The 57,671-nt window shown below is 44.0% G+C and carries 48 protein-coding genes, 1 pseudogene and 1 riboswitch (1 of these 50 running past the window's edge); of the genes and pseudogenes, 15 read left to right on the top strand and 34 right to left on the bottom strand.

Translation table 11 applies throughout. The features are described from left to right. A protein-coding gene (locus tag BCT49_RS23635; RefSeq protein WP_102438606.1) for an immune inhibitor A domain-containing protein crosses the window boundary here: on the top strand, positions 1-2,314 show its 3' portion. Its footprint begins 443 nt before the window's first position; the window shows 2,314 of its 2,757 coding nt (coding positions 444-2,757); its start codon lies off the left edge, out of view; its stop codon occupies positions 2,312-2,314. A 267-nt stretch (positions 2,315-2,581) separates the two neighbouring features. On the opposite strand, the gene BCT49_RS23630 is transcribed toward BCT49_RS23635, so the two are convergent. Beyond that, on the bottom strand, positions 2,582-3,757 hold the full coding sequence (locus BCT49_RS23630; protein ID WP_102438604.1) for an MFS transporter: 1,176 nt from the start codon (positions 3,755-3,757) through the stop codon (positions 2,582-2,584). A gap of 296 nt (positions 3,758-4,053) precedes the next feature. On the opposite strand from BCT49_RS23630, the gene BCT49_RS23625 reads away from it, so the two are divergent. Then, entirely contained in the window at positions 4,054-4,944 is an 891-nt protein-coding gene (locus BCT49_RS23625; protein WP_102438602.1) for a LysR family transcriptional regulator, read from the top strand. Between the two features lie 87 nt (positions 4,945-5,031). On the opposite strand, the gene BCT49_RS23620 is transcribed toward BCT49_RS23625, so the two are convergent. Then, positions 5,032-10,002 (bottom strand): ATP-binding protein, encoded by a 4,971-nt coding sequence (locus tag BCT49_RS23620; RefSeq protein WP_102438600.1) that lies wholly within the window; start codon positions 10,000-10,002, stop codon positions 5,032-5,034. Continuing rightward, complete coding sequence (locus BCT49_RS23615; RefSeq protein ID WP_102438598.1) at positions 9,995-11,020, bottom strand: HD-GYP domain-containing protein; 1,026 nt, start codon at positions 11,018-11,020, stop codon at positions 9,995-9,997. The genes BCT49_RS23620 and BCT49_RS23615 overlap by 8 nt, the downstream gene beginning before the upstream one ends. A gap of 622 nt (positions 11,021-11,642) precedes the next feature. On the opposite strand from BCT49_RS23615, the gene pstS reads away from it, so the two are divergent. The 4 genes from pstS to pstB all read left to right on the top strand — a co-directional run bounded on the left by pstS (position 11,643) and on the right by pstB (position 15,465). Then, positions 11,643-12,689 carry a phosphate ABC transporter substrate-binding protein PstS gene (gene pstS / locus BCT49_RS23610; RefSeq protein ID WP_102438597.1) on the top strand — a complete coding sequence of 349 codons (1,047 nt, stop codon included), beginning with the start codon at positions 11,643-11,645 and terminating at the stop codon, positions 12,687-12,689. A gap of 174 nt (positions 12,690-12,863) precedes the next feature. Further along, positions 12,864-13,784 carry a phosphate ABC transporter permease subunit PstC gene (gene pstC, locus BCT49_RS23605; protein WP_102438595.1) on the top strand — a complete coding sequence of 307 codons (921 nt, stop codon included), beginning with the start codon at positions 12,864-12,866 and terminating at the stop codon, positions 13,782-13,784. Next, positions 13,781-14,617 (top strand): phosphate ABC transporter permease PstA, encoded by an 837-nt coding sequence (gene pstA, locus BCT49_RS23600; protein ID WP_102438593.1) that lies wholly within the window; start codon positions 13,781-13,783, stop codon positions 14,615-14,617. Before pstC ends, pstA begins: the two co-directional genes overlap by 4 nt. Before the next feature lie 89 nt (positions 14,618-14,706). Beyond that, positions 14,707-15,465 (top strand): phosphate ABC transporter ATP-binding protein PstB, encoded by a 759-nt coding sequence (gene pstB / locus BCT49_RS23595; RefSeq protein WP_372165896.1) that lies wholly within the window; start codon positions 14,707-14,709, stop codon positions 15,463-15,465. 125 nt (positions 15,466-15,590) lie between these two features. Here the strand turns inward: pstB and BCT49_RS23590 are convergent, their stop codons facing one another. The 6 genes from BCT49_RS23590 to BCT49_RS23565 form a co-directional block, all read right to left on the bottom strand. Continuing rightward, positions 15,591-16,355 carry an iron ABC transporter ATP-binding protein gene (locus tag BCT49_RS23590; protein WP_102438589.1) on the bottom strand — a complete coding sequence of 255 codons (765 nt, stop codon included), beginning with the start codon at positions 16,353-16,355 and terminating at the stop codon, positions 15,591-15,593. A gap of 12 nt (positions 16,356-16,367) precedes the next feature. Beyond that, positions 16,368-17,318: an iron chelate uptake ABC transporter family permease subunit gene (locus tag BCT49_RS23585; RefSeq protein WP_102438587.1), complete on the bottom strand. Its 951-nt coding sequence runs from the start codon at positions 17,316-17,318 to the stop codon at positions 16,368-16,370. After that, positions 17,311-18,264 (bottom strand): ABC transporter permease, encoded by a 954-nt coding sequence (locus BCT49_RS23580; protein ID WP_102438585.1) that lies wholly within the window; start codon positions 18,262-18,264, stop codon positions 17,311-17,313. The genes BCT49_RS23585 and BCT49_RS23580 overlap by 8 nt, the downstream gene beginning before the upstream one ends. Before the next feature lie 99 nt (positions 18,265-18,363). Further along, positions 18,364-19,296, bottom strand: a complete 933-nt coding sequence (locus BCT49_RS23575; protein WP_102438583.1) for a siderophore ABC transporter substrate-binding protein — start codon at positions 19,294-19,296, stop codon at positions 18,364-18,366. A gap of 461 nt (positions 19,297-19,757) precedes the next feature. Then, positions 19,758-20,390 (bottom strand): response regulator, encoded by a 633-nt coding sequence (locus BCT49_RS23570; protein ID WP_102438581.1) that lies wholly within the window; start codon positions 20,388-20,390, stop codon positions 19,758-19,760. Continuing rightward, positions 20,387-21,766 carry a sensor histidine kinase gene (locus BCT49_RS23565; protein WP_102438579.1) on the bottom strand — a complete coding sequence of 460 codons (1,380 nt, stop codon included), beginning with the start codon at positions 21,764-21,766 and terminating at the stop codon, positions 20,387-20,389. Before BCT49_RS23565 ends, BCT49_RS23570 begins: the two co-directional genes overlap by 4 nt. 624 nt (positions 21,767-22,390) lie before the next feature. Between BCT49_RS23565 and BCT49_RS23560 the strand changes: the two genes are divergently transcribed. Then, on the top strand, positions 22,391-22,600 hold the full coding sequence (locus tag BCT49_RS23560) for a hypothetical protein (protein ID WP_102438576.1): 210 nt from the start codon (positions 22,391-22,393) through the stop codon (positions 22,598-22,600). Positions 22,601-22,831: 231 nt separating this feature from the next. Here the strand turns inward: BCT49_RS23560 and BCT49_RS23555 are convergent. After that, positions 22,832-23,426: pseudogene (locus BCT49_RS23555) on the bottom strand (hypothetical protein). Between the two features lie 266 nt (positions 23,427-23,692). Between BCT49_RS23555 and BCT49_RS25955 the strand changes: the two are divergent. Both BCT49_RS25955 and BCT49_RS23550 read left to right on the top strand, forming a co-directional pair. Then, the gene (locus BCT49_RS25955; protein ID WP_198592590.1) at positions 23,693-23,854 is read left to right on the top strand and encodes a hypothetical protein; all 162 of its coding nucleotides are present in this window, start codon (positions 23,693-23,695) and stop codon (positions 23,852-23,854) included. 246 nt (positions 23,855-24,100) lie between these two features. Then, positions 24,101-24,640 carry a DUF3332 domain-containing protein gene (locus tag BCT49_RS23550; RefSeq protein WP_102438574.1) on the top strand — a complete coding sequence of 180 codons (540 nt, stop codon included), beginning with the start codon at positions 24,101-24,103 and terminating at the stop codon, positions 24,638-24,640. Between the two features lie 118 nt (positions 24,641-24,758). Here the strand turns inward: BCT49_RS23550 and BCT49_RS23545 are convergent, their stop codons facing one another. Genes BCT49_RS23545 through BCT49_RS23530 form a run of 4 tightly spaced genes read right to left on the bottom strand, consistent with a single transcriptional unit; the run spans position 24,759 to position 28,672 of the window. Next, entirely contained in the window at positions 24,759-25,418 is a 660-nt protein-coding gene (locus tag BCT49_RS23545; protein ID WP_102438572.1) for a potassium channel family protein, read from the bottom strand. Then, a complete protein-coding gene (locus BCT49_RS23540) occupies positions 25,419-26,519 on the bottom strand; it encodes an AI-2E family transporter (protein ID WP_102438570.1) in 1,101 nt (366 codons plus the stop codon). A gap of 22 nt (positions 26,520-26,541) precedes the next feature. Then, positions 26,542-27,561 (bottom strand): DUF2955 domain-containing protein, encoded by a 1,020-nt coding sequence (locus BCT49_RS23535; protein WP_102438568.1) that lies wholly within the window; start codon positions 27,559-27,561, stop codon positions 26,542-26,544. Further along, positions 27,551-28,672, bottom strand: coding sequence for an HlyD family secretion protein (locus BCT49_RS23530; RefSeq protein WP_102438566.1), 1,122 nt, complete (start codon positions 28,670-28,672; stop codon positions 27,551-27,553). The genes BCT49_RS23535 and BCT49_RS23530 overlap by 11 nt, the downstream gene beginning before the upstream one ends. Before the next feature lie 158 nt (positions 28,673-28,830). On the opposite strand from BCT49_RS23530, the gene BCT49_RS23525 reads away from it, so the two are divergent. Then, positions 28,831-29,826, top strand: coding sequence for a helix-turn-helix domain-containing protein (locus BCT49_RS23525; protein WP_102438564.1), 996 nt, complete (start codon positions 28,831-28,833; stop codon positions 29,824-29,826). Between the two features lie 28 nt (positions 29,827-29,854). On the opposite strand, the gene BCT49_RS23520 is transcribed toward BCT49_RS23525, so the two are convergent. Continuing rightward, positions 29,855-30,919 (bottom strand): GGDEF domain-containing protein, encoded by a 1,065-nt coding sequence (locus tag BCT49_RS23520; RefSeq protein WP_102438562.1) that lies wholly within the window; start codon positions 30,917-30,919, stop codon positions 29,855-29,857. Between the two features lie 202 nt (positions 30,920-31,121). Then, entirely contained in the window at positions 31,122-32,126 is a 1,005-nt protein-coding gene (locus BCT49_RS23515) for a Solitary outer membrane autotransporter beta-barrel domain (RefSeq protein ID WP_102438560.1), read from the bottom strand. 368 nt (positions 32,127-32,494) lie between these two features. Between BCT49_RS23515 and BCT49_RS23510 the strand changes: the two genes are divergently transcribed. After that, positions 32,495-32,962 carry a hypothetical protein gene (locus tag BCT49_RS23510; RefSeq protein ID WP_004731619.1) on the top strand — a complete coding sequence of 156 codons (468 nt, stop codon included), beginning with the start codon at positions 32,495-32,497 and terminating at the stop codon, positions 32,960-32,962. 98 nt (positions 32,963-33,060) lie between these two features. On the opposite strand, the gene BCT49_RS23505 is transcribed toward BCT49_RS23510, so the two are convergent. The 5 genes from BCT49_RS23505 to BCT49_RS23485 form a co-directional block, all read right to left on the bottom strand. Next, positions 33,061-34,308, bottom strand: coding sequence for a carbohydrate porin (locus tag BCT49_RS23505; protein ID WP_372165894.1), 1,248 nt, complete (start codon positions 34,306-34,308; stop codon positions 33,061-33,063). Positions 34,309-34,384: 76 nt separating this feature from the next. After that, positions 34,385-35,044, bottom strand: a complete 660-nt coding sequence (locus BCT49_RS23500) for a DUF3299 domain-containing protein (protein WP_102438558.1) — start codon at positions 35,042-35,044, stop codon at positions 34,385-34,387. An 81-nt stretch (positions 35,045-35,125) separates the two neighbouring features. Continuing rightward, the gene (locus tag BCT49_RS23495) at positions 35,126-36,505 is read right to left on the bottom strand and encodes a metal-dependent hydrolase family protein (RefSeq protein WP_102438556.1); all 1,380 of its coding nucleotides are present in this window, start codon (positions 36,503-36,505) and stop codon (positions 35,126-35,128) included. Between the two features lie 280 nt (positions 36,506-36,785). Next, complete coding sequence (locus BCT49_RS23490) at positions 36,786-37,766, bottom strand: helix-turn-helix domain-containing protein (protein ID WP_102438622.1); 981 nt, start codon at positions 37,764-37,766, stop codon at positions 36,786-36,788. Positions 37,767-37,945: 179 nt separating this feature from the next. Further along, positions 37,946-38,374: a PACE efflux transporter gene (locus tag BCT49_RS23485; protein ID WP_102438554.1), complete on the bottom strand. Its 429-nt coding sequence runs from the start codon at positions 38,372-38,374 to the stop codon at positions 37,946-37,948. A 138-nt stretch (positions 38,375-38,512) separates the two neighbouring features. Here BCT49_RS23485 and BCT49_RS23480 point away from each other — a divergent pair, with 138 nt between their 5' ends. Beyond that, positions 38,513-39,415 (top strand): LysR family transcriptional regulator, encoded by a 903-nt coding sequence (locus BCT49_RS23480; protein WP_102438552.1) that lies wholly within the window; start codon positions 38,513-38,515, stop codon positions 39,413-39,415. Positions 39,416-39,853: 438 nt separating this feature from the next. Further along, the gene (locus BCT49_RS23475) at positions 39,854-40,195 is read left to right on the top strand and encodes a thiamine-phosphate diphosphorylase (RefSeq protein WP_102438550.1); all 342 of its coding nucleotides are present in this window, start codon (positions 39,854-39,856) and stop codon (positions 40,193-40,195) included. Positions 40,196-40,402: 207 nt separating this feature from the next. On the opposite strand, the gene thiE is transcribed toward BCT49_RS23475, so the two are convergent. Then, entirely contained in the window at positions 40,403-41,017 is a 615-nt protein-coding gene (thiE, locus tag BCT49_RS23470) for a thiamine phosphate synthase (protein WP_102438548.1), read from the bottom strand. Positions 41,018-41,278: 261 nt separating this feature from the next. On the opposite strand from thiE, the gene BCT49_RS23465 reads away from it, so the two are divergent. Next, complete coding sequence (locus BCT49_RS23465; RefSeq protein WP_102438546.1) at positions 41,279-43,222, top strand: methyl-accepting chemotaxis protein; 1,944 nt, start codon at positions 41,279-41,281, stop codon at positions 43,220-43,222. A gap of 162 nt (positions 43,223-43,384) precedes the next feature. Here BCT49_RS23465 and thiM read toward each other — a convergent pair whose 3' ends face one another. From thiM to BCT49_RS23415, 10 genes are all read right to left on the bottom strand, one after another. Continuing rightward, positions 43,385-44,170 carry a hydroxyethylthiazole kinase gene (gene thiM / locus BCT49_RS23460; protein ID WP_102438544.1) on the bottom strand — a complete coding sequence of 262 codons (786 nt, stop codon included), beginning with the start codon at positions 44,168-44,170 and terminating at the stop codon, positions 43,385-43,387. 29 nt (positions 44,171-44,199) lie between these two features. Next, on the bottom strand, positions 44,200-44,880 hold the full coding sequence (tenA, locus tag BCT49_RS23455; RefSeq protein ID WP_102438542.1) for a thiaminase II: 681 nt from the start codon (positions 44,878-44,880) through the stop codon (positions 44,200-44,202). An 86-nt stretch (positions 44,881-44,966) separates the two neighbouring features. Beyond that, positions 44,967-45,923 (bottom strand): ABC transporter substrate-binding protein, encoded by a 957-nt coding sequence (locus BCT49_RS23450; protein ID WP_102438540.1) that lies wholly within the window; start codon positions 45,921-45,923, stop codon positions 44,967-44,969. A 120-nt stretch (positions 45,924-46,043) separates the two neighbouring features. Next, a complete protein-coding gene (locus tag BCT49_RS23445) occupies positions 46,044-46,859 on the bottom strand; it encodes an ABC transporter permease (protein ID WP_102438538.1) in 816 nt (271 codons plus the stop codon). Then, entirely contained in the window at positions 46,852-47,631 is a 780-nt protein-coding gene (locus BCT49_RS23440; protein ID WP_102438536.1) for an ABC transporter ATP-binding protein, read from the bottom strand. The genes BCT49_RS23445 and BCT49_RS23440 overlap by 8 nt, the downstream gene beginning before the upstream one ends. Then, a complete protein-coding gene (gene thiD / locus BCT49_RS23435; RefSeq protein WP_102438534.1) occupies positions 47,621-48,505 on the bottom strand; it encodes a bifunctional hydroxymethylpyrimidine kinase/phosphomethylpyrimidine kinase in 885 nt (294 codons plus the stop codon). The genes BCT49_RS23440 and thiD overlap by 11 nt, the downstream gene beginning before the upstream one ends. Positions 48,506-48,604: 99 nt before the next feature. After that, positions 48,605-48,716, bottom strand: a riboswitch (TPP riboswitch). 98 nt (positions 48,717-48,814) lie between these two features. Then, on the bottom strand, positions 48,815-49,732 hold the full coding sequence (locus BCT49_RS23430) for a DMT family transporter (RefSeq protein ID WP_102438532.1): 918 nt from the start codon (positions 49,730-49,732) through the stop codon (positions 48,815-48,817). Positions 49,733-49,809: 77 nt separating this feature from the next. Continuing rightward, positions 49,810-50,550 carry a helix-turn-helix domain-containing protein gene (locus BCT49_RS23425; protein WP_102438530.1) on the bottom strand — a complete coding sequence of 247 codons (741 nt, stop codon included), beginning with the start codon at positions 50,548-50,550 and terminating at the stop codon, positions 49,810-49,812. Positions 50,551-50,761: 211 nt separating this feature from the next. Next, a complete protein-coding gene (locus tag BCT49_RS23420; protein WP_102438528.1) occupies positions 50,762-51,013 on the bottom strand; it encodes a DUF2999 family protein in 252 nt (83 codons plus the stop codon). Between the two features lie 128 nt (positions 51,014-51,141). Beyond that, on the bottom strand, positions 51,142-52,239 hold the full coding sequence (locus BCT49_RS23415; RefSeq protein WP_102438526.1) for a YdcF family protein: 1,098 nt from the start codon (positions 52,237-52,239) through the stop codon (positions 51,142-51,144). Between the two features lie 497 nt (positions 52,240-52,736). On the opposite strand from BCT49_RS23415, the gene BCT49_RS23410 reads away from it, so the two are divergent. Continuing rightward, on the top strand, positions 52,737-53,411 hold the full coding sequence (locus BCT49_RS23410; RefSeq protein ID WP_102438524.1) for a glutathione S-transferase family protein: 675 nt from the start codon (positions 52,737-52,739) through the stop codon (positions 53,409-53,411). Positions 53,412-53,729: 318 nt separating this feature from the next. Here BCT49_RS23410 and BCT49_RS23405 read toward each other — a convergent pair whose 3' ends face one another. Both BCT49_RS23405 and BCT49_RS23400 read right to left on the bottom strand, forming a co-directional pair. Then, entirely contained in the window at positions 53,730-54,158 is a 429-nt protein-coding gene (locus tag BCT49_RS23405) for a restriction endonuclease (RefSeq protein WP_102438522.1), read from the bottom strand. Between the two features lie 8 nt (positions 54,159-54,166). Beyond that, positions 54,167-57,671 (bottom strand): reverse transcriptase domain-containing protein (locus tag BCT49_RS23400; RefSeq protein ID WP_198595898.1); only part of this gene is annotated, 3,505 nt, incomplete at its 5' end.

Here is a 57,671-nt window from a genome sequence, read left to right as displayed (position 1 = left end):
AGAACATTATCAAGAGTTGTTGTTTTCAAACTCTGGCTACACTGGGCCAAACGGCGAAAACCTAATCTCGATGCGTCAGTATTACCAAAGCGAATCAGGTGACAGTTACAGCGTTGCAGGTCAAGCCGCTGGTTGGTATCGCGCCTCTAAGCCTGCGTCATTCTATGGTGGTAACTCCCCGACGACCGACAACGATCTCAACGCACAAGAACTGGTTCGCGAAGCGCTGAATCAACTGGCTCAAGATCCTAGTATCAACCTAGCCGATTACGATATCGAAGATCGTTACGATTACGACGGTGACGGAAACTTCCGTGAACCCGATGGTGTGATTGATCACCTAATGGTGTTCCACGCATCTGTTGGCGAAGAAGCCGGTGGTGGCGTATTAGGCCCTGGTGCAATCTGGTCTCACCGATTCAACCTTGGTCGCACACATGTGCTTGAAGGTACCTCTAGCTCGCTTCCTGATCGCTTTGGTGGCCAATACGCGGCGTTCGATTACACCATTCAGCCTATTGATGCCGCAGCTGGTGTATGTGCTCACGAGTATGGCCATGATTTGGGTCTACCAGACGAATACGACACGCAATACACAGGCAAAGGTGAACCAGTATCTTACTGGTCAATCATGTCTTCAGGCAGCTGGGCTGGTCAAATTGGCGGCACACAACCAACAGCATTCAGCTCTTGGGCAAAACACTTCTTACAAAAATCGATTGGCGGTCGTTGGATTAACGATGATCAAATCTCAATTGCTGATTTAGAAGACAACCCACAGGTTTACACGCTGTTCCAAACCACGGATAACAGCCGTCCGAACATGATTAAAGTGGATCTTCCAGAAAAACAGATCGAAGGTTTAAAACCGTTTGCTGGTGAGTATTCGTTCCACTCTCAAAAAGGAGATGACCTGAAAAACAGCATGACACGCAAGTTGGCGATTCCGGCTGGTGATTCTGCACTGCTTTCGTTCAAAACTTGGTATGAGATTGAGAAAGATTACGACTTTGCGCGCGTACTCGTGAATGGACAAGCTATCGCAGGCAACATCACCTCAATGGATGACCCATACAATACTGGTCTAGTCCCTGCTATTGGCGGCGAATCTGGCGGTTGGATTGACGCTGAGTTTGACGTTTCACAATGGGTAGGCCAAGAAGTAGAGCTTTCGTTTGAGTACGTCACCGATGGTGGCTTGGCGATGGAAGGCTTCTATCTGGATAACCTCAGTGTGATCGTTGATGGTGAAGTCACCTCAATAGACGATGGTGAAAGCAACTCCACCTTCGCCCTCAATGGCTACAAGCTGAGTAATGGATTCCACCAAGCGCAGCACTACTACCTGCTGCAATGGCGTAGCCACATGGACGTTGATGAAGGTCTAGCCAACATCAAACGCATGGGTCAATTGATCTCATTCGATCCGGGTTTGATCATTTGGTACGTAGACGAGTCGCTGACTGATAATTGGGTAGGCAAACACCCAGGTGAAGGTTGGTTAGGTGTGGTCGATGCCGACCAGAATGCCATGACTTGGGAGAAATCCGGTGAAGTCGCTCAAACTCGTTACCAAGTTCGTGATGCTGCGTTCTCACTCAAAGATCATACTCCAATGCGTCTTGTGAACAGCGACAATGATGTACTTGAAGATACCAGTCTGCTTGGCAACGCCAGCTTCTCTGACGACCAAGATTACACGTCTCCACAAGCGCCTGATTCAGGACGTATCCTGACGGAGTTTGGCCTAGCCGTTGATATTTTGAATCAGAGTAACGACAACGAATACGGTGTGGTTCGCTTATCTAAAGTAAGCCAACACAACGTCGCCCCTACTGCGAACTTCGAGCTCAATGTTACTGGCCTGAACGTTTCTGCACGCAACTTCAGCTCAGATCAAGACGGTGAGATCACCAGTTATCTATGGGACTTTGGTAATGGCACAACAAGCAACGAAGTGGCACCAACTTGGTCTTACGAGCAAGCCGGTGAATACACGGTGAGTTTGACTGTTGTTGATGACAAAGGTGCTACCGATTCGTTCAGCTCAGTAGTGAGTGTTGAATCTCCAAACGCTCTTCCAGAAGCAAGTGCGAAGTACATTCACTTGGGTCGTTGGGTAACCATGTGGTCAACAAGTTCAGACAGTGATGGTCGTATTGTTGATACCGAGTGGACACTTCCAAACGGAAAGGTGAAACGAGGTCGCACATTCACTTCTATCTTCCCTTCATACGGAAAGCACGAAGTGACTCTGAAGATAATCGATGACCAAGGCGGGATTACGACTAAGACAATTTTAGTCGACCTGTAAATCATCTTAGGTCTTAAAAAATAGACCAAAGCTCATAAACATAGACCATCAAAATAAGCACGCGGCTCTATCACGCGTACTTACAAGCAAGCTTAAGCACTGTTGTCATCGGACATCAACCCACGACAGCAGTTTTAAGAAAACGTTATTATTTAAGCCGTAAGCAAAAGCCCTACCGATTTGGTAGGGCTTTTTATTGGTCGCAGTTCAAGATGCTAGCGTTTTAATCACAATAACGGATTTGCTGAACCACCATTCGATGAACCATTACACTGGTTGCTTTTGAATGCGTGATTTACGCGCACTGAATGCAAACAATAAGATCACCGCCAAAACAAACGGTAGAACATAAACATTGAGATTTTGCCAACCCACCGTTGACTCCAACCAACCAGACAATAGCGCCGTGACGGTCACACAACCAAACACAACAAATTCATTAAACGCTTGTGCCTTGGCTTTATTTTGCGATTGATAAGACTGGCTAAACAAGCCTGTTGCAGCGATGAACATAAAGTTCCACCCCACACCAAGTACAACCAAAGCCGCCCTAAAGTGCCAAATTGATACACCATGGATATTGATGGCAATGCTCACCACAAATAACACACCGCCCGCAAGGATCATCATTCTTGAGCCGAACTTCTCGATGAGAGAACCGGTAAAGAATGCAGGCACAAACATACCTAACACGTGCCACTCAATGACACCAGCGGCCTTAGTAAAATCGAATCCGCAACCAATCATCGCCAATGGCGTTGCAGTCATCAAAATATTCATCACGGCGTAAGCAACCATGGCTGCAAACACAGCGCCAATAAAGTTCGGCGCTTTCACGATCACACTTAAAGGGTCGGCTTTGGGAGCCTGGCTATTAAAAGAGACCTTAGGAAACTGAATGGTTTGTAACAAGGCTAAAGCTAAGATGTTTAGCCCGATCAGCGAAGCAAAAGCACCGATGTACAAGCCATCTGCTGACCATTGTTGAGACATAATGGCTAAGTTAGGCCCGAGTACCGCCGCCAATACTCCACCAGCCATTGATATTGAAATCGCACGGTGTCGCGCGTTTTCGTCACACACTTCAATTGCAGCGAAGCGATAAAGCGTACCAAAACCGATACCTATCCCGAGCAAAAATGTGGCGAAGCAAAACAGATAGAAATGTTGCTGAGATAACGCGTAAGTAGCAAGGCTTGCTCCGGTAATGCCAACCACATTACCGATACTAAATCCTCGTTTTCGTCCTAACTTACCTGAAATTAAAGACGCAGGAATGGTGGCTGCCATTAAACCCAAAAACTGTAAGGCTACGGGTAAAGTAATCATACTGACACTGGGTGCAATCTGCTTACCTATCAAACCAATCACCGAGATCAGTAATATGTTACCCGTCATCAATAAGGCCTGACATAGTGAGAGCAGCCAAACATTTCTATTCATCTTCGTTCCTAAATATGAGCACAGTTGGTCACTAGACCAAAAATCCAACAAAGTCGCAACACTTTGTTACGTGTGTTGAACTCAAGTAAATGACCATTCGCTTAATACCTCGAACAATATTCCACCAAAGTTGCTTTGATCTTCGTCGCTTTACGCTCTAGAGTTGAAATTATCATTACTTAAGATAATAATAATTTTTTGTTATTCATAAGCTTTGTTGTTTGTAGTCTTTGTTATTCATAGGCTCTGTTATTTATAAGCCTTTTATCCATGGGCGTTAGCATTTAAAGGTGAGTATGATTAATCCACTTTGGCTCAATACATTTAAGACTCTGGTTGAAGTTGGTCATTTCACCCAAACTGCAGAAAAGCTGTATATGACGCAACCTGGCGTTAGCCAACACATCAAAAAGCTTGAGCAAGCTTGTCACTGTGATTTGTTATCGAGAGAAAATAAGAGTTTCGAGCTGACCGAACAAGGTCGGATTATGTATCGCTATGCGCTCAAGCTAGAGAAAGACCAAGAAGACCTTTTTGAGTCACTAAGCTTTGACAACCCGTATTCAGGCCAGTGTAACCTGTCATGCTCTGGCTCGCTCTCTTTGCGCCTTTATCCAAAGTGTCTTGAGTTACAGCAGCAACACCGAGAGTTGAACATTCACCTCGAAGCTGCGCCAAACAAGAAGATATTGAATGACTTACTTGAAGGCACGACCGATATCGGCATTGTGAGACACTCCCCTAACGACAGCTACTACCAAAGCCAAGTCATCGGCAAAGAAGCCTTGTGTCTTATCGGCCATCACAGTCTTGCTGATTTGGAGATAACACCACAAGTTCTGCACGAGATTGGCCTAATTGCCCATCCCGATTCTGCTCACTACCTGTCTTTGTATTTCGATTTATGCGGAGATAAAGATTTAGCCAACATCAACGTGAATGAAATACCAAAGTCTGGCTACATCAATCAGCTTCACCAGATATTGCTGCCAGTATCGAAAGGGCTTGGGTTTACGGTTTTACCTGCGGGCGCTGTGGAGCATTTTCCAGAACGCGATAAGTTGTATGTTGTCCCGCCAAAAGTGGAAGTTGAAGAAACACTGTACTTGGTTCAGAAGCGAAACCGAAAGCTGCCACACAGATACAACACAGTGATCGAGCTAATCAAACAAAACGTCAGCAATTAGTTCGGTACAAATAGACTTAAAGCCTTTAGTTATTTCGCTGTAAGAGCTAAAGGCTTTAATATTGAAGTGATTATTTATAAAAGACAGCTACTCAGAAGCGCTAAGCCTCTCTTTAGCTCGTTCAAAGTCGTAATTATCTAACGCACTTTGAACATCTTTGAGAACAGCAGAATGCGGATACTGTGTCAGTAACTCAGTCACGTATTGAGTTGCATCGTTATCGTAAGCATCTAGCAGAGAGAACAACTGAGCCCGCTGTTCTTGAGTGATGCTTGGTGAGTCAGATGTATCAGCAATACTCGCATCGGCTTCTTCAGTCCGTGTCGTATTGGCTCCTTCAGCACCAGACACATCGAAGCTGCTCTCTATCGCTTTAATCAGTTCGACTAACCCAAGTTCACTTTGTTTAAGACCGTGCTCATCACACGACTTGTTGTGCGCTTTGCTTTCTAAATCACTGAGCAACTCTGCCAATCGTAATCCACCAATTGAAGCCGCCATACTTTTTAAGGTATGCAGATTCCGTTCTAACGTCACCCACTCATCCTGCATTAGGTTATCGACTGTTTGCGACATAATGTCAGGTGCACTTTGGCAGAACCTATCAAGCATCTTGGCCTGCAGTTTCACATCATGATAAGTCAATTGTTCGAACCGAGACTGCGAGAAAACAGGCAGAACCATTGGAACCTCGGAGCTTAGTTTCGAACGGTTAGAACTGCTGTCTTGTATCGCGTTTGAAGGTGACTCAGGTGTAGCTTGGCCTTCAACCAATACCTCTGGCACGATGTATGTGGAAATCAACGACGTCGCTTTATCGATAATGATCGGCTTATCCAAGAAGTCCGTGACACCCGCTTCCCTTGCTCGTTGTTTCGCATCGGCAAACACATTGGCTGACATGGCAATAATTGGCACGTCTTTATCAAATTCACGAATCAAACGTGTGGCTTCGAAACCATCCATGATCGGCATTTGCAGATCCATAAAGATCATATCGTAATCATTACTTTGAGCTAACTCTACCGCCTCTTTACCATTCTCAGCCAAGTCAGCATTCAGTTTAGAGCGAGTGAAGAATGCCAAAGCTAAGTCTTGATTCAACTCATTATCTTCAACGAGCAATACCCTTTGGCCCTTGAACTCTATCTGGTAATCCAATTGCAGCTCTTGGGCTTTAAAATCTGCTAATTCTTCAGCGCTTGCTCTTGGTAATGTCAGTACAAAAGAGAACTCACTTCCTTGGCCTAAAACACTCTCAACGCTAATTTGGCCACCCATCGCATGAACCAATTTCTGGCTAATGTTGAGTCCTAACCCTGTGCCACCGAACCTACGTGTAGTTGTGCTGTCTGCTTGGCTAAATGCTTCAAACAGCTTATGTAGATTTTCATCAGAAACTCCTATGCCAGTATCGGCCACCATCACCTTCATGGTCAGGCTCTCATCATCTGATTCAACAAGAGCTACGGTTAACGAGACACTGCCTGTTTCGGTAAACTTAATCGCGTTACCAACAAGGTTAAGTATCACTTGGAACAGCCTAAGTGGGTCGCCACGCAGAGGAGTGTCTAACTCAGGGTCAATCGACATCGACAGATTGAGTTGCTTTTCAGCCGCTTTCGATTCCATAAGGTCGATCACATCTTGGAAGGTCGCTAGCGAATTGAATGGGATACTGTCGATAAACAGTTGCCCTGCTTCTATCTTAGAAAAATCGAGGATGTCGTTAATGATGCTTAACAACGAATGCCCTGAACGATGCACTTTCTCCACGTAATTTTTCGCAACCGGATTCGCTATCTCTCCAATCGCGAGATAAGACAGACCAATAATCGCGTTCATTAGCGTTCTAATTTCGTGGCTCATGTTCGCTAAAAACTCAGACTTCGCTTGGCTTGCAAGATCCGCTCTCTGTTTCTCTTCTTCAAGTTGTTCGTTAAGACGCTTCATTTCAGAGATGTCGAACGCCCAAAATAGCGTCGCTATCTCGCCATCTAGCTCAAACAAATAGTAACTGACGAGAGCAACAAACCGGGTTCCATCAGACTTTCTTAGCACCAACTCCCTGTTTACCACCTTGCCATTGAGTTTAAGCTCCTTGTGTACCTCATCCCGAACGGATAAAGAGTCGTGAATAGCAGCCACATCGATAGAATCAAGATCCAGACCTTCAACCCCAAACAGGCGTTTCGCAGTGTCGTTGGCATAACGAGCCTTCTCTTCAAACACAACACTCGCAGCGATTGGAGAGCTATTGAGCATATTGTAGAGCTGATCCTGAGCCTTCTTAAGTGCCTCTGTTGCATCATTGGCAATGCTTATCTGCTTCGCGAGTTTTCGATTCCAAAAAACGATCAGTAAAACGATCAACAAAGCAAAACCTGAAATGGTATAAACCAATTCGTAATCGACTCTTTCTATCGCTTTTGGCGCTGCCCACTTCGCCGATATCTTTTGATGCTCTTCAGCAGAAATGCTCTCAATCGCCTTATTCACAATGGAATAAAGCAAAGGTTCAGACTTAATAACATGTAAGGTGGGTGAAAGGAAAAAATCGAGTCGTCCAATAATTCCAATCTCACGGTGACCAAATGAGTCAATGAGGTAATTGAGGACATCGACAGTATCGATCATGCCATCTAAGGTTTTGTCATCCAATCGGTTAAGCCCATCTGCGGTGGATTCTACCTCTACCCACTCAACGTTCGGGTATTTCTCAACAATCGCGTCGGTGTTTGCCGCGTTCTTCAAGATACCAATTTTCCAACCCTCAGCTTCCTCAAGCACTAAGCTGCTTACGTCTCGTCTCGATGCAATAGCCAAACGGCTTGAAAACAGGCTTTTGACTGCTTTGACGTTGTCTCCTAACGAACGATTCTCTTGAGCTGCAGAGACCAGTTCCACTTCATGATGATCAACCAAGCTTCGGGTCTCAGACCAACTCGCCACGTCTACATGGTTGATACCTAACCCTGTTTTCTGCTCAATCAACGTTAGATAGTCGTCAATCATGCCGATGTATTCACCGGTATTGGATACTGCTTCATAAGGCAGTGAGTTCGGATCGATACCTATCCGCACGTCCGGATGATCTTTAATCCACTTCCTCTCTTTTTGGCTTAGGTTTAAGATCTCTCCAGTCAGGTTATTGGTTTGGTAAACATCGGCGATATAGCGTTTCGCCGAATCACCGAATGAACTGAATTGTTCGACGGCTGGGAAATAAACATGGTTCCGCTCTAACGACTTAACATCAAAGTAGAAAGTCATCGAACCAGAGTTGGTACTCCCTCCCTTGGTTCGATAATTCGCCATCTTGGTAACTGACGAAAAGTGAGAGGTGTTTTTCTTCTCTCCGTATTCATCAACTAGGTTGCCGATGTACCAAGATTTGATCGGGCGATTATTGTTATCCGCTTGTGCGGTGATCACCTGAAAAGAACTGTCCGTGTCGAAAATTTCAAACACTTCCGTCAACTCTTCAAAGCGGTCATTGACGATAAAATACGCGGATATTTGCGCGATAATATTCGCTTTTTTAAGGACTTGGCTTAAATCACTCTGAACCTGCATCTCGATAATTTGGTTTAGGCCATCATCCGCCTGTTTAAGCCTTTTAATCGCAGCATTGAAGCTATCTCTGATTTCTTCACTCTTAAAATCAACATAGATCGGATACTCAATCTTATACTCGTCATGTAACGTTAGCTCTGCCATTTCGATAAAACGAGTATTGGTGATAAACCATTCCAGTACTCTGCGTTCAACCATTAACAGGTCAACATTTTGAGCCCTAAGCTGTGAGAATGCCGATTCAAGACCTTCGTAGTCTTCAACACGATCGATGTCTAACTTGCCCTTCAGTACTTCAACAGAGTTTTTAATTGGAGAGGTCTCGTCAAAGAGTAACGCCCCCAGTGACAAGTCTTTCTGGGACTTGGGGTTAAGTTTGCGACGAGTCAGCGAAACCGGAACAAACTCAACATTAAGAACGTTATCACTTAAAAAGTGCGCATTAGGATCATCAAACTGAACACCAGAAACAAAAGCGATGGAATTGTTGTTATCGATGGCCTTTCTAGCGGCACTAGGAGGGAGGGTGACAACGTCACCCAGCTTGTATCCCATATCATTTAGAGCACGCTGAAGAATGTCGTGTTCTAGCCCGACTGCGGTACTATCTGGGTACATATAAGGAGGGTTACCAAAGCCAAACACGCCTTTTAGCGGTACTCGATAAGGCGAGCTGTCTAGCCACTTGGATAGAATCTGGTTCTTGTTATCAACGTCAAAGGTTTCAATCTGTTTGTTGATTAGCGTCAGCAGCTCTGGCTCATCAGTTCGAATCACCATTGATGCTTCTAACCTTTTCCAATGCTCCAAAACATAATTGACCGCGAGATCATGCACGCCAATTTTTTTCGCAAGGTCCATGGTAGTAATTGGCTCAGCGACGATGCCTTCAACATCGCCAGCCCCTAACGCACGTACTGCATCAATAACGTTGTCAAAGTCCACTCGCTCAATAGAGCTCAATTGGACACCAGCTCGCTCCAAGTCGATATTTTCATTAACCATCGCGATGCGGCGCTTTTGAGTTTGGTCGATGTTGGTATCTATTTTGTTGTCGATGGGAACAATCACTGCGACCTGATAAGGAAGATAAGGATCACTCGCTAGAAAACGGCCACCTTCACTGGGGTCAAATTGTTGGAAAGGAAACACATCCCCTCGCCCTTCTAACAAGGCGTCTTTGGCCTTAATACGTGAGTCCACGCTGATAAATCGAGTATGAACACCAAACCGATTCTCAAGATCTAGTGCCCAGTCTTTGATGATCCCAGAAACCTTTCCGTCATCATCGATAAATGAGTAAGGGTAATGATCAGAAAGCGTAATAAAGGTGATGGTGGGTTGTGTTTCAAGCCACTGATTTAACTCGGCATCGGTCACTTCAGCGGCATTGACACTACGAATGACCAACGGCCACAACAATAAACCAATGACAAGAGAGACAACAAAACGATTAAGCGACAACATTAAGCGATCACTCATCTTTAAACTGCTCTTTAATCTCTAGAATATGAGGTAAGTTTTCGAACAAGAGCTCTACAATTTTAGGGTCAAAGTGTTTGCCTTTTTGCTCTTCGAACAAGCTCAATGCTTCATCGACACTCCACGCTTTTTTGTAGGGTCTTTCTGCTGTTAAGGCATCAAACACATCAGCAACCGCGGCGATACGTCCCACCAAAGGAATTTCTTCTCCCGCGATCTGATTTGGGTAACCGCTGCCATCCCATTTTTCGTGATGATATTGCGCCACCTGAATCGCCATGCGCATCAGTTTGGAATCGCTCTGCCTGCCAAGTATCTCAACACCATACTCGACATGCTTCTGCATAATGGTCCACTCGTCAGCGTCCAATTTACCCGGCTTGAGTAATACACTATCGGGAATACCAATCTTGCCAATATCGTGCATCGGCGCTGCATCACGCAAGGTTTCGGCGTCTTCGTCTGTCATGCCCAAGGCTTTGGCTAATATTTCGCAATAATGGCTCATGCGCATAACGTGCATGCCGGTTTCATTGTCTTTGAATTCAGCCGCCCTGCCTAAGATGTTCAGGGTCTCTAACTTACCAAGGTTAATCTCTTGGGTTTTCTCTTTTACCTGACTAAACAACGCGCGTTGTTGGTCATAAAGGGCAATATGAGTTTTTACACGTTGTAGTGCGATTTCAGGTGTAATTGGCTTCGTTAAATAGTCAACAGCACCCAGGGACAAGCCTTTTACTTCGGCTTCAGGGCCAATCTTCGCGGTAACGAATATAATGGGGATATGCGCAGTATTTGGCTGAGCTTTTAATTGTCGGCACACTTCGTAGCCGTCGATGTCAGGCATCATGATATCAAGGAGAATAAGGTCTGGCTGCGGTACCATTTTGGCAATTTTAATACCAATGGTGCCATTAATCGCCACCTTTACTTGATAGGTATCTTTGAGTATTGCAGTCAACACATCCAAGTTACTTGGAGTGTCATCTACGACTAACACGATAGGTTTACGACTCATTGATACCTCGTATAAAAATCAAACAGTTATAATCATAGTGTAGATGGCTTTTCACACCACTCAACATGAAAATGACAAATGATTGTTAAAAATGAAGGATAGATCTTCGAGTGACGTCAAACTAACGGTGAGCTCATATGCATGCCAGAAACTCGTCGCACAAACTTTATACAATTCATCAACTAATTCACTTTGTCGTTCATTTCGTTGCCAGTGTCAGAACGAAAAACAGTGAGACCAAGCATATCGAGTGTTGGAATCAACCATGCTTGTTTGTTTGGCTGTTTCGATGACTGGTTGCTTAGTTACTTGGTTGATTGGTTGATTGGTTGATTGGTTGATTGTGAATATCGAAACTCTCACCGAGTAATAACAGCTCTTTTCTGTGAAGTTTTCTTATCAGAATAAAACCATTCAGATAAACCTTTTCTATTTATATCCATTTAAAATTCGGTTTAATAAAACTGAAATATTCAATTAATAGTCTCCAGTTCGACAACTTAATAAGTCTAGTCAAATTTTACTGAGCTTGAATAATCACAATGTTTTACTTGAACACTAAAACCCCTTATTCAAACACCGACATTATTCGAATGAATAATAGATTAACTGGAGATATACCGTGAAATTGATTAAATCTACACTATTGTCGTCTTTATTGGTTGCGGCAACTTTCAATGTTTCTGCTACCACGACGATCAATGGTGCAGGTGCCACCTTCCCTCATCCAATCTACGCAAAGTGGGCTGAGCAATACCAGCAAGCGACTGGTATTCAAATCAACTACCAAGCGATTGGTTCGGGCGGCGGCATTCGTCAAATCACAGCTAAAACCGTTGATTTCGGTGCAACAGATGCACCACTAACAATTGATGAACTCAACAAGGAAGAGATGATTCAGTTCCCAATGGTGATGGGTGCAATCGTACCGGTTGTAAACATCCCTGGCATTGAAGCAGGTGAAATGAAGCTAACAGGTGAGCTGCTTGCAGATATCTACCTAGGCAAAATTGACAATTGGAACGATAAGGATATCGCTGCGCTAAACAGTGACCTTACCATTCCTTCTCAACCTATTTACGTTGTCCACCGTTCAGATGGTTCTGGTACTACTTTCAACTTTACTGAGTATCTTGCTCAAGTAAACGAAGATTGGAAAAACCAAGTAGGTGTTGGTAAAGACATCACTTGGCCGCGTCAGGCAACCACCATCGGCGGTAATGGTAATGCTGGTGTTGCAAACTTCGTGAGCCGCACTCGTGGCGCGATCGGCTATGTAGAATATGCGTTCGCGAAGCAAAATGACCTTACTCATACGCAAATGGACAGTGCAGAAGGTAAATTCTTGCAACCAACGATGGAGACGTTCCAATCTGCGGCTGCAAATGGTGACTGGGCAAGCGCTCCTGGCTACCACCTTCTACTGAACAATCAACCAGGAGCCGACTCTTGGCCGATGACGGCAGCGACGTTTATCTTGATGCATAAAGATCAAAAAGACGCAGCCAAAGCTCAAGAGATCATTAACTTCTTCAATTGGAGTTATGAGAATGGCGCAGGTGCAGCGGAAGAATTGGATTACATTCCAATGCCTAAAGCTGTCACTCAAATGGTGAATGACACTTGGTCACAAGAGCTAACTACCGATGGCAAAGCCATTCTTAATTAATCGATGAATTCGTTCATTGAAACTAATATCAACTTTTAATTGAGACCCAATACCGCCAGTTGTAATTTTTATTGAATACATCTTCTTTGAAATAACTTCTATGCAAATAGATTCTATCAAAGAGATTCTTTGGAATAGCCGCTGGCGGTATTTATCTTACCTATGAATAAAACAATGATTCTTAAAAGACTAGATGGTGATTCGATTTTTGAAAAATTGAGCTTCACTTCTTCTATTCTTATTTTTATTGCACTAACTGGCATTATTATTTCTTTAATTGATGGTGGTTGGAGAGCATTTTCTGAATTTGGTCCTGGCTTTGTGTTCAACAATGTCTGGGACCCTATTAATAGTAACTTTGGTGCAGCTTCGGCTATTTACGGCACACTGGTTACTTCCTTCATCGCGATGTGTATAGCGGTTCCAGTCGCCTTAGGCACTGCAATCTTTCTCGCTGAATTAGCGCCAAAATGGATCAGTAACCCAGTAAGTAAGGCGATTGAGCTACTCGCTGCAATCCCGAGCATCATTTACGGCATGTGGGGGTTATTCGTCTTCGCACCTTGGTTCTCTGAAGGCTTCCAGATGTGGGCTTTAACCAACCTATCTGGCGTCCCGCTGCTTGGAACTTGGTTTAGTGGCCCGCCAATCGGCATCGGCTTACTTAGCGCGGGCATCATCTTGTCGTTTATGATCTTACCTATCATGACAGCACTCACACGTGACGCTCTTCGCTCTATACCAGACGTTCTACGTGAAGCCGCCTACGGTGTTGGCGCAACGCCATTTGAAGTCATCACAAAAGTACTGCTACCCAAAGTTAAAAGCGCGGTCGCAAGCGCAGGTATTCTAGGTTTAGGACGCGCATTAGGTGAAACCATGGCGGTGGCCTTCGTCATCGGTGGCGCAAACCGCATTGAAACATCGTTATTTATGCCAGCGAGTTCAATCTCGTCAACCATCGCTCAGCAGTTCAATGAAGCCACCAATGAAGTTCATATTGCCTCATTAATTGCGTTGGGCCTTGTGTTATTTGCGATCACTTTCCTTGTCATGGGCGCAGCCCGCTACTTCCTAAAAAGGGGCGAAGCATGAACCTAAGAAAGCTAAAAAACGGCCTGTTTTACGCGTTTTGTATTGCTGCGACGGCAACAGGGCTTCTCGTACTGTCGAGTATTCTCTACACCTTAATCGGTGAAGGAATCAAAGGATTAAAGTGGAGCTTATTTACTGAGCTCACTCCAGCTCCGGGCAGCGAAGGCGGCCTAAAGAACGCGATTTACGGAAGCTTGATTTTAACCGGTATGGGTATCGCGATTGCGGCTCCACTGGGTGTACTCGCGGGGACTTGGTTATCAGAAGCGCCTAAAGAGAATAAAACTGCGGAAACGCTGCGCTTCCTTAACGGGATGTTAGTGAGCGCACCGTCTATTCTGGTGGGTTTGTTTATCTACGCGGTGATCGTCGTACCTATGGGGTCTTACTCGGCATGGGCCGGCGCTATCGCGTTAGCCATCTTGGCTTTGCCTGTGATCATATCTTCTACAGAAGAGATGTTACGACTGGTTCCACCAACGTTGAAAGAAGCAGGCAGTGGTTTAGGCGCTCCAAAATGGCGCGTGATCACTAAGCTCAGCTATCGCGCTGCGGGTCCGGGCATCGTGACGGCTATCTTGTTGTCTGTCGCACGAATCTCAGGTGAGACCGCTCCCCTGCTATTCACAGCGTTAAATAGCAGCTTCATGACCACAGACATGAGCGCACCCATGGCGAACCTGCCAGTGACCATTTACCAATTTGCGATGAGCCCTTATTCATCGTGGCAAGAATTAGCGTGGGCTGGTGCCCTTCTAATTACTTCATTCATTCTATTTATCAACATCCTAGCGACAAGCTTGCCTAAATACCTGAAAGCGAGAAAAGCATAATGACAGCAATGACTAACTCATTAGTAAACGACAACTCTTTCTCAAAAGGTCTTGATACCCTGTCTACCGAGGCAGCGAACGACCAAGCAATGACTTGTCGCATGCACATTGAAGACCTGAGCTTCTTCTACAACAAGAATCTACCAGCGTCTTTAAAGAACATCACCATGCCGATTTACAACAATAAGGTAACGGCGCTTATCGGCCCGTCAGGTTGTGGTAAATCAACGCTATTGAGAACCATGAATCGTATTTACGATTTGTACCGCACTCAATATGCAGAAGGCGATATCTTGCTTGATGATGAAAGTATTCTGGGTTCGATTGACCTCAATGAACTGCGTTCAAAGGTTGGGATGGTTTTCCAAAAGCCAACGCCGTTCCCGATGTCTATCTACGACAACATGGCCTTTGGCCTAAAACTCAAAGGTGGCTTCAGCAAGGACGAAATCGATACTCAAATCGAGAAGGCGCTTAAGCGTGCGCACCTATGGGAAGAAGTGAAAGACAAGATGAATGCGGATGCGATGGGTTTATCCGGTGGACAACAGCAACGTCTGTGTATCGCGCGTACCATCGCCCTGCAGCCTGAAGTTATCCTAATGGATGAGCCGACGTCGGCACTCGATCCAATTGCGACAGCAGCGATTGAGGAGTTGATTACCGAGCTTCGTGAGAAGTACACCATCGTTATCGTGACTCATAACATGCAACAAGCGATGCGTATCTCTGACCACACAGGCTTCATGTATCTTGGTGAGTTGATTGAGTTTGGTGAAACCGAGCAGATATTCAAAGCGCCGAAACACGACCGTACCCAGCGTTATATTTCGGGTGATTTCGGCTAACAGATCTTATTACTTAATAGACTGATCTAACGACTGAAAACAAAAAGAGCTCCTCATACGGGAGCTCTTTCTTTTCTGTAACTAGAAACTAGAAACTAGAAACTAGAAACTAGAAACTAATAAATCTAACGACCTGAATAATACATACAGATTCGAACACCATCGAACTCACGAATCTCAAAAGGGATCTCGTAGATCGATTCCATCACTGATTTTTCAACCACTTCCGACACCTTACCCGACTTAACCACTCGGCCTTTTTTCATCGCGACAATGTTATCTGAGTAACAAGAAGCAAAGTTGATGTCGTGAATTACAATAACGACCGCTTTATTAAACTCATGGGCTAAACGACGAAGCGTCTGCATGATCTCCACAGAGTGCTTAATATCTAGATTGTTCAGTGGCTCATCCAAGAACACATAATCAGTATCTTGCGCCACAACCATTGCGATGAACGCCATTTGGCGCTGACCGCCACTGAGCTCATCAAGGTATTTGTTTTGAATATCAGTAATACCAAGGTGCTCTAGCGCAGTATCAACGATCTTATGATCTTCGTCTTTTAAGCGACCTTGAGAATGCGGGAAACGACCAAAACAAACCAACTCACGAATCGTAAAGCGCATGTTGATGTTGTTCGACTGTCTTAACACCGCAAGATGCTTGGCCAGTTCTTTGGTATCCCATTCAGCCAGTAGCTTGTCGCCAATAATCACTTCACCGGCATCACTCTCGGTTAAGCGACTAGCCATTGATAGCAGTGTACTTTTACCCGCACCATTTGGGCCAATAATAGAAGTTACTTCACCTTTCGGGAACATAGCACTGGCATCATCCACCACGAGTGATTTGCCATACTTCTTACTTAAACCTGTTAATTTAATCACTACTTACTACCTTTACTGAATTCTGGTGCGTAACAACAAGAACATAAAATACAAACCGCCGACCAAGTTAATGATCACACTCACTGTGGTTTCAAATGACATCACTTTTTCGATGAACCATTGGCCAGAAACGAGCAATACTACGGCTAACAAGCTGCTAGCGATGATAAGAGTACGGTGCTGATAAGAGCTGAATATCTGACGAGCTAAACTCACTGTAATTAAGCCGAAGAAAAGCACTGGGCCAACCAAAGCCGTAGAAACTGCCACCATCACCGACACAATCACTAAAGTAATTTGAGTCAGTCGCTTGGTGTTCACACCCAAGCTTGTCGCGTTATCGACGCCAAGCCAAAGCACATCAAGTTTAGGAGCCAACAACCATAGTCCAAGTAAGCTCAAACCCAGTGGAATAAGGCTGAGATAAACTAGCTCACCTTTCACGTTGTTGAAGCTCGCGAACATCACATTCTGCAGCACCGCGAACTCGTTAGGGTCAATCAACATCGCCAAGAAGTTAGACAAACTTGAGAACACGCTGCCACACACGATACCAATCAGCAGCAGCGTGAATACGTTGTTTCGTTTGCTCTTAAAGTAGAAATGGAACAAAGCAAAGGAGAACAAGATCATCACAGACACAGACATCGAAAAGTTTGCGATTGAATCAATCACCCAGAAACTCGTACTGCCAAACACAAACAAAAGCACCGTTTGAACCAACATGTACAAACTGTCAAAACCCAAGATGGATGGGGTTAGAATTCGATTATTAGTAATAGTTTGGAAAACCAATGACGACGCAGAGATCGCCACAGCAGCCAACACAATCGACAACAGTTTTGGTAGTCGTAAAGACAGGAAGAACTCGTAGTTATCCCACGTCAGCCCCTGCCCGATAAACAACGCCATCATGCCCAAAGACGCGATAGCCAGAATCGCAATTTTTACTGAATCACGCATTCGACTTATCTCTCATGATTAGGTAGATAAAAATCAAGCCACCAAAGATGCTGATTACCATCGAGATTGGGATCTCATAAGGGAAGATGACGATTCGAGCTAACAAATCACAAGCCAATACCAAGATCACGCCCCAGTAAGCTGTCCAAGGCAGAATCTTCTTCATGTTATCGCCCATCATCAGCGACACGATATTCGGCACGATAAGGCCAAGGAATGGGATAACACCGACAATCATCACGACAGAAGAGGCACAGATAGCCACAAGAGCAACGCCAATGAAGACGATCTTCTGGTAATTCAAGCCGATGTTTTTCGCGAAGCTCTCACCAATGCTCGCCGCACTGAACTGGCTCGCAAAGTAGTAAGCCAACACACAAGCAGGAACCGCGAGATAAAGGATTTCGTAGCTGCCCTGCAACACGCTCGCAAAATTCGCCATCGTCCATGCCGACATGGTTTGTACTAAGTCGTGTTTATAGGCAATAAATGTCGTCAGTGCGGAAACCACGTTGCCGTACATGATGCCAATCAAAGGCACCAAAACTGCATTCTTAAACTTGAGGTGCTGTAGGAAGCGAACCAATAGCATTGTGCCAAATACTGCAAACGCGAAGATAAAGCCTAAGTAGCTCCATTGCGCGGCGTTACCCAGCACTAGAATACCGACGATGTAACCCAACATGGCACAATCAATGGTGCCCATCGTTGAAGGCGCGGCAAACTTGTTCTGTACGATCTGCTGCATGATCAAGCCAGACACACTCAATCCCGCACCAGCAAGCACAATAGCGAACAGTCGAGGAATTCGACTAACAATATAAATAGAGTTGGCGTGTTGGTTGCCATTGAAGAAGTCACTAAAACTGATTTCAGCGACCCCAATCATCAATGACGCAATGCATAACACAACAAGAAATACAGCAGCTGCAATGGGTTTCAACATAGAAATAATACTAAAGGTAGGTCTCTTGGAGTCCGTATGAAAAGTGAAAAAGGGCTTATAAGAACACTCTTATAAGCCCGAAAATCTGATTATTGGTTACTATTGAATCGTACGTTCAATGTCACCCAGCATTCTGTGAATCGCTGTCACACCGCCACCAGCCAAATACCAAGCACTTGAATCAAGGTAAACGATGTTGCCTTGCTGCGCTGCTGGTGTTGCTGCTACCAATGGGTTATCAAACAGTTGTGGTGCACGACCTTCTGACTTACCAATCGCTTTCTCGCGGTCTAGGATGTAAAGCACTTCAGGCTTTGCATCTGCAATGTATTCGAAAGAGATAAGGTTACCGTGCGTACCTTTGATTGGCGCTACTTTTGCACTCTTTGATTCAACATAACCAAAGTCGTCAAAGATGATTGAGAAGCGGCTGCCTTTATTGAACATCGCAATGTTGTTGCCGTTGTTCATCAGCATCATTGCTGTAGTTTCGCCAGAGGTTACTTTGTCGTTTACCGCTGCGATAGAATCTTGAGTCTCTGTGATGATCGCTTCAACTTCAGCCTGCTTATCAAATAGCTGACCTAGTGCGCGCCAGTTTTGTTGAGCATCAGCCCAGTACTTGTCGCCCTCAATAGAGAACATGATCGTTGGGGCGATTTGTGCCAGCTTGTCGTAAACCTTAAGCATACGGTTTTCCGCGATGATCACATCAGGCTTCAACATGTAGATAGCTTCAAAATCAGGTTCGCTCAATGAACCAGTATTCGCCGTCGTTTCTTTGTATGACGTAAGGTAGTCAGGCATTAGGCTGTGAGGCGCGCCTACTGGTTTCACGCCAATTTTATCCAACACATCCAAGCTACCAAAGCCAAGAACTACCACTCGTTGTGGTACTTCATCAAACTGCGCTGTGCCCTTTACGTGCTCAATAGTGATGGTTTCCGCTTGAGCGGTCATCATCAAAGACGATCCAAGAACGATGGCAAGTCCGCTCAATAACTGGCGAACTGAATTAATAGTTTTCTTCATGTTTCTTCCTTTGCCATTGAGATAAACCACCACTCATGACAATAAAAGTCACACTACTCATAGATGAGCATGGGGAGTACACAACTGCTAAATAACGATAATTTAAAGTTTGCCATTGAATTGACAACAAACTTGTAACGCAAGTGATAATTATTATCAATTATATTTGCGATAAAATTGAGGCACAACTACTTTGTTATTCAGAAACGTAAAAGTGGGTATTCATATTTTGCTAGGTCATGTTCTAAGCATGAGCATATAGCCAAGGAAGAGAAACAAGAAGGTAGGTCAAGAAGGAACAAATCGTAGAAAGTTGAAGGAAATTGTAGAGCACTGAATGGAATTATAGAGAGTTAAACAGCCATGGATCACGACGTTCTTTGCGTGAACCATAAAACCAAATCGAGCGAAGTTAAAGATACAAGTTAATATAAATCAACAGGATGAAGAAGGATTCATATCTATTTCAACATACTAGAATGCACTTCTTTACCACGACGAGTCAGAGAGTAAATACGGTTCTCCCCTTTCTTCACCAACCCACTGTTCACTAACTGTCTTAGATGGAAGTTGAACTTGGTATGATCTTCAATCCCCACCACGCGGCATAAATCCATGAACTTGAGTTTCTGATGAATACTCAAATGATTCAACACAGCGCGGCGAATAGGATTCGCTAACGCACTAAAGACTTGATCGTTGCTGCGCTCTTCGACGGGAGTCTGTGGCGATCGTTCGGCATAAACACGCTTCAGCGTTACCGACAAAGCCGCCAGATTAAAGGGCTTGGTTAAGAATTCGTCCGCCCCTTTTTTCATGGCATCAACCGCAACGTCGACCGTTGCAAACGCTGTGGTAATCACAATCCCGATATTAGGCTGTAATCGGCGTAAGTTAGACAGAGCTTCAACCCCTGTCATGCCGCCCATCACCACATCAAACAAGGCAAGATCAAACGCCTCCTCCCCTGCTGCATCCAGCGCGTCTTCTGCATTATCAAACGCGAGAACGTCGAACTCTTCGAGTGTTAGCGCTTCGACCAACACTTCTCTTAATTGCTCATCATCTTCTGCAAGCAATAGCTTTAATTTCATTGGGTTACCTTAGGTAGTTTGAGTCGAACCATCAGTCCATTCTCGAGGTTGTGCAGGGTCAGGTCACCATGATGCTGCATCATGATCTGTCGGCAGATAGCCAGCCCCATTCCTGTCCCCTTGCCTACTGGTTTAGTGGTAAAGAAAGGTTGCATCACTTTGTCGATAACATCTTCTGGAATTGAAGGCCCACGGTTAGTGAGCTCCATGATCACGTTAGATCCTAATGGATACGCAGAAATAGAAATGTGCTTGTTAAGCTCACTCGCATCGGCAGCATTCACCAATATATTCACGAGCACTTCTTCTAAGTGAATCGCATCTCCGTAGACACGTAATTTACTGTCGATATCCAATTCAATATCGAAGTCTGATAATCGGTATTCCACCAGTGAAAGTGCCGACTGACACAAGCCTTGCACAGTAACGAGGTTGAATGACACCTTTCGGTGATGGGCGTAATTCAGCACCTCTTGGCTTATATGGGCTGCACGCTCGATTCCATTGCGGATTCTTACTAATTGCCTAGTCGCATTCTCATCATCAGGCAGTCTTTTTTCCAACAAATCACAACTCATCAATGCGCTGCTGAGTGGTGTTTTGACTTCATGAGCAACCGCTGAGGTCAGCTCGCCTAATTCCTTCAACTTTTCGTCTTGGAACGAGCGGTGCACCATAGCTTCAATTTGAAGTTCTCTTTCTCTATCGAATACCCGTAGTGCTTTCCACAAGAAATGCAGTATCGCCAATGCACACAAGGTTCTTAGGAAAATCACCCAGATACCGTAGTCAGAACTTAAAACGCCCGAAGTCATGCCGTATAAGATAAGCGCAGCCCCTGTATAAACAAAGGGAGACGCAGCTTGATGTTCGACATCATAAAATTGCTTGCCGTAAACGATCATGGTTATGCCCGCTAACAAACCAGAGCCCAAACCAAACAGCAATCTAACGTGATCACTACTAATGGCAATGTAAGTCTGAAATGATTGATCATCATAACGATCAACTAAGCTAAAAATGAAGATGATCAGCAGAGAAATAATCCCGACTCTTGCCCATCGGATCCAGCGCCACTCGATGATATCAAACATCTTCCAACCAAAAGCACCAAGCGCTAGGTAAGAGAACCAAAGTTTGAAAACTTTAAATACTTCAATATGTTGAGATTTATCCAACGAGTCAGAATGTAACAGCAAATAAAGCTCAGACCATTCATGAATACCGTGAACAAAGCCAAAGATAGCGAGGATAGGAAGAAGTTTGGAGATACTGATCTGGCTGTTTTTATAGTTTCTAAAGACGACAGAAAAACCAATGGCAAAGAAAGCCAAACCATAGATCAGATAAAGGGTAAATACGACTAATATGTCCATAGGTTGTAAGTGTAAACAAAGCTCACTAGCCCTGCAATCACAACACTTGGCCCAATAGTTACGATTTGTAATTTACAATGTAAAGATGATATATAACAGCCACTTAAATTAGGCAATTAATAATAAAAACACGAAAATGTGTAGAACAAGTGATGAGGTCAACAAACATCATCAATAACACGCTTAACGAAGGAGTCACCGCCCCACCAATACGCTCAGTAAATCCTCAACAAACGCTGATAAATCATTCGTGTTTATTTTGAAAATAAATTTAAAATAGGGTTGTAATTTAAAAAACTAGGCGTATAGTTCGCCACCTGGCTCTAATCTATAGAGCTGTTAATGCTAAAGTAAGTCCAAGTTCCACAAAGACAGTTCTCGATTCCTCGTTACACCATCTCTGCGTCAGCTTTCACCCAGATAGTCATTCAATAGCTTTTAAATCAGATCCCACTACCGTTCTATTCGTCATTTGCTTTCTTTTTAGCGAATTCAAAATAGATCGATCACTTAAATATAAATGTAATAAACACAAGGCACAGTTATGTCACGCAGAACAACACGACAAACCCATTGGTACCAACTATCACGCGAAAAAACAGTCAATAAACTAAAAGGTAATAAATGCTCAAGATTAAAATAGACTTACACAAAGAAGAACTTTCATGGGTCACCGAGATTCGACAGCTCAATAGCGATATACTCCACCGCCACATATTGCCCAAGCTACAACATCACAGTTATCTCATCGACTTTGAATTTAATGAACGAGACAGCATCGGAACTATCGTTTCAGGCAACGGAAACACCCTAGGACATTTCACACTCCTATAGCATTTCCCCAAGGCTACAGAAAGAAACACAGCTTAGTCCCAAAGATGTCAAAGATGTCACCCTCAATTCGCTCTAGCAGAACAAAATAGAGTAGAAGTAAAACAGATCAGAAACCTAGCCCTTTTTGCATTTCACACGCGGCTAACGCTAGCTAGGTTATCGTACTTCTACTGAAACCAACTTATATCGAACTCTGAATCACCAATGCGTCATTATCAGTGCATTCATGGACTAATAAGTTAACGGCATCGACCTTAACTTCTGATCCAAAGTATATAAGTGTTCTGCAGCTTGCATGTGTTGAGGGTAATCACTGAACTTCTCACGATTTTCCTCATTCATCTTACATGTCTCATCCACCAGCATTAACTTCCAATACAGCTTTGTTGTATGCAGCATTGCCAGTAAAGGCTTGAACACCTCTTTCTCATAAGCTTGAATCAACTCTTCAATCAATTCATCACGCTCGTCTTCACTTGCGATTGAACCATTGGTTGCCGACAACACTTTTTGATATTTCAGATTGAGTTGCAGCTTATCCATTACCGTTTGGTTATCTTCCGCCAGTTCGATAAGCTTTGACCTTAATGATGCTCAACCAATTCGCTTGGCTAAGAACCCCATCATCAACACTCTTAATATCTTCACGAATTTGACGCTCAACGTCTTTTTGAGCTTTTTTTAAAACGCCACGCACCTTTTGAAAAGGCAGCTGAAATTCCTTACTTAGCTCGATAATCAGTTTGTGAAAACCACCATTTGGAAGGTGTAAGTTTTCCTTAAACGTAGCCATTGCAGCTTCTTGCTGATCGGTAAGGTTGCTCATTCTGTTTCCTATTCTTAATAACTCACGGTGCTGAGTCCTTGATCATACCACTATTAACCGTGATTTCTCCGTAACTTCATGAGTTACACCTAGCGATATACTCAAATTATCTCAAGGCCTTCTCTTTCGGCTAACTTTTAATCCATATGGCATTAAATGGTAAGTCTCTCTTGGTGAATATTCGTACATTAGTTGCACAGGGTATACAGCCAGACAGGAGTCATGACTTACATATGAAAGATAACCGTGAGAATTGAGAGAACAATATGACCTATTCAGAATACAAAGAATCCGATTTACATAAATGCATGAGCATTGCAGCAGAAGCAATGGTTTCAATCGCCAAGTTTGCTTTTAAAGCCACCACCCTTTTATTCCGATTTTTCCGCTGGTTTGCAGTAAAGACTTATAGCTATGTTATGAAGTAGCCGTTGTGGTTAACACGACACTCCCTTGCAAAACATTAAGCGCGCCCTTTTAGGTCGCGCTTTTTTATGCCCAGATGTTTATAACTCGATTTTTTAGATCGAGCTTTTGATAACTAACACTTTATACCGAAAATCCGATGACATTTTATATCGCCGATGGCGTTAAATGGTAAAACTGACCATCGAATAAAAACCATACTACACCTGTTCCAACAAAACAGACTTCTAACTTATACAGGTACTAAAATGAAAAAGATTGCACTTAAAATTGTAGGACTAACGGTTTTGGCTTCTGCGCTAACTGGTTGTATCGGCAGTAACGCCGTAACAGGGAAAGTGATGAAATTTAACGTTGAAGTTGTCGATAACCGCTATGCTCGTGCAGGTGTAAACTTCTTATTAGCGCCTGTATACGGTATTACAACCGCAGCCGACTACGTGGTATTCAACTCGCTTGAATTCTGGACGGGTAAAAACCCAATCAGTGGCGCGCCACACGTATTCGATACGAAGACAGACACACACTTCAAAGTGAATGACGAACTGGATTCGAGCCTGAAAGAGGCGCCTGTCGGACCAATCTCAAACAACCGTACTATCGAGACTGGTGAGATGATTAAGATCGACGAAAACACTATCCAAATGGATATCGTCTACACCAGTGGTGAAACCGCAACGCTAACTGGTATCAAAGAAGGTCAGAACGTAACTTACTACATGGACGGTCAGTTAGTCTCTCAAACGACTATCGCTGAGCTAGAGAAGATTCAAGGCACTGAGGCTTAAGATTCGTAGCTCGCACTGAATTCAAAGTCAAAGCTACGTTTGACTTTGAACAGCGTAAAACAAAGAAGCCCAGCAATTGCTGGGCTTCTTTGTATGTACTCTACTATTTGTAAATGCTCTATTGGGAGTGAGATTGAGCAAGCCGAATACTCACCAAACTCGCAACCATAATCGCTAAATAGAAACTACCGATGATGGATTCCATAAACACAAAGAACTGAGCAATAGGCAACGTCGGTGAAATGTCTCCATAGCCAACAGTGGTCAAAGTAATGAAACTGAAGTACATCGCATTGAACAAGTTCGTTAGCCAGAACTGCTCTTCTAAGCCATTAAACGCATTTGGAAAGATTTCCAAAATCAGCAAATAGATGGTCGACCAAGCGAATCCCAACAACAAGTAAATACAGATAGAGCCAATAATATGATTGGGTGTCACCGTTGTCGCTTTCATCACCTGCTTTAACGCCGAGTAAATGTGTGAAAACAAAAACATAGCCAAAGCAGACAGTGTCACTATCGACAGGTTATAGCCTTCCAAAAACGAAAACACACCGGACACCGTTGCTGTTATCAGCAATATTCCATACCAAGAGCGATACAAGGCTCGCTCTTTATGAATACCAACAATTGAGCTCGCTAGAGTAATGATGATGAGGAACAGTATCGTTTTCTGGCCTTGTGGATAAAACTGCTGCATCACCGCGCAACCAAAAAACAACACTAACAGTGCATAGAATAAGAAGTAGAAGTTGTCGTCTTTAGAGACTGGCTTCATCTATTTTTCCTCGGCCTCTGCTGGTTTTTTCTCAGTTTCTTCTTGGTTTTTATCTTCAAGTCCAAGCCACGCCATCATCAGCTCGTAGGTCAAACTCAGAATCACAGCACCAACAAACAAACCAACAATGCCTGACATCGCCATTCCGCCCAGCGCACCCAACAAAATAACCAGCATTGGAATATGAGAACCACGGCTTAGTAGTACAGGTTTCAAGATAGCGTCACTGCCACTCACCAAAATACACCACACCAAGAACAAGCTCGCCGCCAATGTCGATTCAACGCTGAACATGTAAATGATTGCAGGTAGCAGAGCAAGAATCGGCGGCAGTTGGATGATTGCAATGAGCAACACAGCCAGCGCCCAAAACGCAGCAGCAGGAACGCCTGCAATCACCAAACCAATTGCCGACATCATGGATTGAATCACAGCCACACCAATAACACCTTGCACAACACTGCGCACGGTCGATTTAGAAAGCTGTACCAGTTCTTCACCTTTGCCGTCTGTTAAACGCGCCACTAAGTGAGTCATACCCGTTTGGCATTTATCGGCATTACTCATAAACGCACCAGCAATGATGGTCGAGATAATAAATTGAATGAAACCACCACCCAATGAACCTAAAATCGATGCGGCTTTGCTCGCGAATATCTTGAGTTCTTCAGCATACTTAATGAACACGCTTTCTATATTGGACGAAGCATGCACCAAGGCCGCATAAACTTTCTCGCCGACTAACGGGATGTCTTGTAAAGATTCTTTCGGCTTAGGTAGGGTTAAGGTTCCATCTTGCACACCGGTCATCAGGTCTGAAGCACTGGTGTAGATACCAGAAGAGAGAGCAACCAATGGAATCAGTAGCAACAACACGCCAATAAAACTCAGTAATGCACTGGCTTTGCCTTTCGACATCCCGGTTTTATTTGAAATCGCCACCGCAACTGGGTACAGCGCAGTCGCAATAATTGCACCCCACACCACCAACAGAATGAACGGGCGTAGAATTGAAAAACACCAATAGACGAGCATGGCAATGGCTGCAATTTTAATTGCAGCATCAATCGCCTGTTTTGAAAAATCATCGGTTAACTTCATGAGACGTCCTTGTAGGGCAAAATTAAGGCTGATTCTGTAAGAACTTCCAATTCCTAGTTTCAAGGAAGAGAGAAGCCAAAATCATATAGATTCCAATTAGCAATAACTGGAATATGCGAATGAATGTGTTGCTATCAATATCGCCAGAACTCATCAATGTGCTGCCCACAAGTACCAATAAGGTGCTAAATGCAGTGGCAAAAATGGGTGCTTTTTCTGGAACGGTATAAATCTTTGTGGCCATAAAAATAGCGACAAGGCCTATAAATAAAGAATAGAAGACAATATTGGGAACAATAGAAAGGATTGAAAAAGCAGCAATCGCTAACAAGCCTCCAATACCATTGCTGATCACGAGAAAAGCGCTCAGTTTCACGGATTTTTCTGAGGTGATCATTAACGACAGCAAAGCAATAAACATCATGGTCAGTAGTGCTTCAGATATCTGAAAGATAAAGAAAAAGCACACCACGGGATAAGAGATGATCATTGCGCGAAAAGCCGCGTACCAACGTTGTTTCTTTTCTAGCGGTGCTGCAGCGAAGCCTGAAAACTTCGATTTTGGCTCTGGAAAAAAGATATGCACCAGTGCAAAAATCATCACTGAAACAACACCAGAAGTCGCCAAACCGGATGCCAACAGCACGGACATCCCAGGGTTTGAGATAGCCATGAAAGGCAGCATCAACACGGCAATCAATAGAATGGTTGCAAACAAATTCCACTTGGGGTCAACGAATAAGTAGTAACCCCAAAGCATCATTAACCCAACCAAAATCAACAAAGGAGCTGGGTAATGTGTGATACCTCGAGACAGTAACAAACCTAGCCCCATGGTCACCACTACCGCCAGCAATAGCTCATAAACGGTTTCTTTATGCAGATCTGGCTTATCGATTAAAAACTTGGCAGTAAACACAGGAGCCACAAACGCCAATGGCCAATTGATCCACGCCGCCAAAAATACAGCCAACGTGACCCCCACGGTATACCGCAGGATCCGTTGCTGTGTTTGTTGGTCGAGTATGGGCTTATCGGACATAAGACAATACGCTAATAAATCGAATCCAAAGCTTGCCTATCGCATTGAAAACAAAGTTATCGCCGCTATAAACAATCACATCCGCTTGACCACCAACTCTCAACATACCTTTCATATCATCACGTTCAAATTCAATCATGATAGGAAGCATCTGAGTTTGACGTAACCAACCTGTTTGTTGGCTCGCTTGTGCCAGTTTACCCGCTTGATCATTTTGTCCCCAGTCAACACCCCAATCGATACTGCTGACTCGGCCTTTAACGATTTTACCCGGTGCAAAATCCAAAGCCACTTCCACTTCATCACCCACGGTGACGTTACCTAAGCTGTTTTCACGATAGTACGCTTCAATCCAAATATCTTCGGTTGAAACAAACGTCATAATCGCTTGCCCTGATGATGCGTAAAAGCCTTCCGATAAGCTAAAGTTAGACACGCCACCTTGGGTTGGCGCTTTGATAACGGTGCGTTCAAGGTTAAGTTGCGCTTGTTCAAGTGCCAGCAATGCCGCTTTCACTTGGCTGTTTTCTTGTCCCTCTTTACCCATTTGTTGCTTCGCACCTTCAAGATCAGCCTCTGCGTTAACAACAGCCGCTCGAGAAGTCGCCAACGATGCTCGCGCTTTATCGGCATCCGATTTAGAAACGACACCTTTATCAGCCATCTCTAAAACACGCTTGGCTTGCAGCTTGGTGTTTTGTCTTTCCACAATGGCAGAAGTGAGTTTCGCTTGTGCTGAAGCAATACTCGCCGTTTGAGCGCCGACATTTTGCCCTGCAATTTCGAGGTTTTGCTCGGCTTGTTGTACGGCAATTCGGTAATCGGACTCATCCAGAATCGCGAGCGTATCGCCTTGATTAACCAACTGATTGGGTTGAACCAGAATATCCAATACTTTGCCTGACACTTCCGGTTTAATGGGAACAATGTAGCCTTTTACACGCGCGTTATCCGTAATGGGAATGATGCGATCGGCGATAACACTGAACAAAAGCATGAATGCAACAAAGAAAAGAAGGTAGTTGGTGACCTTCCTCACTTTGTCTTTACCGTTTTCTGGTTGAGTAACTTCTTCACTGTCGTCTTGCTTGTTCCCTGTGACTTCTGACATGGGACTCCCTTCTAAATAACTAACATCAACAAAATTAATACCTTAAAAATAAACCCGACCATGGAAAACTCAAGTAAATAGGGTTAGATTTACTAAACAAAGCGTCGCAAATGATATGCACGTCCAATAATGCAACGATGAACAAGGATTGTTTGCTCATGGCCCCTAGCCCTTACCAAGTCCCTGTAATACAAACCAGCTATGCCAAGATCTTAGTTCAAATCTTCACGGACTATGGGCTCAACTTGCATGAATTGCTCAAAGACTCCGGCTTACCACCTGATCTTATCGAGTCGGAAAGTGACTTTGTGCCGTCAGAATCCATTAAACGACTGATTTATCTAACGTCTGCACAACTTGGTGTCTCTCGATTCACCGATGTACTCGCCCTCGCCTTTAAACGTCGAATCATCCCACACGTCTTGCATCAATTTACCGAGTTTGAAACCATTGGCGATTCGTTAAAGCACATCAATACAATTTTTGCTTATGACTCCCCAGGCAGCAGAGTGGATTTCGTTCAAGAACATGGTCAAAGCTGGTTTTGTCGCACTGCACCTTACGAAGAATCTCCGATGTTTCAATGGGGTGAAGCCTTTGCCATCATCTATATTATTGAATTAATAACCATTTTATCTCAGTCACCTTGGCAACCGTCCAAAGTTCGCTTGCAAGGGCATAACGTCGACATCATCAAGACTCTTGTGCCAAGTCACTGCCAAATGTTTGTCGACCAGAATTCGACTTCAGTGCTTATTCCTGAAGAAGTATTACAACTGCCTATTCGCCTTACGCCAAAAGACCTCAGCGCAAAACCTGCGATTATTGAATGGCACACCAGTTTTACGGACAGTGTCTACGAGTTGCTCAAGCCCTATATGAAAGAACAAGACCTCTCACTTGAAGAAGCGGCTGAGCTGCTTAACTTTTCAGTGAGAACCTTTCAACGCAAACTCAAAGGCGAAAATACTACCTATCGGAAAATCAAAGAAAACCTGATGTTTTCTGTAGCCTGTGAGCTGATGGAAGAAGGTCACACACTGACTTACATCTCTAGCCAACTGGGTTACACCAACATCTCGCATTTCTCCCGCGCCTTTAAGCGAGTGTCCGGCCTTACGCCGAAGATTTACCAACGTTCAATTTCGGCTTAGACATCGTTAAGTTCGTTAGTTAAATAGATTACCCAAGCACAATCGGTGTTGTTGGGATGCCTGAACTGGAGCTACACACTCTATTTCGGCCATTGCCTTTGGCACGATACAACGCCTTATCCGCACTGCGGTAGGTCGTTTCAGCTTGCGCTTGTATTTCAGACACACCACTGCTCACCGTGAGATTCAAGGTTGTGCCCTTGGCGATCACTTCTTTCAATCGGTACATGGCCTCAAACGCTTCTGACAAATTGGTTTCTGGCATCAAGATAGCGAACTCTTCGCCCCCGACTCGAGCGACAATGTCGGTATCTCGGCTGTTGTTTCTCAGTAATTCAGCCACCTCTTTAAGGGCAATATCACCTTGGTCATGGCCATGGTTATCATTGACCGCTTTGAAATGATCCAAGTCGATCAAGGCCAAACAAGAATGCGTGTAACCATAGCGCTCGGCGAGGTTTGAATAATGACTGAGATCTTTATCAAAACGGCGGCGGTTCCAGCACCCTGTGAGTGAATCAGTGTCCACCAGCGCTCTTAATCGACGCTCTAATACTTTACGTCGGCTGATGTCGGTAAACGTCACGACATACTTTTCATTGTGTGGCAGTATTTCAGCTAGCTTTTCGACAACCACATTCACGGTAAAGTGTTCGCCAAGTCGGCTAACACCACTCAGCTCCCCTTTCCATCTATGGTTTTGCTTAAGTGACGCGCGAATGGCTGATACCACACCGTTGTTGTTCATAAAACAAAGGTCAGAAATTGGGCGAGATTCGACTTGCTCAAAGGCATAGCCTGAAACTCGAGAAAACTGCTGATTGACTTGTATCACTCTCAATTGGCTATCGAGAATGATAAAACCAGCGACGCCATCAATGATCGCCTCAGACAAGCTGTTCTTGCTTTGAGTCATTTCATGGCGATAAAGGCGTCCGGTAATGAGAGTGCTGATCAAGAACAGCGTACATACAGAAAAAACCATGGCTGCCGTAGAAGCAATGCTCAGCAACCACAAGCTAACGGCCATATTAAGGACAAGTGCAGATACCACGTATAGCGGCACTTTTCGGTCAAAACTTAACTTGTTCATAGTTTGCTCAGGTGATGGGCGGATCGCTATGATGGCTAAGTTTTAACGATGATATTTACCATTTTACGACACATATAAATTCAAATTACATACCTAGCAAGAAGCTCATAAGCTTATGCTAGCCATTGAACAAAAGAATTCAGTTACTTAGCTAGATAAGCAGGTTATTAACAAAGAAAAGCCAGTCATTAAGAAAGAAGAGCTAGTTATTAAGTAAAAACAGTAAGCTGCCACCGCTCAAAGAACTGCCGTAATTGAAGTTGATTCCGACACCGAAGTTATCAAAAAAGTAAGAATCGTAGGGCACATCGAACACCAAACCAGCCCCAAACTCATAGTAATAATGCGTATCTAAAGGGTCTTCCAGATCGCCAGCAATATCGATTCGTCTGAAGTTATAATGAATCTGCGGATTATTTAGGGAAAGTAACGCCCATTTAACGTTTTGTCTGAACTCAACTTCATTGATAAACCGAAACCCTTCTGGGTTACCGATATCACCATCATTCGCTTCACCCCAACCCGTTCCATAGAAATAACGCGCTCTTGAAGAGACATTCCAACTTCCCCACTCCTGTTTCTGAAGGTATTTAACTTTGACTGACGGCTCACCAATCAATGCCCACGCCGAGGTATTCAGCGCGTAACCGTCGAGCTGAGATTGAAACGCTTGAGAGTAACTGTTGTTGTATTCGTATTTGTTGCGGTAATAGAGCAAGTGAGTGCCTAAACCATAAGCGATAGACCAATGTGGGTTTAAGTGGTTTTGAAGCCCCATAAAGCCATACAGGCCCAATACTGAGTCTTGACTGGGGTTTACACGACGATCAGGAGTCACATCTGAAGAGATCTCAATATCTTGTTCAGAGAGCGCGTAAGACACTCGCACAGACCAAATCAAATCTAAGTCAGGATCATCGGTTTTAATCACGGAAGAATAAGGAATGGAGCCGACACTGACTTGGCTTCGAGTGTCGATGGTTTTATCGGAGCCAAAACCACTATCGTTTAAATTGATAAACGAGTTCGGGTCAAAATCGACAAAGCCAATTGAAACGGCATCACTGTCAGTGAGCGCAATGGATGCAGCGAATATTTTCTCCAAACGATTCTGGATCGCTTCATTAGAAGCATAGGCCGAGGAAGAAATTAGGCTTGTTAAAAGTAAAGCAATAGAAGGGGGATATAACGATTGGGGTGAAAGCATTAAGTTGACTCCATTCAAACTTATGCTTCAAGTGTAATTGGTAATTTCACTATTTCAATCAGATAGTTAATAGTGTGGTTGATACCGCTCTCAGTTCCGATTGCAAGAGCGTCGCCAAATTTATGGCTCCCCAAAGTTCTTCCACGTCTTGGATTCTAAAGTGAATAATCATATGTAACTCTGTTTAAATCTTAGGTTAATGTCGAGAACTCATCCGAGAACTCATATTGAATCAATCTTAATTGGGATACTTACCATAATACGCCACTCGCACTTTAAGAGCTGTTTCGCATCCTGAACAATAAGCGTTTGAATATCCTATGTTTATCTCCTAAGTTTTTTATAACCCTTTACTCAGGAAGAAGTAGATGAGCAATATAGAAAAAGTATATGGATTTAATACGCCCCAGCGACTCTTTGTCGGCTACACACTCGCAGTCCTCGTTGATTTAACCGTTCTCAATTTTTTTGATGAATACTGGGACTTCGTTAATATCGAGTCATTCACCATCTCATTTGCTGCCGCGATTTTGCTGCAGCTGTTGCTCAAATTATCTATCGGCTTAGAACATAAACTCGCGGATTACTTCAAGTCGAAGCCCGGCACTGCGCCTAAGATTTACAGAGGCCTGTCGAGCTACGTAATTCTGGTGGGTTCAAAGTTCGTGATGCTAGAAGCGATCAATATCCTATTTGGCGACAAAGTCGATTTCACCGGCCCTTGGAACGGTGTTGTGGCGTTCTTCGCTGTGGTATTCACTATTTTGGTCGCAGAGATTATTGTTTCAAAGATCTACTTCGCACTCGATGACACGCCCAAAGCAGAGAAAGCATAACTGCTTTTCATACACACCAAAGACAAAAAAGTGAGCCACCATGGGCTCACTTTTTTACGTCTAGCTTTTAAGTCTAAACAAGATAATGAATAACGAAATTAGATAAACACTCTCGCTCTAATACCGAATACCCAAGCGCTGCTCTCACTAGAGAACGCAGGATCTTTTATGTACTGGATGTCCGGTGTCACTTGAATGAAGTCGTTGAGCTGCATGTTGTAGTAGATCTCAGCTGTCCATTGTTCTGTGCCGCCACTTATCGCTTTCGCATCAGCCTCAAAAGAATCGCCATTCACTTCTGCCCAGTTCAGCGCAACACCTAGGTTATTCGTCGATTTTCCTAACCCGAAATAGCCCATACCAACGGAAATCGATTTATCGTAAAGGGCAACGTCCCCTTCAGAGAAACCACCACGAACAAACGGCATCACTTGCGGAGTCATGAACTGACTCCATGAGAAATTAACACCCGAGCCACCTTCCGTTGCAAGGCTATTACTATGGCGAGTATCGTCACCAAAGTCCCAGAAAGTCACATGGAAGTTATCGGTATAGATCTGCTCTTGCGAAGCCGTCCAACCTAACTCCAATGTTGTAAAGTAAGACGCATCGCTACCAAAAGCACTGTCAAAGCCATCAAAAATATCATCTGACTGACCATTTGCATCGGCGATACCACCGACGACATAAAAATTCTCGCCTAGCATATGGCCAGCAGAGAGAGCGAGCACACCATCATCTGGCAGCCCCATAGCGCCTGAGCCTGTCGAGAATGCTAAATTCGTAAATCCAGACCAAGGGCTTGCGAGAGCGTAAACATCGGCGTAGTTCGTCACATCCTGCCAACCGACAACGATAGTACCTTTACCATCATTGATTTTTTGCTTCCAGTTTAAGTCCGTAACTCGAAAACCTTGGTCACTGAAAGCTGGTGCTATCAAGCCTACATAACCAATTTGGTCTGAACCTATAAAGCCAAACTCTTTTGGTGAAGTATTGCCATAAGCATGCCTATGTTCGACCTTCCATACCAAGCTACCTGAGTTCTGTGTGCCATTCCCTAGTAGGTGCCATGAGCCGTATAGTCGTGCCACACCCGATGATGCATTAACGCTATCGCCACCAACGCCATCTCCAGAAGTAAGGCCTAAAGCAAAGTAATCCGCACCAAATGTAAAACCATCCGCAGCAAGCTTTTCACGCCAATCCAGTTGCTGATCTTTTTGTTTTGAAATTGTATTTTCAACCGAATCTGGACCTTCGAAATTTGCGCTATACACCGCAGGGCTCATTGAGGTTGCTAGCACCATCATAGCCATACTTACTTTAGATAGTCTTGAATTCATCTTGTCACCAATGCTTTTTGAGTGAGTTCTATTTTATTCATTGCTCACATTGAAAATTGTCATTTGATGACAACCATTAATTTTCTTTCTCGTAATAGTCTTCGATCATCGAAGCTTTCATTTCATAACCCATGGTGAGGTTACTTTTACCATCCACGAGGAAGACTTCTTCGGTCACTTTGTTCGAGCTAAAGTCACCTTCAACCCATACTGGATACTGAACGTTCTGTACCTGAAAGCCTTCAGGGAAAGACACGCGCACAATCTGGTTTGCAGGCGGTGGTGGCATGTGAATACACGCGCCCGCCACTGGCACTAACAGAAACTCGGTTGCGGTCATGCCTTCTGAGAATTCTAAAGGAACGATAAAGCCGGGAACTCGCACTTTCTTACCATCAAATTCTGTCGTGATAGCTTCAGCGTTCGCTTTCATGGTTTTCATGTATTCGTCACGCAGCGCGATCATTTCGTCTGCGTTCACGCCCTGCTCTTTTAGCGTTTTTTTGAATAATAAAGCCTGTTGTTGAGCTTGCTCTTCCTCTGATGCACTCATTGCTATCACACCTTGTAATAGACGCATTTGCTGATCAGTAAGATCTGGCATTTCTAATTTCATTTCGTGAGATTCTGAATTCAGATCTTGCCACTCAATATTCATCGCGGTTTCAGCAAAGCTAGGTAAAGCGACAATAGTCAGTGAAATCATCGATAGGATAAGAGAAAGCGTTTTTTGCATAAGGGACACCTTGAAGAGAGGTGACCTACCGAAGTAGGTCGCCTATTAAAGCTTAGTTTTTAACTGAATAGTCGCGTTGTGTTACAGAGTGTTTTTGTAGACTTTCCCATCTTTCATGATGACTTTGATGGTATCGATTTCAGGGCTACGCGGCTCTGCATCAAACCATTTCTCGTTTGCACCAATCACGGATAAGTCTTCAAGTGGGTTACCTTCGACAATGATGATATCGGCGTATGCACCCGCTTCAATCACACCCAACTTACCGTCTGGATATGGGTCCATCACCCCAGACAACTTAACGATTTCGCCGTTGACCGATGTCATGCCTTTCAATGTGAAGAAGTTGCCTAACTCTTTACCCGCAAGGAAGATCGTATGGTCAGTTTGTTTGATACAAGAAACCACGTCACCAACACAGTCTGTGTGGAAACCCCATTTAGGTTGATACTTGTTTACGTTCGAGATGTAGTCTTTGAACGCTTTGGTTGCAGACTCCGCTTTACGCTTAGACGCAGGGTTCGAGTTAATTGCCTCGATCTGTGTCAGGTAAGGCGAGAACGCGGTCATGTTGGTTGTGATATAAGCATCTTTGTCTTCCATCTTGTCGGCAATATCACCATCGAACATAAAGCCGTGCTCAATCGTTTTAACGCCTGCATCCAAGTTACGCATGATCGCTTTTTTACTGTAGGCATGAGACATCACGTAAGAACCGTAAGCATCAGCAATTTCTACAGCTGCCTCAATCTCTTCAGCAGACATCGCATTCAGTTGCCAAGGGTCAAATGACGAAGCCACACCACCCGACGACATGATCTTAATTTGAGTATTACCTTGCTTGAAGTTTTGGCGAGCAGCGGCTTTGATTTCAGTAATCCCGTCAGCATTAAAGCTCACGCTATTACGAGCCATGTTGGTCGATGAACCAAAGAAGTGTTGGTTCGCCGTGGTTAGATTACTGAAATCGGCGTGTGAACCTGTTGGGCCAATAAACGCGCCTGAAGTGTACAGTCTTGGCCCCGGCAACATGCCTGAGTCGATTGTTTTACGTAGGCCCGTGTTCAAACCACCCGCATCACGCCACGTGGTAAAGCCTGATTGAAACGCAGCGTTAGCGCTCACTGTTGCTCGAGCGGCCAGTTCTTCAATCGTACGGTTGTTTTCGTGGTCACTTAAATTACCGCCATTCATCAGCAAGTGACCATGACCTTCGATTAAACCCGGCATTAACGTTTTGCCAGTGCCATCAATCACTTCCGCTTCGCCAGCGTCAATCGGGCTTGCAGAGATTTGTTTGATAAGATTGTCTTCAACCAAGACATGATGGTCTTCGTACAATTTGTTTTCAGTACCGTTGAAAACATCAACGTTGGTAAATAGCGTTGATGCTGCATTTGCTGAAAGAGCAAATGAACACGAGAGAGCAACAACAGAGAGCTTTAAGCCTGAATTATTCATTTTTACACCTTGATTCCGTTTTGTTAGTGGCGTCCACTTCCCACAACGATTCCGTAACTACTGATGAGTGTTATGAGGTTTCAAAGGTGTTTTTATTGGTCGCAACACTCACGAAAGACAAAATAAAAACAACTTATCCACATTCAATAACTTAGTAGTGATACTGCCAGTCTTCAAGGTTGATAAATGGCCATTTGGTGACAATGAATAATTCTGCGTACGGTCTCCGGTTATCTGTTGGGTGATTTCATTGATAGTTTCGAGCTTTGACTTATCGACTTCAACTGTGTTCTTTGCGGTACTGCCTTGGGGTCATGTTCATCTGGCGCTTAAACGCTCGAGTGAAGTGAGAAGAATCGGAATAGCCCATCTTTGCGCCTACTTGAGTGATCGACAAATCCGACTGCTTGAGCAATTCCAACACCTGTTCCAGCACCATCTCTTCTATCAAAGCTTTGTAGACAACCCCTTCGTTTTCTAATCGGCGTTGAATCGTTCTGACATGAATGTTCAGGATTTCAGATGCCAGGCTGATTGGCAGTTTTCCCATGGTGAGATAAGGTTTAATCACGAGCTTAAAGGCACTCAAAAATGAGCTTGGTAAAGGTGTGGGGAGTTCTGCCGTTTGGGTTACCTTGGGTAAAACAATCGCCTCTAGCATGATCTCTTCAGGGATTTCAAACGCCGTAACTGGCCTATGAGTAAAAAACTGAGCACTGCCCATTTGTGGAAGAGATTGAAAACAGTCGAGGTCGCCACTTTGAATACCGACTTCCGACGGTTTCCAGCGACTTTGCGTTAACACTGAAATCAGCTCGTTGATAAAAATAACCGAGAACAGCTCTGCAAACTTAAACCAAGGCGCATTAGTAAAGGGCTTTTCACGAACAAACCACCACTTGCCACCGGAGTGTTTAGTGTAAAGGTGCGCACCATTCGATACCTGCTTTAACTGTTCAGAAAATTGGTCAAGCGCGCTCTTTAGCGAATCCTGCTTACTCAGTTTAGCGACGAACCTTGGCACATAGGTTTGTTTGCAAAAGCTCCACATAAACAATGAAAACTCTTCTCGTGACGCCGATTCACCCATAATTTTGACCACGTTTTTAATGGTGGTCTCAGGGAGATACTGGTAATGGTCGCTACTGGTGAGAATATCATTAGGAATTTTGGCATTGCGCAGCAAGGTATAGATCTCGCCGTCGATATGTTTGAACAGTTCAGCAAACAGCTCGACTTCTTTCTTATCTACAACCGTCATTTGAGGGGTATTGGACATCCTTTCCTCTTAATCTGTTCTTTCACGAACTCAAGTTATCACCTTATTTAAGATAGCAGAATAAATGACGAGTGACCTAGGCTTACTAACCGAAAACCTCCGCCAAAATGATTTATAAACAATCGGTTAGTAGCCAAACTAGCGTTTACTGACTTGGCAGATTACTGAACGGCCAGATCCGCTCTGCGTACCCAGAATGCTCGAACATGGTCGTAAATCAGGTTGAATACAAACGCGTAAATGGTAATAAAAATGGTCACGCCGATATCCATCAAAAATGCCTGCCAAATACCCACGTTAAGCAAGAAAGCCATCACTGGAATAGTCGCTATCAGCAAACCAGCTTCGAACAACACCACATGAAAAATACGCAATTTCAACGAACGTTTGGATTTTTCACCCGTGAAGTAGCGATCAAAAATGCGGTTGAAACAGTAGTTCCACATCATCGCGATAGTGGCAACAACTATCATTGTTCCTGATAAGGCATTCACATCGTGATCGGTAAATATCGCTAAGCCTATAATGGAAAGCGTTACAGCCAAAACTTCAAATAATACTGAGTGAAACACTCTTTCTAACGTACTCATACATTCCTCTAAATAATCTAGTCTGTGTTGGATTAGCTAGGATTATGTCATCGAAAATAATAAGAGAAAGTTAACAGCCATCACGAATAGTGATAGCCTGAGAGTTATCACCCCATTTAGTATTGAGCGAGAGATAGCATGTACAGTTTTGAGCAACTAAAAGTCTTCGTCACTGTGTGTGAAAGTGGCTCTTTTTCAGCGGCCGCGCGCAAGCTGAAACGCGCTCAATCCGGCGTCAGCCAGTCGATCGCCAATCTAGAAATTGCCATCGACCAAGAGCTATTTAACCGAGAGAAAAACATCCCCGTTTTGACCAACACAGGTAAAGCGTTATTGCCTGTGGCTAAGTCGATTCTTGACCAACAAAAGTACTTCGATCAAAAAGTAGAATCGCTGACTCAAGAAGACGAACACGAACTGATCATTGCTGTTGATGAAAGTATCATAGACAAGAATTTCATTAAGATAATCAGTTCACTGGCCGAGCAGTTCCCAATCACGCACTTCGATATCATTGCGACCTCAACCTTCGATGTGGAAGACTTAGTCAGACGTGGAAAAGCGCAGATAGGCATTATCTATGCAGATGGTGAACTGAAGGTGGATATGGACTTTTTCTTGCTTGGCCAAGCACGTTTTCTCACTGTCAGCTCCGCCACACACGAGCTCAGCCAGATGCCCGTGGTGCAGGATTCGGACTTAAAACGTTACCGCCAATGCGTGCATCGCAGTTCCAAGCAGCGCGAATTGTGGTTCACCTACGGCATTAGCTCGATGCTCTGGTATGCCAATAATCATAAAACCATTATCGAGTTGGTGGAACAAAACGTGGGTTGGGCAAATGTGCCAGAAATGATGGTGATGGAAGGTATTCAAAAAGGCGACTTGGTGGCTCTACCCGTCGCACACGAGCATGGTGGTTGGATAACCCCTGTCGGTTGCTTGGTGTCACGCAGCCACATTAATGGGCCCGTGTTGACCATCTTGATTGAGAAATTAGAAGGCTACTCACTGCAATACAATCAATGGCAGGTAAATTAACCTTCCCTGCTATTCAAAGGTCCTCTATTTTTCAAAGCCCCTCTATGTTTGAAAAAATCGTCAATTCAGAGGTTCAATATCGGCGTGGAACTCACCACGGCTACCTCATTTCTGCTTATCGTGCCGATAAATATCTTTGTCGTCTGGATAAAACACCCTAGTTGATGTCCCAAAGTGACCTAACTACACTGCGATCCCAACGGGTTTGTCTTTTCAAACGAATATAGACAGACCCAATCGCTCTTTAACACCATTGACCTAACTTCAAGTCTCCCAGATGAGTGTTCTGTATCGCAGCCACTTATACAACTTCAGATAGATCACTTTTGAATTTAATTCGCCCCAGTTTATGAGCGCTCTTTGAGTGCTTTTCTATATCTAAATGAACCTTTTGGAAAATTTGTCGTGAACGTTTTAAGAAATATTTGCCCTGAGAAAATGGGTAAAGAGCGTAACAAACGAGAGTATGATTTACGCGTACTTAATTGTGTCAGTGAAAGTGAATATGAATCGCGTATGGCGGTTTGGAATAGCCTAGCGTTGGTTGCTGCTCCGTCTGTTTCAGAAACAAAAGGCTTCATCGATGAGGCTTTCAACAAACTGCAACAAGACCTCAAAGACACCAGTCGTGAATTATCGATTAACTACACCGACTTTATTGCCATGGCGCATGAAGAAATCAATTACATTAAGATTTTTGTTGCCGATAAAACTGCGCAATATGGTTGGTATGCTGCGATCGTTCTTATGGTCATCGGCACCTTGGCGCTGTGTTTATAACGCTGCATCTATGACTTTATGATGGTTATGACGTTAAGCTTATAACAAAGCGCATTCAGCATTAATGCCCTAAGCTCTAAGCTAAAAAAACCAATCAAACCTATTCTCGCGAGGCGTCTCTGCACTGTGCAATGAGACGCCTCGCATTTCTTTATCTAACGACTTATCTATTCAATCAGCCCGTTAAGGTTCACCTCTGAGCCAATATCACTTCATTAAAGACAACAGATGCTCTGCCGCTGCTTTCGGGTCTTCGGCGTGACATATCGCAGACACTAGTGCCAACCCATGAATGCCCGTTTCAGTCAGCTGAGGGATATTCGATTCGTTGATGCCACCAATCCCAACAATCGGGAGTTTAGTTGTGTCCAACGCCATTTGAATACCTTCGTAACCCCAGTGTTTCTTTAGGTTTGTCTTAGTCGGTGTGGCAAACAACGCGCTGAGGCCAATGTAATTAATCGGCAAGCTGTCGGCTTCTTGTAGCTGCTGCTCAGTTTCAATCGATAGACCAAGAATCTTATCAGGGCCAATCAGCTTGCGTGCTAAGGCTGCCGGCATATCCGATTGCCCTAAGTGCAAACCATCGGCATCAACGGCTAATGCCACATCCACTCGGTCGTTGATGATCAACGGCACACCAGAACCCGCTAGGACCGACTTAACGACTTCAGCTCGTTCGATGAAAGATCGCACGTCTCCATGCTTTTCTCTTACTTGAACCATAGTGACGCCACCAGCGACTGCTTGTTCAACCACGAACTTAAGCGTTTCTAGATCTTGTTGGTCGTCTGTAACCAAGTAGAGTTGATAAGGATTCATAGCATACCTTTGGAGTCGATTTCGAAAATTGGTGTTATGCCATTTTACCGACAAATCGCATCATGTGCATGGAAGTTAGTACTTAATTACCCAAGTTAAACGTGTGAATTCAAATACGCAACTCGTTGAAAGCATATCGAAAAACCTGAACTTTTTAACTAAAGCGTTACTTATTACACAAACTATTCACTTAAGCATGCCCAGAATGCTGTTTTATGAAATACTTCGCTATGAAGGAATCAGGTAAATATAGGGATAGTTATGCGCCACCTTTCTATAGCGCTCAAGATCAAGCTGGGTTATGCCATCTGCTTGCTCTTTTTCGTCATTTCAGGCTTTGTGAGTTACAAAGGTATTCAAACCTTGTCGAACGGCTTTAGCCAATACAGTGAACTCAGCCACAAAGCGACATTGTCAGGCAACATCCAAGTGCACTTTCTTCAGATGCGCTTAGCCTCTGAACGCTACTTAGAGTCATTGGATGAGCAATACGAAGCGAATTATCAATCAAGCAAACTCGCGATTGATGAACTGCTGAACAACTTAATTCAAACCACCACCAAAACCGATAGCTTATCGAGCCTGCAATTAGTGCAAGACAGCGTTGCGGCATTTGATGCGGCTTATGGCTCAATGAAACAGAGTCAGTTACTCATTGACCAACTGGTGAATGTTGAGATGGTAAAACGAGAAACCAACGCACTCAAAGCTGCTCAGAGCTTGTTGTATGAGTCTTACAACAACAACGATCCAAACGCGAGCTTGTATGCGGGCATGTTGATGGAGAACTTTCTCGCAGCCAAGATCACCGTTCTAAGTTATTCAAACAACAACGACCTCAAAACCTATGAAGCCGGTAAAGACATCTTTGAATATGCTCTGCCAGGTATCGAGGGCGATATTGAGTCTCTTAAATCATCCCCTTACCAAAGTGAGTTGATTGAAGACTTCTCAAACCAGCGCGAAGCGTATGCAAAAGGCTTTGAGCAAGTTCATCAACAGATGATTGAGAACACCCAAAGAACCGCTAGCCTTACCTCTATTGGCGACAGCTTAGCGATCGCGGTAGCCGATGCTCAGAGCATTCTAGAGCAACAGAAACAAGCATTAACACCAGAGCTGCAAGCCAGTGAAAAACGCTCGATTCAAATCATCTTCTTGCTAACGGGTGTAGCTCTAGTTATTGGCATGACGAGCGCCGTATTAGTAACTCGCTCTATCACCAAAGGCATCGCACAGGTTAAGCAGATCACCAATGAGCTTTCTCAGGGCAACTTGAATGTTGAAGTGAACATTGAGAGCAAAAACGAGATTGGTGAACTGCTAACCAACATGGAGATCACCATTGAATCTCTGCGCGATATCGTAGGCCAAGTGAACCGCTCTAGTGTGCGTATTGGTGAGATGTCTGAATCACTCAATCAAGTGACCAACAACAGCTCGACCAACGCGACACAGTTGAACAATGAAATGATCAATATCTCGTCAGCCGTAGATAAATTGGCTTCGAGCACATCGGAAATTGCTTCAAGTGCTAACCACGCCTCTCAAGTTGCAAATCAAGCGACCGAGAATGTGGCGATGGGACTTAAAGAAGTAGACAAGACACTGCATGAAATTGGCAGCGCCGATGAAAGTATGCAGGTCAGCAGCCAGAAAGTGACTGACCTACACAAAGAGTCGATGAACATTGGTGCCATTCTTGAAGTAATCAAAGGCGTATCTGAGCAAACCAACCTATTGGCATTGAACGCGGCTATTGAAGCAGCGCGCGCAGGCGAACAAGGTCGTGGGTTTGCGGTAGTGGCCGATGAAGTAAGAACCTTAGCTAAGCGTACTCAAGATTCTGCAAGCCAGATTGATGAACTCATCACCTCGTTACAGCGTGGCGCTAAAGATGCATTAGAATCTATTAAGGTCAGCCACAGCACGGTTTCCGATGCTTCAACTCAGGCACAACAAGCTTCTCAGAACTTACATGTGATTAATCAACACATCCAAGATTTGAATCAGGCCAATAGCCAAATCGCAGTGTCCGTTGATGAGCAGGATTGCTTGACCAAGTCACTAGGTGAAAACGCGCAAGGTGCGAATACCATTGCGCAAAGTAACCAAGAGTCAGTCAGCAGTATTTCTGGTGCAGCGAGCGACTTAACCGAAGTTGCTCATCACTTAGAAAGCCAAGTGAATCGTTTTAGAACCTAACGAAGCCAATTCTTCATCTAACGAGATAGCTAACTCGACAAGATACTTAATACGCTTCTGAAGCAATAATAAAAAAGCCCCGAACACATATGTGTTCGGGGCTTTTTAGTAAACGAGACAATTTAAATTAGATAACTAACAAGCTTAAAACTTGGTTTGAATCTACTGAATCTTCAGACGTTGAATTAGCGTCTCTTCGTCTAATTGATACAACTCATCAAGCAAGTTCATTTGTAAGCTACCTGGGCCACGTGAGTTTTCAGCTGCGATTTCACCAACCACGCCTAATACCGCAGCTGCCGCCAAACCACTGTCATCTCCAACAGTAGCAAATGCGCCCGTCAATGCCGTTAAGGTACAACCCATCCCAGTCACATACGGCATCATTGGATGTCCGTTGTTTAACGTCACAACACTGTCTTTCGTGACAACGTAATCTGTCTCACCAGAAATCACCACGTTCGCACCGTATTCAGCGACTAAGCATTGCGCTGCGCCTAATGCAGCATCACTGCTATCTAGCGCATCAACGCCTTTACTCTGTGCTTGCTCACCCGCTAACGCGATAATCTCAGACGCATTACCACGAATGATCAACTTATCGGCTAAGCGTGCAATTTCACGAGAAGTCTCTGTACGCAGCGTACTTGCACCACAACCCACAGGATCAAGCACCACGACCTTGTTGTTCGCATTCGCTTGTTCAACCGCGAAGCGCATTCTTGGCGTCCACACGCTATCGAGCGTGCCGATGTTGATCACCAAAGCGCCTGAGAATGACATCATCTCAGCCAATTCTTGTTGTGAGTGCGCCATGATAGGCGAAGCGCCAATCGCCAATAAAGCATTGGCAGTATTGTTCATCACTACGTAGTTGGTGATGTTCACAACCAATGGCTTTCGCGCTCGCACATCGCGCAGTGATTGAATAATTTGTTCAGTTAGCATGGATAGATCCTTATTCGTTAGAAGTCGCTTTAAGCAACTGGTGAATCATTAAGAGCGTTCAGCCCTTGCTGCCAGAAAGCCACTTCCATACGCGTTGCGGTTTTAAAGATATGAACGATGTTCTGACCACGCTCGCTGTTGATATCAATTTCAGCAAGCAGCTGATTGAAATATTCTGCGCCCGTTGCCACGCCAGACTGGAACTCTTCGCCACCATACAGTTGCAGCCAGCTCGCGTATGGATTGCCTTCTAAAACAGTGTCACTGCTTTCTAATAGCGCTTTACCAATCACGGCATAACCAATTGAACACGGAGCCAATGCCGCATATAAGTCGACAAGATCACCCGTCATACCCGCATCTAGAACGTAGCGCGTGTAAGCCACTGTACCGAAATCTTCCGGTTCGTTTTCTAAATCAGATTCCGTTAGCCCCCACTGACCACAGTAAGTCACGTGGTGTGAAATTTCAGAATCTAATAGAGCATGAACACTTGGCAATGCACGGCGCATATCAGCCAAGGTTTTAGCCTTGTAAATTGCCAATGCGTAAGCGCGGGCATACTGCTTTAGGAACAGAAAATCTTGCTTCAAATAGTGCAGAAAACACGGCTGAGCGAGTGTGCCGTTTGCCAGCGTTTTAACAAAAGCGTGCTCGGTGTAGTCTTGCCAATCTTGCTGACAGGCTTGGATTAAATCTTGATATTTCATGGCGTTTCCTTAGCTGTAACCAAACTCGGTTACAGCTGTTATCTTATTAATAACGAATTAGTTAAAAACGAATAGCTAAAAACGAATCAGTTAAATACAGGTACGTAGCTTTCTGCTTTCGGTAGCGTTTTGATGATGCCTTTGTCGAACATGAACTGCGCGTAATCATCGTAACGTTTTAGGTCAACCGCTGAAGGGCGAAGCGCAAAACGAGTCAGCGTGTCATTCCATGCGCGCTGGTTAAGCTCGTTGTTCAACGTATCTGGTGAATACGCAACAAACTCACTCCATGACTCTTGTGGGTGGTTCACAATGTAAGTTGTTGCTTGCTCAAGTGCTTTGTTGAACGCTTTGATCGCTTCATCGTCGTGCTGCTTTGCGTTCGCAACAAAGATAAGCTCATCGTAAGCTGGCACACCGTGTTCTTCTGGGAAGAATGCCTTCGCTTTAAAGCCTTCAAGTGCTAACTGGTTGGTTTCGAAGTTACGTAAGCCGCCCCAAATTGCGTCTACCTTGCCCGATGCTAGTGAAGACGAAAGCGCCCAACCAACATTGATGGTTTGCACGTCTGTAAATGCAACATTTTCTTGCGCTAACATAGTGCCGATAGTCGCTTCTTCGTTGCCAGCAATCGCGATACCGATCTTCTTACCTTTCAGATCCGCTAACGAATCGTTCTTGCCGTTATCCAAAACCATCAGCGTGTTCAGTGGTGTTGCGATAAGAGTTGATGCGCGAACTAAAGGCAAGCCAGCAGCTACATCCATAGTTAAACTTGGTTGGTAGGTTACGGCTAAATCAACCTTACCTGCTGCGACCAATTTTGCTGGTGTGCTTGGGTCAGCTGGCTCTTGAATTTCAACCTCTAGGCCTTGCTCAGCGAAGTAGCCACGCTCTTGAGCAATCACAATCGGGCCATGGTTCGGGTTTACAAACCAATCCAACATCAATGTCAGTTTCTTCTGTTCAGAATCCGCTAGAGCATGACCTGAAACCAATGAAGCAAGCAGTGCCACTGCACCTATCAATTTTGTATTTTTCACAGTTAACCTTTCCTTTTGAATATTATTCTTATGTTTATAGAGCTAATTTTTAACGAAGTTTTGTTTAGATAAATAGTGTTGAGCGAAGCTTTATTAAACAAAGAGTTATTGAGCGAGCCATCATTGGTTCTCCCAAGGGATGGCCTTTTTGAGTAATCTATCGGTGACAAAATAGAGCGAGATTGAAAGCACCGCCAAGATAAACAAGGCAGCAAACATCTCATCGATAATCATGCGTGCGTTGGCCTGTAGCATTAGGTAACCTAACCCTTCACTCGAACCCACCCACTCACCGACCACTGCGCCAATTGGAGCAATAACCACAGCCACACGAATACCGGACGCCAGTGTTGGCAGTGCAGCGGGCAGTTGGATATAACGCAGTAGTTGCCATTTCGATGCACCCATGGTCTTAGCAAGATCAAGATAACCAGTCGGTGTATTACGCAAGCCGTCGTAACAACAAGTGGTCACGGGGAAGAAGATAATGATCGCCGCCATTACAACTTTTGAGGCGATACCATAACCAAGCCACAGCATCAACACGGGCGCGATAGCAAACACCGGGATCGCTTGGCTAGCAATTAAGATAGGCAACAACCAACGTTTCAACGGTTCGAACATCAACATCTGCAGGGCGAAAAACAACCCCATGGATAAACCGAGCAATAGACCAAGTAAGATCTCCTGCGCAGTCACCCAAGTGTGCTTGAGTAACACATCGTAGCGTTCGATTAGCTTGATGAAGACTTCTGCAGGCGCTGGCAGAATGAAGCTCGGCATATCGAAGATAACCACCACCAGCTGCCATAAGCCCAGAATCACAGCACTGCTGATAAGCAAACGCATAACGGGATTCATCTGACGAGGACGTTCAGTGCTGGCCTGTATGTCGGTTGAACGAGCCCCAACTTCGCTTCGCGTTAGATCATTCATAATCACGCTCCAACTGATCTAAGATGGCTTGTTGCAACTCTGCACATTCACCGTCTAACACTCTTGGTGTCTCTGTATTAGGCACAGACAATGACTGAGCGCTTGCAGGCGTGCCTTGCAACACATACAAGTTATCCGCCAAACGCACCGCTTCTTGTGGATCATGAGTGATCAACACAACGGTTTTATCTCTTAACAGTCCACACGCTAGGCTTTGCAGCTTATGCCTTGTTACCGCATCCAGAGCTGAGAAAGGTTCATCCATCAGCACGACTGGCTTGTCTTGCATTAAGGTTCGAGCCAAAGCAACACGTTGACGCATACCACCAGACAATTGATCCGGCATCGCATTCGCGTAGTCGGCCAAACCAACCGAAGTCAGCAACTCCAATGCTTGGTTGGTTTGAGCTTGTTTATGAGATGCTTGGCTTTGATGCTTGTCTGCGGAATTTTGAAAGCGATGACTCAGGCACACATTATCGATAACCGACAACCATGGCAGCAACAAATCTTGCTGAGCCATGTAAGCAATGCGATCCGTTAAAGGAAGTTCATCAGACGTTGCCAATGTGCCCTGCCATTCAACTTTGTCGTCCAACAAACCTGCCAGATAACGCAATACCGTGGTTTTTCCGCAGCCACTTCGACCCAGCAACACCGTCCATTTACCTGCATTTAAGCTCAGCGACAACCCCGACAAGGTCGCGTGCTCGCTATCGCGGTAACGTAAGGTCGCGCTGCTGAGTTGAACGCCAATCGTATTAACGGACATTACCGTGTCCAGCGAAGAAGTGATTTACCGGGCCGTGACCTTGACCAATTTGAAGTTCGTCAGCATGAGCAATCGCGTGAGAAATGTATTGTTTACCAAGGTCGACAGCTTGCGTAAGCGTGTTGCCTTGAGCCAAGAAAGAAGCGATGGCAGAAGAGAGCGTGCAACCTGTGCCATGGGTGTTTTTGGTAGGAAAACGCTTTGCGCTAATCAAAGCAGACGTGGTTGGCAGAATCAGTAAGTCGTTACTGTTTTCGTCCTTCTCCAAGTGGCCGCCTTTTAGAAGTACCGCTTTTGCACCCAAAGCACGCAGGTCTTCAATCATACCCTGCATTTCAGCTTCGCTTTCAGGGACTGCTTTACCCGTGAGCGCTGCGCCTTCTGGCAAGTTAGGGGTAATGATGTCTGCCAGAGGAATCAGTTCTTGCTTTAGCGTAGTAATGGCAGCGTTTTCTAAAAGCAGGTCGCCACTTGTCGCGACCATTACAGGATCAATCACTAAGTGCTTAGGCTGGTATTGTTTAATTTTGTCCGCAACGACTTTAATGATTTGCGCATCTGCCAACATGCCGACTTTGACTGCCACGATATTGAGGTCAGTAAAAACCGCATCTAACTGGCTAGCGACATGATCAAGTGGGATTGGAAAAATGGCGGAAACGCCTTGGGTGTTCTGCGAAGTAATTGCGGTAATCACTGAACAAGCAAAACTACCGGTTGCAGACATGGCTTTGATATCAGCTTGAATGCCCGCACCACCGCCGCTGTCAGAGCCTGCAATGGTTAAAACAATCGGAGTGTTGATCGAAGAAGATTGGCTTTCTGGTATTTGAGTACTGCTAGGTGATACTTGAGAATTGGAATGCTGTTTCATGGTCGCTCCTACTGTCTATAAAGACGTAAGAGAACCGAACTTTGGCCGCAGAGAGAGTGTGGAGGTGAAACCAATCAAAGTGCATTGATGAACCACGTAGGCAAAGTAATCATAGTTCCCTACGCCAGTGTTAACTGAATCAGGTTCAACGGGTCTCGAATAACGATCTCAGCACACACCAAATAAGGTATATGCCCCCCGACTATTGATAGCGATAGTAACAGCACTCTCACAACTGAGATACTGATTTTATTCAATTATAAGAATTACACATGAAAAAATTTCAATTAGGCTCAACAAAACAAATACTTATAACGTTCCTTTAGATGGCTTCGACTGAATAAACAAACACATCACTATCAAGAACATACCTAGCCAGCCTGTAAAAGGAATCAACTCTCCAACAATACACACGGCGAGTACTGCGGCAACAACTGGCTCAAGCAATGTAATCAAGTTAGCACTGCTCGCGGTGACATGTCGCAGTCCAAAGCTGAAGGCGATATAACCCATGCATTGCGGAATTAACGCCAAGTAACTCACGACCAATATATTAGTATTCGACGCGAATAGGTTATCCCCTGTAAACCAAAGCGTTGGCAGTAATAGCATTGCACCTAAACCAAATATGCTGCCCATCGCCGCTTGCGATTCAATACCTTCGTCTATCAAAGCCTTCGTCGCCCATGAATAAATCGCGTAACACAGGCCAGCAACCAAACCTAAAGCAATGCCCAAAAGCTTCAGTTCGTCGCCAGATTCACTCGCCGATGACGACTCTGAAAACACCAATAACCCAATGCCAACGACTCCAATCGCAAAGCTCGTTAACCAGCGTTTGTTGATATTATTCTTTTTGCTGATAAGACACTCTAAGAGAGCAGAAAAGAACGGCGCAGTTGCAATCGACACGACCGTGCCAATCGCGACACCCGATAACTTCATAGAAGAATAGAAAGCCAAAGGATAAACAGCCAAAGCCAACGCACTCACCGCTAGCAATTTCTTGTTCAGCAAAAGCTTGTCGAGCGCGGCTAGGATCTTTCGAAACGCTAAGCCAGCTTGCAATAAGCCACCAACACCCATTGAAAACGCGCCAATCGCTAATGGGCTGAGATCAGGCGCGAAGCTTGCGGCAGTGCCTGTCGTACCCCATAAGACAGAAGCAAACAGTATGGCTAAAGTACCACTTTGGAATTCGTTAACGCGATTGATGGCGAGATTCATTGCTATTATCCAGTTTATTTTCATTTCTGAATTAGATAATAGTGAAGAGGCTTTGAATTTAGTTTGCAGAACGGACGCTATTGTTGTTTTGAAAGACTCTCTTTCATCGAGCCTAAAAACGCTCTTGGAGACATTCCAAAGTGCTGAGAGAAGCGGCGACTGAACGCAGACACATCAGTATAGCCAACATTTTCAGCGATCAATTGGACGGGCAAATCGGTATGGTTTAACAAGGCTTGCGCTTTCTCCATACGATATCGAGTGATGTATTTAAGCGCACTGATACCAAGGCACTCTTTGAAGCATTTTTTGAACTGAGTGGGGCTCAAACACGCCGTTTCTGCGAGCTGCGAAATTGAGAGAGGCTGGGCGTAATTATCCGCAATGAGCCTTTGCACCGCACGAATACGTGGGTCGATGCTTTTGCTTACTTGTTGTTGCTCTAACAGCAGTGAAAACACATCCAAGATTGACGATTCAATACCACTATCAACTTGATATTCCAGCTGCTTCTCAACAAACAGTAAGAAGCTCATCAAAGGCGGAGTAATCGCAAATACAGAGAGATCTTGATCTAACAAGTGCTGAGGCAACACAGCCATATCAGCAACAATAAACCGTGCTGCTTCGTCCGCTTTAAACGCATGAGCCGTAGTCACTGGAATTACCACACACTCGCCCACCGCCACTTTGCCGACATACCCGACCATTTCAAGGTTGATACTCCCTTGGATCGGCAACACCAATTGGTGATGGCCATCATGAGCATGAGTATTAAATTGCTTGGTGTAAGATCGAATGCTTAAGCTAGATTTCATGAGCAACGCCCGAGTACATTTCGTTAGATTAAAGTAATAGAGACAACGTTACATTATCACTTCCCCAGAGTCACACTCAATGCTCATCAAATTCATGCTAGCTAGGTGACATGATCAAAAAAGGCCGTTAAGACAGCCTATTGCTGAACTTAAACGACCTTTTCATTGAATTTTGATTAAGCTAAGACGATATCAGCTCATTCAAACTCACTTATTTTTGAAGTTGCTCTTTAGCGGCTTCAACCTTAGAAAAATCTAGGCCAAGCTCTTCAACTGCTTCTTTGATTAACGCAGGGTTTTGCATTACCTGACCCATCAGCATTTGAAGCTTATCTTGTGGTAAACCAAGTTGGCTGATTGTCGCCACTGCTGCAAGAGGGTTCTCGGTCAACGTCTTGAATATCTCGCTGATCTGCTCGTCGCTGATATTATTCTCTTTCAACATTGCTAAAATCGGGTTCATTTTTTTGCCTTTGAAACACTAAATTAAGTAGGAGCACAGCATACCATCTAGCTGTGCTCGATTGTACTAACAACTTAGGCTTTGCTCTTACGAGAGTTACTCTACCCTAATAAAAACGATGTTTAGGCTTAACGAGATTCCAGCGGGTAAGAACGGTAGCTCCACATGCCATAAGTACGAAGAGCATCACGATAGATGCCCAACAGCTCACCATCACTCGCTTTCTTAAGATCTTCTAGCGGCTTGTCTGGGTAAGAAACCGTATCGAACGTAATACCCTGTGGGCCCGTTTGCCAGCTAGCAATTTCAAACAGAGTTTGACCACGACGAACATGGCTTGCTGAGCTGATAATGGTCGCGTGCTTAATATCATGACGAGCAAGTGCATAGCTACTGAACAAGGCATTGCCTACCGTGCTGGTCGCGTAGTTCTCTTCAATGATGCGATCTTTACTCACCCCTTTTGAGATAAGCCAATCCGCCATCAATTTGCCTTCTGTCTTATGATTTTTAGGCACGCCGCCCGTCAACACGATCATCGCATCTGGATTAGCTTTAGACATCGCTAATGTCGTTTCAAGACGTTCAATCAAGATGTTATGCATAGAGCCATCTGGATTAAGCGCGTAACCCAAAGTGACGATGGCACCGTGGTCGCTCAACAGCCCTTTATCTGCAGACTCTTTAAGCGGTGTTTCTAACACACGGTCTACCGTAGCAAAAATACGTTTGATGTCATCTGCTTTGCCCTTATTCAGGCTTTCCAGTTTCTCCATATGCTTGTTGGATTCACCTTCATTACCTTCAAATCGTTGCCAAACCGCTAGGTAAGCATGAAGATCAACATCGTCCGGCGCAACCGTCAGTGCTTGTTCAAACAACTCAATAGCGCGCTCAGCATTCTTGTTGTAAATCTGAGCGTTCGCAGCCGAGATCAGCAAGTCAGTACGGTAAGGTTCTAGCTCGTAAGCTTCTAACAGTCGGTTGGTCACAATTTCCATGTTGCTTGGCATTTTAGCCGTGAAGCCCGCGTGAGAAATTCTTGCCGGAGACTTAAACGCCTGCAACGCATCAAGAAGTAATTGGTCGACAACTTGTCGCTTAGTCACCAACTGCGCGTAGTCCGCAGAAGCCTGTACAGCGCCATCGTTAGCAGCAAAAGAATAAGGTGTTGCGCCAAAAGCGAGCATGCCACCAAGAGCGAGGGCGATAATGTTCTTTTTCATGGAAAGATCCTGTGTCGTTAAGTGTTCACATCAGATTTGCTCACCAATGTAAGTCCCTAAGATTAAAAAACCGTGAACCACACCAGAATCTCCGAGGTTAATATTCATTTGTTGCATAAGGTGTGGCAACAGATCACGATTTTGAACTTATCAATAAGCCTGTGCATCGAGATAATTTTGGTTTAAAGGCGAATTCACCGATCATTTTGGAACATCTAACTACGGATTCCATACGCCCTATTCCACCAAAAACCACCCATAACAAACCCAAACTCCGCAGAAGACAACACGTCCAAACAACAAATTTAAGCTCACTTTTTCAACAACTTAAAATCCAACACACCGAATTGTTGGATGTTAATCCTTCCCCGGATAACAAAGTTTTAAACGTAGCGCCGTTAAATGCGAATCGACATATTTTCAAATAATTCAAAATCAATTATTGAACGATCGTTCAAGTGGTGCTTTAATAAGTGACCAATACAAGGAGTTACCCCATGCTTAAGTTCTATTTTCACCAAACACCCAACCCAATGAAGATCGCTTTGTTTCTAGAAGAGACAGGCCTAGATTTTGAACTTGTTCCTGTCGATACCTTAAAAGGCGAGCAACACACGCCGGAATATCGTTTGATTAACCCGAACGGTAAAACGCCAGCGATTGAAGACGAAGGACAACGCGTATTTGATTCGAACGCCATCCTTCTGTATCTATCAGAGAAGACAGGCAAGCTTGGTGGACAACCAGAAGACAGAGCCGAACTGCTCTCTTGGATGATGTTTATCGCGAGTGGTCTTGGTCCTTATTCGGGTCAATCGGTACACTTCCGCAATGCGGCACCAGCAGGCCTAGACTACGCTGTGAACCGTTACCTACGTGAAGCACAACGTCATTACGAAGTGCTAGAAAAGCATATGGAAGGTCGTGAATTTATCGTCGGCAATGAGTACACCATTGTCGATGTAGCTGCATGGGGTTGGATTGATAAAGCACCTGTCGTGCTTGGTGAAGAAGGCTTAGAACCTTACCCGAACTTGAAGCGTTGGTTTAACGCCATCAACACTCGCCCTGCCGCAATTCGCGCCCGAGAAACCGGCAAAGACGTTGAATTTAAAACTGAACGTGATGAAGAAGCGAAACGAGCACTGTTTCCTTCGAATTATGCGAAGTAGAAGAATTGAAAGTTAACACTCTACTGAGTGATAGCTAAAACTCAAACAGAAAGAGCCGCTAAAAAGCGGCTCTTTCTGTTCAAATCATATCAAACATCATGATTTTACAATCCACTTATCCAAAACACATTTCTAGACATAAATAAGTTACATACCTTGCTAAATTTACAAGAATTTAATAGTCAAAAGTATGACAAAGTCGTTCAAACGACATTGAAAGCAATTGATCCGGAACGATTGTGACTAAATTTTCTATTAATCTACAAGACAAAAAAGGAGCAAGAATGCTCCTTCCTCGTCGAGATAAAACAATGTGGGTTACTTTTGACTTAACTGAATAAGGTCTAAAACAGGTGTACAATACAGCTTTTCTTCAACAACCTTGGTTTTCTTGAAGTGCTCTGCATGAAACCCCAAGTGCTTAGTGAGTGTTTTGTCCCAAGATTCGTCCTTCAAGCTATCCTTCACTTCAATTACTTGTTCAAAACAAAATAGCATTCTAGCTATGTACCAAACGTACTTATCATACTTAGGGTCTCGTGCAGAAACTGCACTGTACCCTTTCGCAAAATCAGGGTTCTCCATAGCTAATTGCAGATATGTTTGATAAGCCGTGTCTGCAACTGTTTTTTTTGCAATCTCTTTGTTTTCACTGATAGTTTTCTTAGCAACCAGTATAGCCCAAATCGCAACACCACCGCTTACTGCTGGTGACAAAGCGGTAGCCCATTGTACTAATGTTTCCATAATTCCTCTTAGTGTTTGCGGTTAAAGCCTGCAGGCTCCGTTTTCGTTTTCTTGTATTCTCTTACCTTACGTCGAAATGCAGCTAAATCAATGTCGGCTGTACTAATCGCTATTTGACTAGCTCCGTGGGCATGAGATATCAACTTATGATGTTTCTCTTTATACGGAGCTTGCATCGTTGAACCTCCATACTCTCCTGTATTGGCAATCACAATATGCTGGTACATATGCCATTGCAGTGCCGATGCCATATTGTCAAAAGTATTTACGTCCTTGTTATAAGCAGCGATGACAAACATGTCGGTTTTATCTCTTAAATCAGCCGCTAATCGAATGTCAGTAGCATCGTAACAAATGGCACCCGTGAGTTTAAATGGCCCCTCAGGACTACCCTCGACTTCAATAACATGCTGACATGGTCTATACCCCTCAACTCCTAAGTGTTTTTCTCCCGGAGTCATGTGGAATTTACCTTGATCTCGGATACGCCAATGCATACCAAACTCAGTTTTGTCAGGTATTATCCAGCGAGCTTTATTTATAATCCGACCATCATGCTCAGTAAAAACAAATCCCGCAAAGACGATAGACTTTGTCTTAAGCGCAAGCCCTCTAATAAGGTCCTCGTCATCAGGATGAACTGCGACTTCAGAAAACACTATCAAATCAGCAGTACTTTTATAGTCACTCGACTCTGCCCTTAACTTTGCACTCAAAGTTTGTTCAGTTAATTTACAGATTTCTGCTAGATGTTCGCGGTGCTTCCACCGAATATTAGGATGATCCAAGGTAACGTCTGATAAATGGAAGTGTTTTTCTTTGGGAAACAACTGTTGAACCGTAACAACTCGGAATAGATTTGCTTCTAGCTCGGGCCTATTGATGATCGTAGGCAGTGTCGGTACTTCAGATGCTAAACACACACAGGCATTTAGCTGTTTCAATCTGTTTTTCAAACACTCCTTAAATCCATATAAATTTGTTATTGAAAGTATCTCTTTCTCTTCAATATAAGAAGAAGAAAAACCTGGCCATTGAAGGCAATGTTGGAGTAGATGTGCAAACCAATCACTAATCGTACCGAAGGAGCCCACAATAGATTCAGGTGAATGTAACATTCCCATTTGTCTCTTGAAAAACTGAGTTCTAATACCTGAATATTTCGACTCTTCACTCTTCAAGTCATTTCGTTGAGTGTAGTCAATATTGCCTAATGCTGCTCCTCTCAGTAAACTGCAAATCCAATAGACTTTTTGTTCGTCTGTTGACCTTGTAGAATCAGTTACTAACCAACTTGGAGTCTTATATCTAGGGTCATAAGAAACGTCTCCTTTTGGTTCAGGAATACAAATGATTTTGGTATCAGTATTCCATAAATCATTCCACGAATTAGATCCTTGAATCTCTATCTTGATTTCATGAGGTGAAAGTTGCTCGCCATCGCATCTCCAATACTCAGAATCTTCATTTTCAACTATTTCTGCTAACGCAATACCCAATTTCAGCAATGAGTGTTCGTGTTTGAAAGGGTTAGCTTTAAAGCTAGATATTGTGGAGAGGTAATGAATATGACCATTTGGGTTCGACTCGCTTTTTGGAATAGCCCAACGATAGAGAGTCACCCGGTCTTTATCTTTAGTCCGTCGCATTTCACTCCAAATAGCATTCCAAAACTTACCGCCACGATAAGCATATGATTCAAGGATCGCATCTAAAGTCTCAGGATTTGAGGAATGTAACAACAAGAAAGCAGCGTTAGCTTGGTAATCGTCTGTAATTTGAGCCGCTATTTCAAACAAGTATCCATCAGAGATGCGGAAGTTCGTTAAACGTTGTTTCATCAACACTTGATGTAATCTACCGATACTAGGAGTTACTTTATCAGAATCAATAAGTGGCTGATTTACAGAGACTAAATAAAATAGCGCTTGCTTGTAAATATACTTAGGTAATATAGCTTTACTAGAGAGTAGCTTTTGAGCTGTAGCTGTAGTATCACTAATTAAACTCTTATATTCATGACGTCTTTCTTGTTCCAATCGTCGATAAATATCAATGACACTTCTAAATATATCTGACAGTAGGTAAGTCATAATATACCGGTCTTCAGTGTCTTTACTTTTTTTTACTCTATTAAGTATTTCTTCAAGTATACTTCCATACAAAGAATTTGAAGGATGTAATTCAATTGCTTTACGAAATAAAATCATATTAGATGGATCTTTGAGCCAACCAGTTATTAATTCTTTCGATATAACCTTTGCCTCATTATCCCAAAGAAAGCTATCTTTAGGTGAAATCACCTTACTTTTTTGCTTGAGAACGGAGCTAAGTCTATGAGCAGAAAATCGACGTACAGAGTCTTCATTTATCGCACTATCTAAGTTTAAACTAGGAAATACTTTTTCAACACCTTGAAGAACATCGCTGTGGTCAGTTTGCAACAATTGCTGTAGTGCAGGGATACTCGAATCCAAAGTATTTCTATCAGCCACACATGAAGCACCTATTTCACGTTGAAGCTCATTGACTCTATTAGATAAACTACTCCAATTATCTAGATCTGCTAATTCAAAAACCTGAGTTTTATCGCTATTTATTTTTAAATACTGTAAGCCATTTGAGATATCTTCCTGACTCTGACTCAAATTTTCATCCAAAATGTCCTGAACAAATGCTTCAATTGAATCTTTAATTTTAGTTTTATTTAGTGACTCTCCAGAAACAACAAACCGAAGATCGTCAACATACCGACAATAATCGTGTAAATAGACTTGATTATCACTGACTTTACTTCGAAGGTTTCCAATTACTTTTTCATCAAAGTCTATCAGGTAAGCGTTAGATAAAGCTCCAGAAGAAGCCAGCCCTTGTGGTAATCCTAATGAAGTTGGCAAGTCTAATTTTTTGGCATCTTCTATTGATTCTTCCGACCAGTCCCAGTCAAACACATCTAGTGCTTTATTCCAAAATGTAGCATCATGAACATAATTCTCTTTATGTTGTTTTTTATAATGATCAGACGATATCCTTTCTAGCTTGTTAAAGAGTAAGTCTAGTTTTATTGACCCATAAAAATTTGATAAATCTAGATGTAGGACATAAACCTCGTCAGCAGTACTGACTTTTTGTTGAACATCTCTTCCTATTGAAGCTGGTCTTTGTAAAAAAGTACGGTAGTCTGAAGAGTACTTACGGTAAAACTCACTCCCTCCCCAACGGAATCTCGCGATTCCATCTTCCCAATCACAAAGCAGGCGATTACCATAACTCACTATGTTGTTATCTATGTGATCGGTGTAATCTTGATCTACTAAGGAACAATTCTTTTGCCGACTTTCTAGAGCATCTGCAACACACATCGTAACTGCTGTCGCCACTGTTTGGTCTTTAATAAAAACATCTGCTAAAGGGCGAAGTTTTCTATCACTTTTCTTTTGAATCCATCGACCTTTTTCAATAGACCATTTCGCTGCTTTAGGTGCAGGTATCAGCGGCTTTGTTGCGTAATTC

This window comes from Vibrio lentus (assembly GCF_002875945.1).
GTDB lineage: Bacteria > Pseudomonadota > Gammaproteobacteria > Enterobacterales > Vibrionaceae > Vibrio > Vibrio apostichopi.
Note: the sequence above shows the minus strand (reverse complement) of the source record. Positions and strands in the feature narration are given on the sequence as shown.

Bases quoted from the DNA above. Each gene is read 5' to 3' on its own strand.
- BCT49_RS23630 (WP_102438604.1), bottom strand. From the start codon at position 3,757: ATGAATAGAAATGTTTGGCTGCTCTCACTATGTCAGGCCTTATTGATG.
- BCT49_RS23625 (WP_102438602.1), top strand. From the start codon at position 4,054: ATGATTAATCCACTTTGGCTCAATACATTTAAGACTCTGGTTGAAGTT.
- BCT49_RS23620 (WP_102438600.1), bottom strand. From the start codon at position 10,002: ATGAGTGATCGCTTAATGTTGTCGCTTAATCGTTTTGTTGTCTCTCTT.
- BCT49_RS23615 (WP_102438598.1), bottom strand. From the start codon at position 11,020: ATGAGTCGTAAACCTATCGTGTTAGTCGTAGATGACACTCCAAGTAAC.
- pstC (WP_102438595.1), top strand. From the start codon at position 12,864: ATGATTCTTAAAAGACTAGATGGTGATTCGATTTTTGAAAAATTGAGC.
- pstA (WP_102438593.1), top strand. From the start codon at position 13,781: ATGAACCTAAGAAAGCTAAAAAACGGCCTGTTTTACGCGTTTTGTATT.
- pstB (WP_372165896.1), top strand. From the start codon at position 14,707: ATGACTTGTCGCATGCACATTGAAGACCTGAGCTTCTTCTACAACAAG.
- BCT49_RS23585 (WP_102438587.1), bottom strand. From the start codon at position 17,318: ATGCGTGATTCAGTAAAAATTGCGATTCTGGCTATCGCGTCTTTGGGC.
- BCT49_RS23580 (WP_102438585.1), bottom strand. From the start codon at position 18,264: ATGTTGAAACCCATTGCAGCTGCTGTATTTCTTGTTGTGTTATGCATT.
- BCT49_RS23575 (WP_102438583.1), bottom strand. From the start codon at position 19,296: ATGAAGAAAACTATTAATTCAGTTCGCCAGTTATTGAGCGGACTTGCC.
- BCT49_RS23570 (WP_102438581.1), bottom strand. From the start codon at position 20,390: ATGAAATTAAAGCTATTGCTTGCAGAAGATGATGAGCAATTAAGAGAA.
- BCT49_RS23565 (WP_102438579.1), bottom strand. From the start codon at position 21,766: ATGGACATATTAGTCGTATTTACCCTTTATCTGATCTATGGTTTGGCT.
- BCT49_RS23560 (WP_102438576.1), top strand. From the start codon at position 22,391: ATGCTCAAGATTAAAATAGACTTACACAAAGAAGAACTTTCATGGGTC.
- BCT49_RS25955 (WP_198592590.1), top strand. From the start codon at position 23,693: ATGACCTATTCAGAATACAAAGAATCCGATTTACATAAATGCATGAGC.
- BCT49_RS23550 (WP_102438574.1), top strand. From the start codon at position 24,101: ATGAAAAAGATTGCACTTAAAATTGTAGGACTAACGGTTTTGGCTTCT.
- BCT49_RS23545 (WP_102438572.1), bottom strand. From the start codon at position 25,418: ATGAAGCCAGTCTCTAAAGACGACAACTTCTACTTCTTATTCTATGCA.
- BCT49_RS23540 (WP_102438570.1), bottom strand. From the start codon at position 26,519: ATGAAGTTAACCGATGATTTTTCAAAACAGGCGATTGATGCTGCAATT.
- BCT49_RS23535 (WP_102438568.1), bottom strand. From the start codon at position 27,561: ATGTCCGATAAGCCCATACTCGACCAACAAACACAGCAACGGATCCTG.
- BCT49_RS23530 (WP_102438566.1), bottom strand. From the start codon at position 28,672: ATGTCAGAAGTCACAGGGAACAAGCAAGACGACAGTGAAGAAGTTACT.
- BCT49_RS23525 (WP_102438564.1), top strand. From the start codon at position 28,831: ATGGCCCCTAGCCCTTACCAAGTCCCTGTAATACAAACCAGCTATGCC.
- BCT49_RS23520 (WP_102438562.1), bottom strand. From the start codon at position 30,919: ATGAACAAGTTAAGTTTTGACCGAAAAGTGCCGCTATACGTGGTATCT.
- BCT49_RS23515 (WP_102438560.1), bottom strand. From the start codon at position 32,126: ATGCTTTCACCCCAATCGTTATATCCCCCTTCTATTGCTTTACTTTTA.
- BCT49_RS23510 (WP_004731619.1), top strand. From the start codon at position 32,495: ATGAGCAATATAGAAAAAGTATATGGATTTAATACGCCCCAGCGACTC.
- BCT49_RS23505 (WP_372165894.1), bottom strand. From the start codon at position 34,308: ATGAATTCAAGACTATCTAAAGTAAGTATGGCTATGATGGTGCTAGCA.
- BCT49_RS23500 (WP_102438558.1), bottom strand. From the start codon at position 35,044: ATGCAAAAAACGCTTTCTCTTATCCTATCGATGATTTCACTGACTATT.
- BCT49_RS23495 (WP_102438556.1), bottom strand. From the start codon at position 36,505: ATGAATAATTCAGGCTTAAAGCTCTCTGTTGTTGCTCTCTCGTGTTCA.
- BCT49_RS23490 (WP_102438622.1), bottom strand. From the start codon at position 37,766: ATGACGGTTGTAGATAAGAAAGAAGTCGAGCTGTTTGCTGAACTGTTC.
- BCT49_RS23485 (WP_102438554.1), bottom strand. From the start codon at position 38,374: ATGAGTACGTTAGAAAGAGTGTTTCACTCAGTATTATTTGAAGTTTTG.
- BCT49_RS23480 (WP_102438552.1), top strand. From the start codon at position 38,513: ATGTACAGTTTTGAGCAACTAAAAGTCTTCGTCACTGTGTGTGAAAGT.
- BCT49_RS23475 (WP_102438550.1), top strand. From the start codon at position 39,854: ATGGGTAAAGAGCGTAACAAACGAGAGTATGATTTACGCGTACTTAAT.
- thiE (WP_102438548.1), bottom strand. From the start codon at position 41,017: ATGAATCCTTATCAACTCTACTTGGTTACAGACGACCAACAAGATCTA.
- BCT49_RS23465 (WP_102438546.1), top strand. From the start codon at position 41,279: ATGCGCCACCTTTCTATAGCGCTCAAGATCAAGCTGGGTTATGCCATC.
- thiM (WP_102438544.1), bottom strand. From the start codon at position 44,170: ATGCTAACTGAACAAATTATTCAATCACTGCGCGATGTGCGAGCGCGA.
- tenA (WP_102438542.1), bottom strand. From the start codon at position 44,880: ATGAAATATCAAGATTTAATCCAAGCCTGTCAGCAAGATTGGCAAGAC.
- BCT49_RS23445 (WP_102438538.1), bottom strand. From the start codon at position 46,859: ATGAATGATCTAACGCGAAGCGAAGTTGGGGCTCGTTCAACCGACATA.
- BCT49_RS23440 (WP_102438536.1), bottom strand. From the start codon at position 47,631: ATGTCCGTTAATACGATTGGCGTTCAACTCAGCAGCGCGACCTTACGT.
- thiD (WP_102438534.1), bottom strand. From the start codon at position 48,505: ATGAAACAGCATTCCAATTCTCAAGTATCACCTAGCAGTACTCAAATA.
- BCT49_RS23430 (WP_102438532.1), bottom strand. From the start codon at position 49,732: ATGAATCTCGCCATCAATCGCGTTAACGAATTCCAAAGTGGTACTTTA.
- BCT49_RS23425 (WP_102438530.1), bottom strand. From the start codon at position 50,550: ATGAAATCTAGCTTAAGCATTCGATCTTACACCAAGCAATTTAATACT.
- BCT49_RS23420 (WP_102438528.1), bottom strand. From the start codon at position 51,013: ATGAACCCGATTTTAGCAATGTTGAAAGAGAATAATATCAGCGACGAG.
- BCT49_RS23415 (WP_102438526.1), bottom strand. From the start codon at position 52,239: ATGAAAAAGAACATTATCGCCCTCGCTCTTGGTGGCATGCTCGCTTTT.
- BCT49_RS23410 (WP_102438524.1), top strand. From the start codon at position 52,737: ATGCTTAAGTTCTATTTTCACCAAACACCCAACCCAATGAAGATCGCT.
- BCT49_RS23405 (WP_102438522.1), bottom strand. From the start codon at position 54,158: ATGGAAACATTAGTACAATGGGCTACCGCTTTGTCACCAGCAGTAAGC.